At 63.5% G+C, this 52,990-nt stretch carries 58 protein-coding genes and 5 pseudogenes; 25 read left to right on the top strand and 38 right to left on the bottom strand.

All coding sequences use genetic code 11. From position 1 onward, the window contains the following. Positions 1–502: 502 nt before the first annotated feature. The 3 genes and pseudogenes from ABFY20_RS20365 to ABFY20_RS20355 form a co-directional block, all read right to left on the bottom strand. Positions 503–700, bottom strand: a pseudogene (locus ABFY20_RS20365) (IS3 family transposase); the annotation flags it as partial. Positions 701–891: 191 nt separating this feature from the next. Next, on the bottom strand, positions 892–1,227 hold the full coding sequence (locus tag ABFY20_RS20360; RefSeq protein WP_368499969.1) for an ATP-dependent DNA ligase: 336 nt from the start codon (positions 1,225–1,227) through the stop codon (positions 892–894). Between the two features lie 49 nt (positions 1,228–1,276). Beyond that, positions 1,277–1,444 carry a hypothetical protein gene (locus ABFY20_RS20355; protein WP_368499968.1) on the bottom strand — a complete coding sequence of 56 codons (168 nt, stop codon included), beginning with the start codon at positions 1,442–1,444 and terminating at the stop codon, positions 1,277–1,279. 111 nt (positions 1,445–1,555) lie between these two features. On the opposite strand from ABFY20_RS20355, the gene ABFY20_RS20350 reads away from it, so the two are divergent. Further along, positions 1,556–1,717: a hypothetical protein gene (locus tag ABFY20_RS20350; RefSeq protein WP_368499967.1), complete on the top strand. Its 162-nt coding sequence runs from the start codon at positions 1,556–1,558 to the stop codon at positions 1,715–1,717. Positions 1,718–1,723: 6 nt separating this feature from the next. Here ABFY20_RS20350 and ABFY20_RS20345 read toward each other — a convergent pair whose 3' ends face one another. Beyond that, entirely contained in the window at positions 1,724–1,873 is a 150-nt protein-coding gene (locus ABFY20_RS20345; RefSeq protein ID WP_368499965.1) for a hypothetical protein, read from the bottom strand. A gap of 252 nt (positions 1,874–2,125) precedes the next feature. Here ABFY20_RS20345 and ABFY20_RS20340 point away from each other — a divergent pair, with 252 nt between their 5' ends. Then, the gene (locus tag ABFY20_RS20340) at positions 2,126–2,299 is read left to right on the top strand and encodes a CsbD family protein (protein WP_368499964.1); all 174 of its coding nucleotides are present in this window, start codon (positions 2,126–2,128) and stop codon (positions 2,297–2,299) included. A gap of 70 nt (positions 2,300–2,369) precedes the next feature. Here the strand turns inward: ABFY20_RS20340 and ABFY20_RS20335 are convergent, their stop codons facing one another. From ABFY20_RS20335 to ABFY20_RS20305, 7 genes are all read right to left on the bottom strand, one after another. After that, on the bottom strand, positions 2,370–2,969 hold the full coding sequence (locus ABFY20_RS20335; RefSeq protein WP_368499963.1) for a PRC-barrel domain-containing protein: 600 nt from the start codon (positions 2,967–2,969) through the stop codon (positions 2,370–2,372). Positions 2,970–2,974: 5 nt separating this feature from the next. After that, complete coding sequence (locus ABFY20_RS20330) at positions 2,975–3,634, bottom strand: hypothetical protein (RefSeq protein ID WP_368499962.1); 660 nt, start codon at positions 3,632–3,634, stop codon at positions 2,975–2,977. A gap of 29 nt (positions 3,635–3,663) precedes the next feature. Further along, positions 3,664–4,467, bottom strand: coding sequence for a PRC and DUF2382 domain-containing protein (locus tag ABFY20_RS20325; protein ID WP_368499961.1), 804 nt, complete (start codon positions 4,465–4,467; stop codon positions 3,664–3,666). Between the two features lie 96 nt (positions 4,468–4,563). Beyond that, on the bottom strand, positions 4,564–5,640 hold the full coding sequence (locus ABFY20_RS20320; RefSeq protein ID WP_368499960.1) for a YihY/virulence factor BrkB family protein: 1,077 nt from the start codon (positions 5,638–5,640) through the stop codon (positions 4,564–4,566). A gap of 107 nt (positions 5,641–5,747) precedes the next feature. Beyond that, positions 5,748–6,323: a DUF3618 domain-containing protein gene (locus ABFY20_RS20315; RefSeq protein ID WP_368499959.1), complete on the bottom strand. Its 576-nt coding sequence runs from the start codon at positions 6,321–6,323 to the stop codon at positions 5,748–5,750. Further along, the gene (locus tag ABFY20_RS20310) at positions 6,320–6,736 is read right to left on the bottom strand and encodes a phage holin family protein (protein ID WP_368499958.1); all 417 of its coding nucleotides are present in this window, start codon (positions 6,734–6,736) and stop codon (positions 6,320–6,322) included. The genes ABFY20_RS20315 and ABFY20_RS20310 overlap by 4 nt, the downstream gene beginning before the upstream one ends. Beyond that, the gene (locus ABFY20_RS20305; RefSeq protein WP_368499957.1) at positions 6,733–7,446 is read right to left on the bottom strand and encodes a hypothetical protein; all 714 of its coding nucleotides are present in this window, start codon (positions 7,444–7,446) and stop codon (positions 6,733–6,735) included. Before ABFY20_RS20305 ends, ABFY20_RS20310 begins: the two co-directional genes overlap by 4 nt. Before the next feature lie 123 nt (positions 7,447–7,569). Here ABFY20_RS20305 and ABFY20_RS20300 point away from each other — a divergent pair, with 123 nt between their 5' ends. After that, the gene (locus ABFY20_RS20300; protein WP_368499956.1) at positions 7,570–9,153 is read left to right on the top strand and encodes a LuxR C-terminal-related transcriptional regulator; all 1,584 of its coding nucleotides are present in this window, start codon (positions 7,570–7,572) and stop codon (positions 9,151–9,153) included. Between the two features lie 174 nt (positions 9,154–9,327). Here the strand turns inward: ABFY20_RS20300 and ABFY20_RS20295 are convergent, their stop codons facing one another. Continuing rightward, complete coding sequence (locus ABFY20_RS20295; protein ID WP_368499955.1) at positions 9,328–9,834, bottom strand: DUF6328 family protein; 507 nt, start codon at positions 9,832–9,834, stop codon at positions 9,328–9,330. A 70-nt stretch (positions 9,835–9,904) separates the two neighbouring features. Between ABFY20_RS20295 and ABFY20_RS20290 the strand changes: the two genes are divergently transcribed. After that, positions 9,905–10,357 carry a hypothetical protein gene (locus ABFY20_RS20290; RefSeq protein WP_368499954.1) on the top strand — a complete coding sequence of 151 codons (453 nt, stop codon included), beginning with the start codon at positions 9,905–9,907 and terminating at the stop codon, positions 10,355–10,357. 90 nt (positions 10,358–10,447) lie between these two features. Beyond that, positions 10,448–11,116, top strand: coding sequence for a DUF6766 family protein (locus ABFY20_RS20285; protein ID WP_368499953.1), 669 nt, complete (start codon positions 10,448–10,450; stop codon positions 11,114–11,116). Between the two features lie 50 nt (positions 11,117–11,166). Here ABFY20_RS20285 and ABFY20_RS20280 read toward each other — a convergent pair whose 3' ends face one another. Together ABFY20_RS20280 and ABFY20_RS20275 are read right to left on the bottom strand one after the other, a co-directional pair. Next, the gene (locus ABFY20_RS20280; protein WP_368499952.1) at positions 11,167–11,289 is read right to left on the bottom strand and encodes a hypothetical protein; all 123 of its coding nucleotides are present in this window, start codon (positions 11,287–11,289) and stop codon (positions 11,167–11,169) included. Positions 11,290–11,311: 22 nt separating this feature from the next. Further along, on the bottom strand, positions 11,312–11,578 hold the full coding sequence (locus ABFY20_RS20275; protein ID WP_368499951.1) for a hypothetical protein: 267 nt from the start codon (positions 11,576–11,578) through the stop codon (positions 11,312–11,314). Between the two features lie 361 nt (positions 11,579–11,939). Between ABFY20_RS20275 and ABFY20_RS20270 the strand changes: the two are divergent. Next, positions 11,940–12,137, top strand: a pseudogene (locus ABFY20_RS20270) (alpha/beta fold hydrolase); the annotation flags it as partial. Between the two features lie 126 nt (positions 12,138–12,263). Here ABFY20_RS20270 and ABFY20_RS20265 read toward each other — a convergent pair. Together ABFY20_RS20265 and ABFY20_RS20260 are read right to left on the bottom strand one after the other, a co-directional pair. Next, on the bottom strand, positions 12,264–12,869 hold the full coding sequence (locus ABFY20_RS20265; RefSeq protein WP_368499950.1) for a recombinase family protein: 606 nt from the start codon (positions 12,867–12,869) through the stop codon (positions 12,264–12,266). Positions 12,870–13,133: 264 nt separating this feature from the next. After that, positions 13,134–13,700, bottom strand: a complete 567-nt coding sequence (locus ABFY20_RS20260; RefSeq protein ID WP_368499949.1) for a TetR/AcrR family transcriptional regulator — start codon at positions 13,698–13,700, stop codon at positions 13,134–13,136. A 104-nt stretch (positions 13,701–13,804) separates the two neighbouring features. On the opposite strand from ABFY20_RS20260, the gene ABFY20_RS20255 reads away from it, so the two are divergent. Continuing rightward, positions 13,805–14,770, top strand: coding sequence for an NADP-dependent oxidoreductase (locus ABFY20_RS20255; RefSeq protein ID WP_368499948.1), 966 nt, complete (start codon positions 13,805–13,807; stop codon positions 14,768–14,770). Next, positions 14,754–15,551 carry an alpha/beta fold hydrolase gene (locus tag ABFY20_RS20250; RefSeq protein ID WP_368499947.1) on the top strand — a complete coding sequence of 266 codons (798 nt, stop codon included), beginning with the start codon at positions 14,754–14,756 and terminating at the stop codon, positions 15,549–15,551. Before ABFY20_RS20255 ends, ABFY20_RS20250 begins: the two co-directional genes overlap by 17 nt. 235 nt (positions 15,552–15,786) lie before the next feature. On the opposite strand, the gene ABFY20_RS20245 is transcribed toward ABFY20_RS20250, so the two are convergent. The 8 genes and pseudogenes from ABFY20_RS20245 to ABFY20_RS20210 all read right to left on the bottom strand — a co-directional run bounded on the left by ABFY20_RS20245 (position 15,787) and on the right by ABFY20_RS20210 (position 24,840). Continuing rightward, the gene (locus ABFY20_RS20245; protein WP_368500000.1) at positions 15,787–15,927 is read right to left on the bottom strand and encodes a helix-turn-helix domain-containing protein; all 141 of its coding nucleotides are present in this window, start codon (positions 15,925–15,927) and stop codon (positions 15,787–15,789) included. A 222-nt stretch (positions 15,928–16,149) separates the two neighbouring features. Then, positions 16,150–17,931 carry an oleate hydratase gene (locus tag ABFY20_RS20240; RefSeq protein WP_368499946.1) on the bottom strand — a complete coding sequence of 594 codons (1,782 nt, stop codon included), beginning with the start codon at positions 17,929–17,931 and terminating at the stop codon, positions 16,150–16,152. 43 nt (positions 17,932–17,974) lie between these two features. Beyond that, complete coding sequence (locus ABFY20_RS20235) at positions 17,975–18,835, bottom strand: 3-hydroxyacyl-CoA dehydrogenase (RefSeq protein ID WP_123918134.1); 861 nt, start codon at positions 18,833–18,835, stop codon at positions 17,975–17,977. 450 nt (positions 18,836–19,285) lie between these two features. Then, positions 19,286–19,429 (bottom strand): annotated as a pseudogene (locus tag ABFY20_RS20230) (helix-turn-helix domain-containing protein); the annotation flags it as partial. A 165-nt stretch (positions 19,430–19,594) separates the two neighbouring features. Beyond that, positions 19,595–20,485: pseudogene (locus tag ABFY20_RS20225) on the bottom strand (IS256 family transposase); the annotation flags it as partial. A gap of 215 nt (positions 20,486–20,700) precedes the next feature. After that, positions 20,701–21,042 (bottom strand): helix-turn-helix domain-containing protein, encoded by a 342-nt coding sequence (locus tag ABFY20_RS20220; protein WP_368499945.1) that lies wholly within the window; start codon positions 21,040–21,042, stop codon positions 20,701–20,703. A gap of 58 nt (positions 21,043–21,100) precedes the next feature. After that, positions 21,101–21,853, bottom strand: a complete 753-nt coding sequence (locus tag ABFY20_RS20215; protein ID WP_368499944.1) for an SDR family NAD(P)-dependent oxidoreductase — start codon at positions 21,851–21,853, stop codon at positions 21,101–21,103. Positions 21,854–21,888: 35 nt separating this feature from the next. Next, positions 21,889–24,840, bottom strand: coding sequence for a glycosyl hydrolase (locus ABFY20_RS20210; RefSeq protein ID WP_368499943.1), 2,952 nt, complete (start codon positions 24,838–24,840; stop codon positions 21,889–21,891). A 128-nt stretch (positions 24,841–24,968) separates the two neighbouring features. Here ABFY20_RS20210 and ABFY20_RS20205 point away from each other — a divergent pair, with 128 nt between their 5' ends. Next, positions 24,969–26,234: an MFS transporter gene (locus tag ABFY20_RS20205; protein ID WP_368499942.1), complete on the top strand. Its 1,266-nt coding sequence runs from the start codon at positions 24,969–24,971 to the stop codon at positions 26,232–26,234. Positions 26,235–26,400: 166 nt separating this feature from the next. Then, the gene (locus ABFY20_RS20200) at positions 26,401–26,817 is read left to right on the top strand and encodes a MarR family winged helix-turn-helix transcriptional regulator (protein WP_368499998.1); all 417 of its coding nucleotides are present in this window, start codon (positions 26,401–26,403) and stop codon (positions 26,815–26,817) included. A 359-nt stretch (positions 26,818–27,176) separates the two neighbouring features. On the opposite strand, the gene ABFY20_RS20195 is transcribed toward ABFY20_RS20200, so the two are convergent. From ABFY20_RS20195 to ABFY20_RS20185, 3 genes are all read right to left on the bottom strand, one after another. Beyond that, positions 27,177–27,461 (bottom strand): winged helix-turn-helix transcriptional regulator, encoded by a 285-nt coding sequence (locus tag ABFY20_RS20195; RefSeq protein ID WP_368499999.1) that lies wholly within the window; start codon positions 27,459–27,461, stop codon positions 27,177–27,179. 152 nt (positions 27,462–27,613) lie between these two features. Continuing rightward, a complete protein-coding gene (locus tag ABFY20_RS20190) occupies positions 27,614–28,474 on the bottom strand; it encodes a hypothetical protein (RefSeq protein WP_368499997.1) in 861 nt (286 codons plus the stop codon). A gap of 116 nt (positions 28,475–28,590) precedes the next feature. Further along, on the bottom strand, positions 28,591–28,941 hold the full coding sequence (locus tag ABFY20_RS20185; RefSeq protein ID WP_368499996.1) for a GntR family transcriptional regulator: 351 nt from the start codon (positions 28,939–28,941) through the stop codon (positions 28,591–28,593). A gap of 183 nt (positions 28,942–29,124) precedes the next feature. On the opposite strand from ABFY20_RS20185, the gene ABFY20_RS20180 reads away from it, so the two are divergent. Further along, positions 29,125–29,373 carry a DUF3892 domain-containing protein gene (locus ABFY20_RS20180; RefSeq protein ID WP_368499995.1) on the top strand — a complete coding sequence of 83 codons (249 nt, stop codon included), beginning with the start codon at positions 29,125–29,127 and terminating at the stop codon, positions 29,371–29,373. 209 nt (positions 29,374–29,582) lie between these two features. Here the strand turns inward: ABFY20_RS20180 and ABFY20_RS20175 are convergent. Further along, a pseudogene (locus ABFY20_RS20175) lies at positions 29,583–30,813 on the bottom strand (IS30 family transposase). A gap of 88 nt (positions 30,814–30,901) precedes the next feature. On the opposite strand from ABFY20_RS20175, the gene ABFY20_RS20170 reads away from it, so the two are divergent. The 3 genes from ABFY20_RS20170 to ABFY20_RS20160 all read left to right on the top strand — a co-directional run bounded on the left by ABFY20_RS20170 (position 30,902) and on the right by ABFY20_RS20160 (position 36,209). After that, the gene (locus tag ABFY20_RS20170; protein WP_368499994.1) at positions 30,902–31,489 is read left to right on the top strand and encodes a recombinase family protein; all 588 of its coding nucleotides are present in this window, start codon (positions 30,902–30,904) and stop codon (positions 31,487–31,489) included. Positions 31,490–31,677: 188 nt separating this feature from the next. Continuing rightward, complete coding sequence (gene hsdR, locus ABFY20_RS20165; protein WP_368499992.1) at positions 31,678–34,191, top strand: EcoAI/FtnUII family type I restriction enzme subunit R; 2,514 nt, start codon at positions 31,678–31,680, stop codon at positions 34,189–34,191. Next, a complete protein-coding gene (locus ABFY20_RS20160; RefSeq protein ID WP_368499991.1) occupies positions 34,188–36,209 on the top strand; it encodes an N-6 DNA methylase in 2,022 nt (673 codons plus the stop codon). Before hsdR ends, ABFY20_RS20160 begins: the two co-directional genes overlap by 4 nt. A 67-nt stretch (positions 36,210–36,276) precedes the next feature. Here ABFY20_RS20160 and ABFY20_RS20155 read toward each other — a convergent pair whose 3' ends face one another. Together ABFY20_RS20155 and ABFY20_RS20150 are read right to left on the bottom strand one after the other, a co-directional pair. Continuing rightward, the gene (locus ABFY20_RS20155) at positions 36,277–36,729 is read right to left on the bottom strand and encodes a hypothetical protein (protein ID WP_368499990.1); all 453 of its coding nucleotides are present in this window, start codon (positions 36,727–36,729) and stop codon (positions 36,277–36,279) included. Positions 36,730–36,857: 128 nt separating this feature from the next. Further along, positions 36,858–37,895, bottom strand: coding sequence for a hypothetical protein (locus ABFY20_RS20150; protein WP_368499989.1), 1,038 nt, complete (start codon positions 37,893–37,895; stop codon positions 36,858–36,860). Positions 37,896–38,672: 777 nt separating this feature from the next. On the opposite strand from ABFY20_RS20150, the gene ABFY20_RS20145 reads away from it, so the two are divergent. After that, positions 38,673–39,680 (top strand): hypothetical protein, encoded by a 1,008-nt coding sequence (locus ABFY20_RS20145; RefSeq protein WP_368499988.1) that lies wholly within the window; start codon positions 38,673–38,675, stop codon positions 39,678–39,680. Between the two features lie 19 nt (positions 39,681–39,699). On the opposite strand, the gene ABFY20_RS20140 is transcribed toward ABFY20_RS20145, so the two are convergent. Continuing rightward, positions 39,700–39,933, bottom strand: coding sequence for a hypothetical protein (locus ABFY20_RS20140; RefSeq protein WP_368499987.1), 234 nt, complete (start codon positions 39,931–39,933; stop codon positions 39,700–39,702). A gap of 371 nt (positions 39,934–40,304) precedes the next feature. Here ABFY20_RS20140 and ABFY20_RS20135 point away from each other — a divergent pair, with 371 nt between their 5' ends. Beyond that, the gene (locus tag ABFY20_RS20135; protein WP_368499986.1) at positions 40,305–40,529 is read left to right on the top strand and encodes a hypothetical protein; all 225 of its coding nucleotides are present in this window, start codon (positions 40,305–40,307) and stop codon (positions 40,527–40,529) included. Positions 40,530–41,038: 509 nt separating this feature from the next. Here ABFY20_RS20135 and ABFY20_RS20130 read toward each other — a convergent pair. Continuing rightward, complete coding sequence (locus ABFY20_RS20130; RefSeq protein WP_301220694.1) at positions 41,039–41,980, bottom strand: GlxA family transcriptional regulator; 942 nt, start codon at positions 41,978–41,980, stop codon at positions 41,039–41,041. A 108-nt stretch (positions 41,981–42,088) separates the two neighbouring features. Here ABFY20_RS20130 and ABFY20_RS20125 point away from each other — a divergent pair, with 108 nt between their 5' ends. From ABFY20_RS20125 to ABFY20_RS20115, 3 genes are all read left to right on the top strand, one after another. After that, on the top strand, positions 42,089–42,400 hold the full coding sequence (locus tag ABFY20_RS20125) for a putative quinol monooxygenase (RefSeq protein ID WP_368499985.1): 312 nt from the start codon (positions 42,089–42,091) through the stop codon (positions 42,398–42,400). Between the two features lie 134 nt (positions 42,401–42,534). Then, positions 42,535–42,726, top strand: coding sequence for a hypothetical protein (locus tag ABFY20_RS20120; RefSeq protein WP_368499984.1), 192 nt, complete (start codon positions 42,535–42,537; stop codon positions 42,724–42,726). After that, positions 42,714–42,887 carry a hypothetical protein gene (locus ABFY20_RS20115; RefSeq protein ID WP_368499983.1) on the top strand — a complete coding sequence of 58 codons (174 nt, stop codon included), beginning with the start codon at positions 42,714–42,716 and terminating at the stop codon, positions 42,885–42,887. Before ABFY20_RS20120 ends, ABFY20_RS20115 begins: the two co-directional genes overlap by 13 nt. Before the next feature lie 150 nt (positions 42,888–43,037). Here ABFY20_RS20115 and ABFY20_RS20110 read toward each other — a convergent pair whose 3' ends face one another. Continuing rightward, entirely contained in the window at positions 43,038–43,646 is a 609-nt protein-coding gene (locus tag ABFY20_RS20110) for a Fic family protein (protein ID WP_368499982.1), read from the bottom strand. Then, positions 43,639–43,815 carry a hypothetical protein gene (locus ABFY20_RS20105; RefSeq protein ID WP_368499981.1) on the bottom strand — a complete coding sequence of 59 codons (177 nt, stop codon included), beginning with the start codon at positions 43,813–43,815 and terminating at the stop codon, positions 43,639–43,641. The genes ABFY20_RS20110 and ABFY20_RS20105 overlap by 8 nt, the downstream gene beginning before the upstream one ends. Before the next feature lie 165 nt (positions 43,816–43,980). Between ABFY20_RS20105 and ABFY20_RS20100 the strand changes: the two genes are divergently transcribed. Continuing rightward, on the top strand, positions 43,981–44,475 hold the full coding sequence (locus tag ABFY20_RS20100; protein WP_368499980.1) for a CarD family transcriptional regulator: 495 nt from the start codon (positions 43,981–43,983) through the stop codon (positions 44,473–44,475). Here the strand turns inward: ABFY20_RS20100 and ABFY20_RS20095 are convergent. Beyond that, positions 44,472–44,990: a hypothetical protein gene (locus ABFY20_RS20095; protein WP_368499979.1), complete on the bottom strand. Its 519-nt coding sequence runs from the start codon at positions 44,988–44,990 to the stop codon at positions 44,472–44,474. The two genes, ABFY20_RS20100 and ABFY20_RS20095, sit on opposite strands and share 4 nt — an antisense overlap. 142 nt (positions 44,991–45,132) lie before the next feature. Continuing rightward, positions 45,133–45,780, bottom strand: coding sequence for a hypothetical protein (locus ABFY20_RS20090; RefSeq protein ID WP_368499978.1), 648 nt, complete (start codon positions 45,778–45,780; stop codon positions 45,133–45,135). A gap of 541 nt (positions 45,781–46,321) precedes the next feature. Here ABFY20_RS20090 and mobC point away from each other — a divergent pair. Beyond that, positions 46,322–46,666, top strand: a complete 345-nt coding sequence (gene mobC, locus ABFY20_RS20085) for a plasmid mobilization relaxosome protein MobC (protein ID WP_368499977.1) — start codon at positions 46,322–46,324, stop codon at positions 46,664–46,666. A gap of 274 nt (positions 46,667–46,940) precedes the next feature. Further along, complete coding sequence (locus ABFY20_RS20080; RefSeq protein ID WP_368499976.1) at positions 46,941–47,696, top strand: relaxase/mobilization nuclease domain-containing protein; 756 nt, start codon at positions 46,941–46,943, stop codon at positions 47,694–47,696. Positions 47,697–47,760: 64 nt separating this feature from the next. On the opposite strand, the gene ABFY20_RS20075 is transcribed toward ABFY20_RS20080, so the two are convergent. Together ABFY20_RS20075 and ABFY20_RS20070 are read right to left on the bottom strand one after the other, a co-directional pair. Beyond that, on the bottom strand, positions 47,761–48,018 hold the full coding sequence (locus ABFY20_RS20075; RefSeq protein WP_368499975.1) for a hypothetical protein: 258 nt from the start codon (positions 48,016–48,018) through the stop codon (positions 47,761–47,763). Between the two features lie 224 nt (positions 48,019–48,242). After that, positions 48,243–48,608, bottom strand: coding sequence for a hypothetical protein (locus ABFY20_RS20070; protein WP_368499974.1), 366 nt, complete (start codon positions 48,606–48,608; stop codon positions 48,243–48,245). Positions 48,609–48,715: 107 nt separating this feature from the next. On the opposite strand from ABFY20_RS20070, the gene ABFY20_RS20065 reads away from it, so the two are divergent. The 3 genes from ABFY20_RS20065 (at position 48,716) to ABFY20_RS20055 (ending at position 52,890) form a co-directional block, all read left to right on the top strand. Next, entirely contained in the window at positions 48,716–49,807 is a 1,092-nt protein-coding gene (locus tag ABFY20_RS20065) for a helix-turn-helix domain-containing protein (RefSeq protein ID WP_368499973.1), read from the top strand. 207 nt (positions 49,808–50,014) lie between these two features. Next, a complete protein-coding gene (locus ABFY20_RS20060; protein ID WP_368499972.1) occupies positions 50,015–51,811 on the top strand; it encodes a type IV secretory system conjugative DNA transfer family protein in 1,797 nt (598 codons plus the stop codon). Between the two features lie 152 nt (positions 51,812–51,963). Then, on the top strand, positions 51,964–52,890 hold the full coding sequence (locus ABFY20_RS20055; protein WP_368499970.1) for a ParA family protein: 927 nt from the start codon (positions 51,964–51,966) through the stop codon (positions 52,888–52,890). Positions 52,891–52,990: the final 100 nt, after the last annotated feature.

Genomic DNA, 52,990 nt, shown 5'->3' with positions numbered 1-52,990 from the left:
GGTCGCGGTGTCCGCGCAACCGCAAGCATCAGCCACGGTTCAGACCGACCCGCCGGTGCCTACAGCTGCACCTAAAGGGGGAGAGGACGGCAAGGCGCGCGTCAGCATCTATCTCGATCCAATCATTCGCGACCATGCACGTGCCACATACAAAGCCACAGCACACTTGGCGGGGGACCGGTCGTGGTCAGAGTTTGTCGAGCGCGCTATCGCAGCCGAAACAGCTCGACGTGAAGAGCAGTACAACGAGGGACAGGAGTACCGCATCACAGGCGACACTCGACTGAGCCCCGGTCGGCCGATTACATAGCCACGATGCAGTGGTCTGGCACCTCTTGCCTAAGTTAAGACAATCTGCCAACGCAAGTCTTCTCCCAGATCGCATAAGCCCCACTAAACCCAATAAGACGGGCAAGTCATCTACGTGGCCAGTGAAAAATTGCGCCCTGTGATGGAACCAGGGTCTGCCCCGACTTTGGTTGATGCTCGGGGGTTGGGGTAGTTAGGCCGCGGTAGCGGCTTTGTTGATCATCTCAAACTCGACCGGGGTGAGTTTGCCGAGGCCTCGTTGGCGGCGCCTTCGGTTGTATTTCGTCTCGATCCAGGTCACGATCGCCAGGCGGAGATCCTGCCGGCTGTCCCAGCGTTTCGTGTTCAGCACGTTCTTCTGCAACAGGGCGAAGAAGCTTTCCATTGAGGCGATGGTCTCGGCTGGGTCGTCGAATTTGTCCATCAACTCCTGGACGAGGGCGGAAGCACGGTCGATGTCTGGCATGTTCGAAGGCTAACGTCCGATTAGTTCGGAGACGTCGCAAGCTCAAAAACGATCGTTATTCGACAGGTCGACGCCGACCGAGGCCACCCTTGATTTTCCGCAGGCGAGGAACAGTATCAGAGGCGTGTTTGGGCGTGATTCGCGGTCGGGTCGGAGTCTTCCATTTCGGGCACGGCGTGGAGCTCGCCGCGCTCCGCCGTGGATGTGAGTGCTTGGAGCCAGGCCCGGTTGATGCGGGGTGGGCGGCCGCCATAGAAGTCGAACTCTAGGGGGATGTGCGGGGAGAGCCAGATGGTTCCGCGGCCGCTGCCGTCGGCGGCGTCGTTTTCCCAGGAGAAGGCGAAGCACTCAGTTCGGCGAAGTTTGGTGAGGATCACGATCTTGAGGTGGGCCAGTAGGCGGTCTTCGATTTCGAGTTCGCGCTGGTGAGTGCCGTAGAGCAGCTTCCCCATGATGGTGTCTTTCTGGTCGGGACAGTGGGCGTGCGGTTGTGAACGATTGTCACAGACCAGACGCATCCCTGGGGCCGATCACGTGGTGTTGCTCGACCGAGACGTACTTGCCCGTGTGTTCGGCGGCGTCATTGGCCTGCTGCTCTGATTCGAAGATCCCGACCACCTCGGATTGGTCACCATCGACGCTCAGCACCACCCACACGTTGCTAGACATCTACCCAGTGAGCACCCGTAGGGCGGTCGATAGACGGGGTTGACGAGAATGCTGGGAAGTGCGGGGAGCGTGCAGGAGGTGTGACGGTTCCGGGTGTCGGGTGGAAGAATCGTGACGTACGAGCCAGCAGCGGGCATGCGCTTGGAAGTCATCGCCACCGGCAGGCCCGGTGTTCTTCGCGCTCTGGCCGATGACGGGCACTGGAAGCTCATTCTCGACGAACTCGACGATATGACAGAGTTCGGCCTCGACGAGCTCGGCTTCGATTGCTGACCTGCGTCAGAGAAGCGCTAGGGGGATCAGAAGGACCATGATCCCGGCGGTGATAGTCGCGACCAGCGCCAGGCCGAGCAGCAACATTCCAAGCAGCGCCCACACGCTCCGCACCGGCTTCCACCCTTCAAGATCTGTCAACAGCGGTTCACTCATTGTGCCCCGCACCCCACTTCTCGCAATGCCAAATTCAGGCTGTCATTGATCACGTTTCGGTTGCATCATCGGTGCCGCCTCGGGCGACAGCGTGCGCGCGGTCGGAGCCAACCGCCGGATCTCAAATGGTTCCTGCCCGTGCCGCATTATTGGGGCGCGTGCGTCGGGTAGCGCCGGTGCGGTATGCGGGTGAGGGGGGCAGAGTGGGAAGGGGTGTCGCAGCAGCGGCGCGAACGAATAGGAGGTGCCCTGATGGGTGCAGACGACAAAGTGCAGAACGCGGCCGAAGATCTCGGCGGCAAGGCCAAGGAAGCCTTCGGCAAGGCCACCAACGATGACTCCAAGGTGGCCGAGGGCAAGGCCGATCAGGCCAGCGCCGATGTGAAGAAGGCTGGCGAGAACGTCAAGGACGCGTTCAAGAACTAGCCGACCACTGAACAACGAAAAGGCCCGCCCCCGGAGTGGGGGCGGGCCTTTCGTTTAGGTATGTCGGCACCTAAATCTGCGGGGGAGGAGTCGTCTTCTGTTCGTCGACGGCGATGCGTTCCTTCCGTACGTCGGCGGTGATCTCGTGTTCTTCGGTGACGGTTGTGGTCTCCAGGTGCACCTTCGCGACGGGCACCTTTTCCTTGGACACGACCAGTCGCTCCTCCCAAAGCACCCCGTCATCATCGAGCTGCTGTGCTGGTGTTTCACCCGCCGCAGTGTCATCGCTGACGGCGGCCTCGTCGTGGGCGGTGTCGTCGTGGTTCACTGGTGGGTGCGCCGAGTGCTGCTCGGGGGTTGCTGTCCCGGCGTAGTGACGGGTCAGCTCCTGCTCCTGGGTGGGGTCGAGGCCGCCGTCGCCGTCGGGGCGTGGGGCGTTTTTGACGAGGTCTTTGTCGTAGGGGACGTAGACGTCGTCGTGCTCCCAGGTGGCCTCGTGGAGCGGGACGTACGTGGTGTGCCGTCCAAGGGTACCGACGTGCACTTCGGCCCAGGTGGGGTGCCCGTCGCCGGCATCGACGAGCACCTGCGAGATGCGGCCGATCTTCTCCTCGTCGGGACCGTAGAGGGTGGCGCCGACGATGCTTTGAATGTTCGTGGAGGGAAGCACGCGCCTCACCGTCCCAGGCCAGCGCGGTCGACCTTGCGGTGGAACCGCATCCCCGCAGCCCCACCTAGCAGCGCGCCGGCGAGGCTGGCGAGGGCGAGCACGATGGCGGTGATGATGCCGGTGGCCGTGAGTGCGCCTTCGTTGATGGGGATGCGGGGGAAGCTGTTGAGGTTGCCGAGGAGGTTGAACTGGCTGCCGGCGATCGCCCCGATGATAGCGACGACGATCGCGATCACGACCGCCCACAGCCACACGGCCAGACCCTGTTTGACGCCATCGAAGCGGGCCATCCGGCCGGCGACGTAGCCGCCGGCGAAGTAGGAGATCAGCAGCACGACGACGAGGGCGATGGCGCCGATGATACCGATCGTCGTGGTGTCGCCCTCGTCGAGGTTCTCGACGTTGTCGGTGGTGCCGAGTCCGAGGGCGGCGCCGGTGGCGGCGACGAGGGCGGTGAGGATGACGCCGGTTCCGGTGGCGGTCAGCCAGCCGAAGAACGCGGACCCGAACTTGAACCCGCCGAACTTCTCCTTCTCCCGGGTCACAACCTCCTCGCGGAGGGTGCCCCGCTCCTCGAGCGGCACCGACCCGCCGGCCGCGGGCACGGACCCGCCCGTGGCCGGCACGGACCCGGCCGCGGCTGTGGTGTTGTCGTTGTTCGTCATCGTCATGCTTTTCGTCGCAGCGCGAGCGGCTAGATCCGCGGCGTAGTGCCGTCGGATGCTTCGGTGGTGCCGGTGGTGGTGTCGCCGTCGATGTCGATGCGTTCCTTGCGGACGTCGCCGGTGACGGTCTCCTGGTCGGTGACCGTCTCGGTCTCCAGCCGCACCCGCTCGACCGGGACGGCTTCGGTGTCGGTGACCACGCGGTCACCGGTGAGGACGACCTCGTGGTCTTCTTCGCTGATGTCCGGCCCGTCGAGGGCGTCGCCGATGTTGCCGTCGGTGATGGGTTCGGTGACGACGCGGACTTCTTCGTGGCTGACGGGGACGGTGACGGTCTCCTGCTCGGTGACGACGTACTTGTGCAGGCGCGCTCGGCCGGTCTCGACCCGCTCCGTGCCGACCCGCAGGTGTTCCTCCGAGCGGGTGATCGCGTCGTCCGTGTTCGGCCCGGAGGTGTCGTGACCGACGGTCGCGTCGGTGTCGGTGCCGGTGGTGTCGTAGTCGGTGGTCGTCGACCCGGAGCTGAAGCCGTAGTAGGTGTAGAGGGCGTCGGTGTCGTTCTGGTCGAGTTCGCCGTCGGTGTCGACGCGGGGGGCGTCTTTGACGAAGGCCTTGGTGTAGCTGACGCGGACGTCGTCGTTGCCGTCGAAGGTGGCCTCGGTGGCCGGAACGAACGACTCGCCGGTGCCGAACAGGCCGGTCTTCACGGTGATCCAGGACGCGCCGCCCGTGGCGGGGTCGGTGAAGATCTGGCCGACGGAGCCGATCTTGTCACCGTCGTTGTCGTACACGGTGGCACCGGTGAGGGCGTTGAGGTTGCTGCTGTCGATCATGAGTTACTCCAATGATTCGTTGCATGCGTCCGTCGGATGGCAGACGTTGTCAGTGGGCTCCTTGGCACACGATTCGCCAACCCACTTGACGTGGTTTCATTTGTTGTTCGTGTCGGTGTCACTCTCGCCGTGCTGCTGGCGGATGCGACGCCCCTCCTCGACGTCTTTCTGTTCCTTCGCGGCGATCTTGTCGCTCTTGCGGGTGTCGCGAGGGGGCAGCTGAATGTCTTCCTCGGCGGCGATGCCGGCCTGTAGCTGGCGGCCGCGCTCGAGTTCGGCGTCGAACTCGGCGCCGAAGAGGATGGCGTTGTTCACGATCCACAGCCAGAGGAGGAAGATGACGACTCCGGCGAGGGAGCCGTAGTTCTTGTCGTAGTTGGAGAAGTTCGCCACATAGAACCCGAACGCCACAGTGGCGATTGCGAGCACGACGAGTGCGAGGAGAGCGCCCATGCTCATCCACCGGAACTTCGGCTGCTTCGCGTTCGGTGTGGCGTAGTAAAGGATCGCGAGGATCAGCACGAGCACCAGGGCGAGAACCGGCCATTTCGCGATCGACCAGACCACCGTCGCCGTCTCTCCGATACCGAGGGCTGAGCCCACGGCATCCGCCACCGGCCCGGATACGACCAGGATGATCGCGGCGATCACGATCAGCACGAGCGCGACGACGGTCACGAGCAGCTGCACCGGCTTGAGCTTCCAGAACGGCCGGCCTTCTTCGATCTCGTAGATGCGGTTCATCGCGCGGCTGAACGCGGTGACATAGCCAGACGCGGACCAGATGGCCACGATCAGGCCGCTGATCAGGGCGAAGCCGGCCGCGGGGGAGGAGGCGAATTGCTCGATGGGGCCGCGGATGATGTCCGCGGTGCCGCCTGGGGCGACGTCGTCGACGATGCCGAGGATCGCGTCGGACGCGGCCTGTCCCTGACCGACGACGCCGAGGAGGGAGAAGATCGCGATCAGTGCCGGGAATAGGGCGAGGACGGCGTAGTAGGTGAGGCTCGCGGCGATGTCGGTGCACTGGTCGGCGGAGAACTCGCGTGCGGTCTTCTTCAGCACGTAGACCCAGGACCGCTTCTTCAGATCGGTGGGGCCATCGGGCTTTCGGGAATCGTCTGGGTCGGGCGCGTTCTTGTTCGCCCGCTTAGTGGCGGATTCGGTACTCATCGGCGTCCTCAAATCGAAAGTGCTGCAGGTCGTATGTGCTGGTGGGGGAGTGGAACGGCGGTGGCCGGCGCGAGCCGTGCCACCGCCGTTCGCAGGGTGACTGCCGGTCAGCTGTTCTGGACGGTGTCCTTGGACTGCTGGGCCTGATCCTTGACCTCGTCGGCCGCTGACGTCGCTTCCGACTTGACGTTGTCGACGGCGCCGGTCGCAGCATCCTTCACCGCGGCCGCGGCGTCCTGGGCCGGCTCCTTGAGGTGCTCGCCGACCTCTTTGGCCGCGTCGGTGACCTGGTCGACGAGGGGCTGCGCCTGCTCCTTGATGTTCGACGCGACCTCCTTCTCCTTCGTCGACGCCGGAATCAGCGACGCCGCGAGCAGGCCAACACCGAACGCGATCAGACCGACCGCGAGCGGATTGCCCTCAGCCTTCGCCTTTGCCGTGCTTGCGGCGTCCGAGATCGCCCCGGAGGCGTTGCCGCTGTGGTCGGAGAGGGAGGACTTCGCGTCGTCGGCAACGCCGAAGACGCGGTCCTTGACGGAGCCGACGGCTTCTTTGACCTTGTCGGTCTGGCGGCCGACGATCTTGGAGGGGGTGACCTTGTCGGCCAGCGCGTCGACGTCGCCGCCGAGCTCGGTGCGCGTCTGTTCGATGCGGGCGCGGATCTCTTCAGGTGAATCAGTCATCGGTTCTCCTCATTTCGCTTCAATGTCTCGGGGATCTTCTTCAAGGACTCGACGGTCTTCGGTGCCCCGTTGACCTCCTTGAGCTGCTTCTTTCCGACCAGGAACAGGATCAGGGCGATGATCGCCCAAATCGCGGTTACGACGAGGCCGGACCAACCGTTGCCGATCAGGGTGCCCAGCGCCCACCAGCCGGCGATCGATAGGAACAGGATCGCCATCAGGGCGGCGTACCCGGCCCCGCCGAGCATCCCTGCACCCTTTCCGGCGCGAGTCGCGGACTGTTTCAGTTCGGCTTTCGCGAGCTCGAGCTCTTGCCGCATCAAGGTGGAGAGGTCTTTCGTGACCTCTCCGAGCAGATCGCCCAGCGAGGTGTTCGCTGCCTTCTGCTCCGACGGCGTGTACTCGTCAGTCATCGCGGATACTCATCCCCGGGGAGCGTGTACCCGTCATCGTTCAGCGTTGAGGCCCGCTGGTTGTAGAGAGGGGTGTCGTCGACGAGACCCGGCGTGCTGGTGACGGGCGGGTCGACGACCGGCGGCGGCGTCACGACGGGGGCACTCGTAGCCGTGCTCGGCGCCGATGCTTCGGTTTCCTTCTCATCGGCGGCGACACCGGCGAGAGAGCGGGTGAGGCGTCCCGCAACGACTCCAGCGATCGCCGCGACGGCAATGAAGGTGCCGGGCTTTCGTCGAGCGTAGGACTTGACCTCGTTCAGCAGGGAACCCGGATCGCGGGCATCCAGCCAGGATGCGGCGCTGCCGGCACGGTCGGACACCTGACGCACCAGGTCGGTGGCGAGACCCTGCTGCTCCGAACCGCTGGCCATGGAACCGAGCTCATCACCGAGCGAGCGGAGACCGGATGCGACGCGTTGCTGCTGCACCCCGGCCTGCTCCTTCAGCTCTGACTGGGTCTGCGCGAACAAATCTTTCGCCTGCGACTTGGCCTCGTGGGCGACGTTCTTCGCCTCGTCCTTCGCGGTGCCTGCGACGTTGCTGGCCTGCTCGGCGGCGGTGTCTTTCAGGTTGGCGGCCTCCTGCTTGGCCGTGTCGACCTTTCCCTGGTCATCGTTCGCGGGGGGCTCGAAGCCGCCCTGCGGCGCAGGAACATAACTTTCCGACATAGTTTTCCCTCTCGATCACCCAACCGGTCTGGCGGGTACTCACAGCTCTACCCCTATTCGGGAGAAACGGAGCCCCCTAGACAGAACGCCAAGTCGACACGTGACCTGTAGTTTTGACTCGGGATGAGCGAGTCAGACGCGCACGGAGCGGCCAAGCTCGGGGAATTGCTGGATAGCCATGTCCAGGCCGGGCAATGGCCGGACGTTGTGGCAATCCTCGACGAGCACTGGGGGGCCGTCCTGTCCTCTGACCCGGCAGCAATCCAGCGAGCGGTCAACGCACTTCCGGAAACGGTGCTGGAAGCCAATCCGCGATGGGCGCTGGCCGCTGACTACGTAAACCGGTACGTGACGAACGGCAGCACTCCGACAACGATCTTCCGCGGGACCGCACCGACCCCAGAACCAACCAACCTCCTCGACGTTCTGGCCCAGCTGACCAGCAAAATCGCGGCACGCCGTGCCGGCGGCCGGTACGCGGACGCAGTCGACACGGCACGTGAAGCGAGGTCGTTGCTTGACGACGCCGACGACGCCACGCGCGCCAGTCTCAAGCAGGCGCTTCCGGAGATTGTGTTCCAGTGGGCGATGGCCTGGGAGTACTACGGAGACACCGACCGCGCGACCCGCGAATACACCGAAAGCTTCGACGCAGCCGCCGCCATCGGGCACCGGATCGCAGAAGCATCCGCCGCCGGCGCACTGGCCTGGATGCACGGCCTCGCCGGCCGCAACATCCAGGCGCGGATGTGGCTGAACCGCCTTCCCGACACCGACGGAGAATGGTGGGGCAACCGCGCATCAGTTACAGCACGGTTCGCCCAAGCGCAGCTGTTCATCGACGATCTCGACATCGAGACCGCCCGCGACGAGCTTGCCCGCGTGAATCTTGCCGGCGTGCCGGAGCGGTGGCCAGCACAGAAGTACCTGCTTGCCCTGACGGAGACCGACCCGGCACGATGCGTCGACCTCCTCACCCAGATCGACTCGTCGGCCGCATCGCTGCCCGCGGATGCCCTCCAGGGAGGAGCCTGGGCGCCATTCGTCGCCATCGCTCGATCGATTCTGCTGTCTCGGCTCGAGAACTGGCCCGGCGCCAGAGCCGCTCTCAATGACGTCGCCATCACCTCACGCGACGTCGATTTCGGAATCCTGCAGATCCGCCTCTGGAAAGCCGCCGCTCACCTTCTCACCGGAGACGTCACGCGAGCCCGGCGTAAGGCCACCGTCCTCGTCGGCGCCTCGACCGCTTCACCTCGAATCCTCGTAGGGGCTCTCGCCGTCGCCGGTGCGGCGGCGTGCCGGCTGGGTGAGACCGACGCAGCCAGAAAGCAGGTCAGCATGGCACTCCGACTCGCCGACCAGCACCGCCTCTACGTGCCCCTGACAATCGTCCCCGCCGCAGATTGGGCCTCGTTGTTCGAGCTCCTGCCCGACCCATTACCCACCGATATCCGGAATGCGCTTCTTTCCGACAGCCTCAGCACCGGCGCCGACCCGTTCCTGCGATTGAGCCCACGAGAACTTGCGGTCGCGCGAAGCGTCGCGTCCCACCACAGCATGGACGAGGTCGCCGCCCAGCTGTTCGTATCCCGGAACACCGTCAAGACGCAGCTGCGGAGCGTCTACCGCAAGCTCGATGTTCGATCGCGCGCATCCCTTGAAGAACTCGCTCTCCGACACGGTTACCTCAACCCCGAGGAGTAGCCCTCCGCTGCCGCCAGGCCGCTTCCGTCGTGACGAGACCGGTGGGATGGTGAGGATGACGGACGAAGCCCGTTACGAACTCATGATCGCGTCCGAGCTGTTTACGTTCCTCGAGGCCCGCTCGAGGGAGCACATCCCAACACGCGGATCACCCGCCCAGAAGCCTCGACAGCTTTAGTCGGCGGAGCGGCGCCGCGCAGCGCGCAGAAGTGGGGGAGCGACGGCCCAGATGATCACCGCGAGGACGAGCACGACGCCTGCGGCCCAGAAGCCCGCTTCCGGGGAGATCACGAAGTCGAAGATGAACAGCACGATTCCGACGAACAACAGTGATGCGGCGGCGAGGCAGATGATCAGGATGATGCTGGAGGTTTGGACGAGCTGCTTCTTTGCCTTCTGCCGGAACAGCAGCCGGTGCATCGTCACCGGTGCCAACGCCAGCAACGTGATCACCGCGGCGAGAATTACCAGCACCAGGTAGAGAGTGTGATCCAACCGGCTCAGCTCGGTGAACCTCTGCTGGAAAGGCAGTGTCAGGAGGAATCCGGCGAGGATCTGGGTGCCGGTCTGGAGTACCCGGAACTCCTGCAGGAGTTCGTTCCAGTTGCGGTCGTACCGCTCGTTTGGACTCTCATCCCGGTCATCCGCAGGATCGGCATCCACGGCTATCTCGTCTCCCACGGGGGCTCCTTCACTGACTCCGGTGCGCTTCCCGTCAACGAGGTCGCGCACTGCTATTGTCGCGATCACCATGAGCTACACCGGTGTACGACAGGCCCCCAGTACCAGACGGCGGTGCCACACCACGACCGGCACCCTTCTTGTCGCTGTCGGACTTGCGGGACTGCTCACGGGATGTTCCTCGCTCGAACCCGACAGCGCCGCCGCCACGGGAGCCGTCAGCGGGTTCTTCGCTGCGCTCGACGCCGGCGATGGCGATGCCGCTTGCGCGCTGCTGAATGACAGTGCCCATGAAGCGGTGGAAGACACCACCGGGACTGGGTGCGCCGAGGGGATTCTCACCCTCGGTGTCGACACGGCGTCGCCTGCGAACTCGGTCGAGGTCTACAGCCGCGCCGCGTACGCGCAAACCGGGGACACGGCGGTATTCCTCACCGTCGGCGATGACGGGTGGCTCATCCGCGCCGCCGGATGCACCCCGGTCGAGGATGCTCCGTTCGACTGCGTTCTGAATGGGAGCTGACATGCGCACGATGTTCACGTCCTACCTGGTACTGATCGTCGTCGGCTTGGTGGCCTGCTTCACGATTGGGCTGTTGCACCGGTGAGCGGGATGAAGCAATTCGTCCGCGACAACAGCCTCACCCTGTTTTTCGGGATCATCTTCCTGGCCGCGCTGATCGGGCAGTCCTTCGCGGGACTTGCCGCCTACAACGACACCCAGGTCGCCGAAGGGCTCCTGAAGATCGGGTATTGGCGATTCGTAACGTCGTCGAACTTCGCCGTCGATGTCGCCGAGAACTGGCAATCCGAATACCTCCAGTTCTTCCTCTACATCTGGGCCACCGTGTGGCTCATCCAGCGCGGCTCACCCGAATCGAAACAGCCCGGCAAGGAAGGCAAAGAGACCGACCAGGAGCAGAAGATCGGCCGTTACGCCGAGCCAGGGTCACCACGGTGGGCGGCCGCTGACGGGTTCCGTCGCGTGCTGTTCTCTCACTCGCTACTGATCGTGATGGGGTCGATCTTCCTGCTGTCCTGGCTCGCCCAATCCGTCACCGGGACGATCGCCTACAACGAGGAGCAACTCACCAGCCTCGAAGCACCCGTTAGCTGGATCGGGTATGTATTCTCGGCGGACTTCTGGAACCGGACCCTGCAGAACTGGCAGTCCGAGTTCCTGGCCGTCGGAAGCATGGCCGCGCTAGCGATCTATCTTCGCGAACGGGGGTCGAGCGAATCCAAGAAGGTCGGCGACCCCCACCACGAAACCGGCACCTAACCCCGATCCCTGCAGGGACGGAACCAGACTTCAGCCGGCTAAGGCGATGGTTACTTTCTAAGCTTTTTGTGTGCTTTCTTTGCGACGGTTTCTGCCGCTTTCACGCGGGTGCCGATGATGTATCCGGTGATCCCCACCGCGATCACGGCGATCCAGACCAGGGGTTTGGGCATGACTTCTCTCCTTGCGTAGGTGTCAGGCGTTCACGAGCGCGCGGATGCCGTCAGCGAGATCAGCGTGCTCTTCCGGTGGAACCTGGTTGGCGGCGGCGGCGGGAACGAATCCGGCGCTGTCCGCGGTCCGCCGGGCGATATATCCGACGACGGTATCTCCGGGCTCGGAGACCACCTCCAGGTCGTACGCGACCTGGCTGCCTTGCAGCCGGTACGTTTCCCCGTCGACGACGACCTGCATTGGTTTCCGCAGCACGTCGTCAATGAAGTTCCCGCCCGTCGATGTCACGACGCGACCAGAAGCTGTGCAGGCAGGCGGTGTGCAAGCCCTGACGGGTTTTCGACCGGGGTGCCGTCTGGTTCTGTTCCCTCATCGGGGTCGACCTCATCGGGGGTGGGGGTGTGGTCGGGGCGGGGATCACTCATCGTCAGCTCCGCCGCCCGATGCGGTGTCTTCCCCGTCGCTGGAGGTGCTGCCGTCAGAGCTTGATCCGTCCGGAATTTCATCTGCGTCAGGTCGGCCCTTGTCGTTGTGTGTGGTCATGATTCCTCCATGCAACTGACGCTACGCCCGCCCGTCCTTTCCCGGACCGGCTTGACGCAAGCAACCCAACGCTGCGGTTGCGTCATCGCGGTGGAAGGATGGGGTCGTGTTCGAAGGCTTCACGGTCGAAGACGTTCAGGTCGATAGAGCGCGACTGCACGTGCGTCACGGTGGCGAGGGGCCACCGGTGCTGTTGCTGCACGGGCATCCGCGGACCGGTGCCACTTGGCACAAGGTCGCACCCCGTCTTGTCGAGGCCGGGTTCACGGTCGTCTGCCCCGACCTCACCGGATACGGGGCCTCACCGCTACAGATGGTTGCGAGACACTTCGTGAAGGTTGCTCGGCGCAAGGGATATTTGACGCGCACGAGAGCGTTGCAATGGATCGCGCTCGCGAAGAACTCTTGCGCAACGAACCGGCATGGATCGCTAGACGGTCTGCGGTGATCTTGTCGCGTGATCGGCATTGGCGGCCTGGTGGCGGTAGAGCGTGGCTCGGCTCCAGCCGACGAGCTGCGCGGCTTCCGCTGCGGTCTTGCCTGCAGCGCGAGCGGTCGCAACGATCGCCAGCTTCTCGCCCACCACGCCTGGGTCGGACGTGGGTCGGCCGAATCTCGTGCCGGCTTCGCGTGCGACTGCGATGCCGGCGTTGACGCGTTCGACGATGAGCTCGCGTTCGTACTCGGCAAGGGTGGCGAGCATGTTCAGCATCAGCCGTCCCGTGGATGTTGCTGGGTCGATTCCGTCGGAGATGGATCGCACGTTGATGCCGGCGTCGCGGAGTCCGTTGACGGTGTTGAGGACGTCGATCAGAGATCGACCGAGCCGGTCGACTCGCCAGACGACGACGGTGTCGCCGGGTTCGGCGTACTCGAGCAGTTGCTGCATCCCAGGTCGTGATCCGGCCGCTTTGCTGCCGGACATGACGTCGGCAAAGATGTCGCGTTTCTGGACCCCTATAGAGAGGAGTGAATCAATCTGGAGTTGCGGGTCCTGATTGGTGGTGCTGACCCTGGTGTAGCCAAGAAGCCTCATGGAGCCATCTTGTCCCACAAACCCCTGAACTCGGGTTTGAGACACGCTGAGTGGTGAGACGACTTTCCGAGACGTTCGATGGTGCCGAGAATTCGGGGCAGGGGAGTGGTGGCCTCGAGCTGCGGTTGGTGTCTTGGAAAGCTTTAGGTTTTCGAGACTTCGCTCATGCGGGCTGCGACGAAACCCTGATAGGGCAACGTCGGCGCAGCTGGTCGTCATACCGCCGGCGAGCAGCTCGACGTGATGGAGGTTGGGTGGGGCTGTTCAGGGATTGAGGTGGCTGGCGAGGACGCGGAGTTCGGTGAAAGTCTCATCGAGTACCTCGTGGAGGACGCCGGTCCCGGTGGACCATCTGCGGATGGCAGTGCTGAATGCGTCCATTCCCACCCGTGCGGAGAGTAGTGCTGTGGGGGAGGTGACGCCTCGTTGCTCGAGGATGCTCGCGACGAGGTCGACCAGCGCAGCTGCTTTGGCGTGTTCGCGTTCACGCAGAGCGGGAGCGGCTTGGATGATCGGGGCGCGCAGTTCGGCGAGCGGGCGGTTCTTCTCGATCAGCGGAACGACACCATGGAAGCCCTGTTTCAGCGCCGGCAGTGGCTCGAGATCCGTGGGCACGGCAGCGAGTGCCTCGACGATGATCTCGCGCAACTCCTGCTCGCTGGCGAAGAGGACTTCACGCTTGTCGGGGAAGTGCCGGAAGTAGGTTCGTTCGGTGACCCCGGCACGAGAGGCGATCTCAGCGGTCGTCGTCCCCTCGTAGCCGCGCTCGGTAAACAACTCGAGCGCCGCTTCCTCCAAGCGCTTGCGTACGACTCGTCCGTCTCGTGGCATGAAGGAATCGTATCAGGGTTGCGTCAGTCGCTGACTATACGTATAGTCAGTGACTGACGAAACAGCGGATGTCGCTGTTCCAGTCGAGACCGAACGGAGTTCCCATGACCGAGCAGATGCGCACAGTGCGCTTTCACGAGTACGGCGAGCCGAAGGATGTCCTCCGGTATGAAACGGCGCCGGTGCCGGAACCGGGCCCGGGGCGCATCCGTGTCACAGTGCACGCCGCGGGCCTTGCGCCCGCCGACTGGGCCCTGGTCCGAGGCCTGTTCGCCGGCAGCCTGCCGCGCGGCATCGGCTGCGACGTGGCAGGCATCGTCGACGCGATCGGCGACGACGTCACCGGCGTCGAGATCGGAGACGCCGTCTTCGGAACGGCGGACTGGGCGAACTCGCCCTCCGCCGGAGCATCGGAGAAGGCGGTCATGAATCGCTGGTTCCCGATCCCCGCGGGTCTCGACTTCGCGCATGCGGCCGCTCTGCCGATGACGGTGGACACTGCGTACCTTCACCTCCAGTTGCTCGGCCTAGACGAGGGCAAGACGATCCTGATCCACGGTGCGGGGAGCACGATCGGGTTCGCCGCCGTGCAGATCGCCCTCATCCGCGGCCTGCACGTCATCGCCACCGCCGGCGAGACGTACGCACAGCACCTGCGCGACTTCGGTGCCCTCGTGACCTCTTATGGCGACGGGATGGTCGAGCGTGTCGCCGAACTCAGTGCCGCGCCCGTCGACCTCGTCCTCGACACCTCGCCGGTCGGCGGGGCCCTTCCCGACCTGATCACGATCGCCGGCGGCGACCCGCAGAAGGTCCTCACCATCTCCGACTTCCAAGCCGCCGCAGAACTCGGCGCCCGCGGCTCGTTCACCGAAACGATTCCCGAGCGAGTCGAGGCGCTGCCCGAGTTCGCGCAGCTCACCGCCGAAGGAAAGTTCCAGGTACCCATCGCGGCCACGTTCCCCCTCGAGCAGTGGGAGACCGCCCTGGAGATCAGCCTCGGCGGAAACGCCCGCGGCAAGCTGGTACTCCTGCCCGGAAAGGACACCACCGATGTCTCACACGCGTGAAGGATCCCTCGACCTCGGCGGCACGACCCTGTCCTATGAGGACCACCCGGGTACCGGCCCGACAGTCGTCGGGGCGCACGGGTTGAGTTTCTCGAGGGCGGCCGAAGATGCCAGCGGTTACTTCGACTGGTCCGCTATCACCGCGGCCGGCCGACGCCTCGTGAGATACGACGCCCGCGGCCATGGCCGTTCCACCGGGCGACCCACCCCCGCGGAGTATGCCTGGCCGCGGCTCGCCGACGACCTCCTCGCGCTGCTCGACGTCGTCTCACCGAACGAGCCGGTCGACGCATTCGGAGTATCCATGGGAGTCGGCACCATCCTGCACGCCGTCGTCAAACGCCCCGACCGGTTCCGTCGACTCGCCCTCGTCATCCCACCCACCGCGTGGGAGACACGGGCCGCCCAGTCCGCGACCTACCAGCAGATCGCCTCTGTGCTTCGCGAACACGGCGTCGCAGCGCTTAACGCTGCTACTGCTTCGATCCCGCCGCTTCCGATTCTCGAATCGGGTGGCTGGGGTTCGACTCCGCCCGACATCAACGAGAGCATCATCGCCGACGTCATGCTCGGAGCGTCCGATACTGACTTCCCCACCAGGGAAGCGATCAGTCGCATCCAGCAGCCCGTCCTCCTCCGCCCCTGGGTCGACGACCCGAGCCACCCCCTGGCTACGTCGGAACAACTCCACGAACTCCTCCCGGATTCGGTCCTCGACATCCAACGCACTCCCGAAGACCTGCGCGGGCTGGGGGCCCGGATCCTGACCTTCTTCAGCTGACCCGTCGCCGACACGACGTTGGCCGGAGGTCAACATGAAAGCGAATCACGAACGCCTCTTCCGCAGATCTACGGAAGAGGCGTTAGTGTGCTGCGTGTCGTCCATCGCCCCTTTGCATCGCCACACGACAGGCTTCTCCAATAAGACGCGCTGCCACAGAGTTCTAGCGAAGCGATGTGACCGGCACCTTCGCCTCGCTGCTCTACGTCACATACCGATCACAGAAGACCGCAAGTTACGCATCAACTCCACAGTCACGGGCAGTACGCTCATGGATCCCGACCCGCGCCGCCGCCTCCCGACAGGACATCCCCTCCGCCCGAAGCCGGGCGAACTCCTCCCGCGCCGGGTGGGGGCGGGCCGGATAAGCCTTCACCCGAAACCCGACCTTCCGCGCCCAGGTGGACGCACTGTTCCGATTCAGCCCCAGCTCCCGCGCCGCGAGCGTCACGCTGCCCAACGACTCCAGCAACACCAAGAACTCAACCCGACGACGATCCTTCTCCTCCGAAAACGACACGGTGGTCGCAACCTCCCGAAACTCGGGGTGTTGCGACCACCGTTAGAACCCGCCATGCCGACCGCGGGCGTCTTGTGGTCACTCGTCGAGCAGGTGGAACTCGTTGAGGAGCTCGCCGATCTCGGTGTCGTCGATCCGCTTCATCAACAGCTTCCGGGTGAGGGAGCCTCCTGGGATCTTCAGTTCCTCGCCGTCGCGCAGGCGACTGGTGGCGGCCAGGAGCTTGCGGATGTCGTAGGTGGAGTTGAACACCTCGGGCACGCCGCGTTCGATATCGAGCAGCGTGTAGACGGCCTCCATGGGTGTGCGGACGGAGTACTCGGTGGTGAAGATGCAGTCGCGTTCGGCCGATTCGGAGAACTGGCCGATGAACGCGAAGTTCACCGAGCCTGCGGGGACGACGTCGGGGCGGTCGCCGGCTTGGCGGGGCATGAAGAACGCCGTCACGTAGGGCATCATCACCGGCACGGTCTTCGCGGCGTTCGCTGCGAGCTCGTCGATCTGGTCGATCGGCACGCCGAGGTGGTACAGCCATTCGCGAGCGATCTCCTCGCCCGTGGACTCCTGGATCGTCTTGCCGGTGTAGTCGCCGGGAACGTCGGTGAAGAGCGCGTAGACCCAGATCACGACCTCGTTGGGCTTCTGTTGCTTGAAATGCGGCTGGCGGTTCACCGTCCACGACAGCAGCCAGCTTGAGTCGGTGGCGGTCACGATGCCGCCGGTGACGACCTTGCCGCTAAGCGGGTCGCGCTTGGCGATCTTCTCGATATAGGCGGGGATGCGCGCATCCAAGGTGGTGACGGTCGCCGACTCCCATTTCGTCTCCGGGATGTGGTCGGCGAAGACGCCAGGACGTCCGAACGAGGGGTGCTTCGCCGCCACGTTCCGCCACAGGTCCCATGCTGGCGCCGGTCCGTCGTCGAGTTTCGCGGGGGTCTGCTGATCGCCCTCGTCGGAGTTCTCGGTCAGGGAGCCGATCGTCATGAACACCAGATCGTTCTCGGAGAGATCGACACCGTCGCCCGGGGCTCCGTTTTCGCGGGAGGTCCAGTGGATGTGCGTGGCCTGCTTCCGGCCGGTCTCCTCGTCGATGTCGAAGTCGACATCGTTCACGGTGGTGGAGAAGTGGAAGACCACGCCTTGGTCCAGCAGCCACGTGTAGAGAGGCAGCACGAGCGATTCGTACTGGTTGTATTTGGTGAACTTCAGCGCCGAGAAGTCGGGCAGGCCGCCGATGTGGTGGATGAAGCGGTGCAGATAGAGCTTCATCTCCAGCGCGGAGTGCCATTCCTCGAAGGCGAACATGGTGCGCCAGTACATCCAGAAGTTGCTCTTCAGGAACTCCTCGGAAAACACCTCGTTGATGCGCTTGTTCTCCATCTCCCCGCGGGTGGCGAGGAAGACCTTGACGATCTCCTTTTGCGCCTTCTCCGAGAGCGTGAACAGCCCGTCGGTGCGCGCGTCTTCACCCCGGTTCACGGTCGCGCGCTGCAGCGAGTAGTTAGGGTCGTCGCGGTTGAGCCAGTAGAACTCGTCGAGCACACTCGCGCCCTCGATCTCCAGCGAGGGGATCGAACGGAAGAGGTCCCAGAGGGTCTCGAAGTGGTCCTCCATCTCCCGTCCGCCGCGGATCACGAAGCCCTTCTTCGGTTCCTTGATGCCGTCCAACGCACCGCCGGGCAGCTTGAGCTCTTCGAGGATGGTGATCTTGTTGCCGGGCATCTGCCCGTCGCGGATGAGGAAGGCGGCGCCGGCCAGCGAGGCGAGCCCCGCTCCCACGAACCACGCCGACTTGCCATCGACGCCTTGCGGCTTGCGGGGACGCGCGAATGCCTCGTAATTGCCCGCGGTGTAACGCATGAGTGTGCTCCTGCTTCTTGTCGTGTCGTGATGAGGTGGATGGTTATTTGGCGTCGTAGGTGTAGAAGCCCTCGCCGGTGGCCACGCCGAGCTTGCCCTTATCGATGTAGTTCTCCTTCAGCCACTGCCCCAGCTGTTTGCCCTCGCCGGACTGGGACAGGATGTTGTACGGCGTTGTGAGGCCGATGATGTCGGTGATCTGGAAGGGTCCCATCGGTGCCCCCGTGGCGATGCGCCACACGTTGTCGATATCCTTCGGGTCGGCATAGCCGCCCGCGGCGAGCGCGTAGCCTGCGTTGAGGAAGGGGACCAGCAGCGAATTGAGCACATAGCCCGCCTTCTCCTTGTGGATCGGGATCGCCACCATGCCGATCTCGCCCGCGAAGGCGACAACCTCGTCGAACACGGCGGGGTCGGTGTCGGCGGTGCCCATCACCTCGGCGGTGTTGAACTTCCACACCTGGTTCGCGAAGTGCAGCGCGAGGAACCGTGCGGGGCGGCCGGTGAAGTCCTTCAGATCGCTCGGCAGCAGCGTCGACGAGTTCGTCGCGAAAATGGTCTTCGCGGGGGCCACCTTGCCGAGCTGCTCATAAGTCTGTTGCTTCAGCGCGAGCACTTCCGGGATCGCCTCGATGACGAGATCGGCATCCGCGACAGCGGCCGCGAGCTCGGAGGAATACGTGATGTGCGTGAGCGCCGCATCCGCCTTGCCTTCGGCGGCACCGGCGACACCGTCGGCCTGATAGGTCGACGCGAGTCCTTCGAAGCGCTCCTTCGCCTTCGCCAGGATCTCGTCGCTGATGTCGTACGCGGTCACCTTGAATCCGCTGAACGCGGTCTGGTAGGCGATCTGGGACCCGAGCACCCCTGTGCCGAGCACCGTCACGTTCTTGATGTTTGACATGTCATTCCTTTCTGTGAGCAGGCCATCCACGACCTGCTTGATCTGGACCCGAAGGTTTCGCTCGATGTCTGACAGCTCGACCGGCGCGTCCGAGAGGCGCGCGATGGTGAGATTGATGATGCCGAACACGGTCTCGCCCGCCAGGCGGACGGAGGCGGAATCGACGGACAGGCCACGTTCGCGCGCATGCGCTTGCAACCGGGCCGAGATCAGGCCTTCCAGTCGATAGACGAGCTCCACACCCTCGGCCCGATAAGGTTCTGCCGCGAGGCCGAACAACAGCTCCCGCTGGTACGCCATGGAATTCTCCGGCGTGCGGACGCTGCGCTCGATCGTCGGGACCACGAGCGCGTTGATCGCAGCCGCGGGCTCGGCGATAGGCGCCGCACGTCGTTCGCCCTCGTCAATCGCCGCGCGGAACTCTTCGTTGTAGATCATGAGCAGCAGCTCGCTCTTGGTGGCCGCATAGCGGAAGAGCGTCCCGGCGGCCACATCGGCCCGATCGGAGACCTCCTGCGTGGTCACCGCCGCGAAGCCTCGCTCCGCGAACAACTCGGCGGCGGCGCGGAAGATCCGGTCGCGCTTGTCGCGCATATTGCGGTCGCGCCTGCTCGCTGCCGCGACTGCCATCGTCATGCTGCAACCTCCCTGAGTAGCCTCAATAATGAGTGTACTCCGCGTCGCTCACTACGTCCGGTCCGGGTGACGTCCCGCTGAGTGGTGGAGTTTTTCAACACCGTGCAGGGTCAGCTGTTGTGATTATGCCGCAGCGAGTTCGGGGATCGCGACCTCCTCGGTTTCGGCGGTGAGGAGTTTCATGGAGTGTTCACTGAAGTAGCGGCGGTCGGCGCCGTCCCATTCGTCGTGCTGCTCGATCAGGACGTGCCCGGCCAGGCGCAGCAGCGCGGCCGGGTTGGGGAACGTGCCAACCACGTCGGTGCGGCGTTTGATCTCCTTGTTGACCCGTTCGAGCGGGTTCGTGGACCAGATCTGACGCCAGTGCGGGTACGGGAACTCAGCGAACGCGAGCAGGTCGGTCCGGGCGGTCTCGAGCATCTCGGCGATCTTGGGATGCGATCTCGTGAGCATCCGGACGACCTCGTCGAACTGGGCGTAGACGTGCTCCGGGTCGGGCTGGGCGAAGATCGTTCGGATGATCGACGCGACCATGGGACCTGCCGTCTTCGGGACGTTGGCGAGCACGTTGCGCATGAAGTGAACCCGACAACGCTGCCACGACGAGCCCTGGAACACGGTCTCGATCGCTGCAATCAGTCCCGTGTGAGCGTCGGAGATCACCAGTTTCACCCCGTCCATCCCGCGGGCCTTGAGGGAGCGCAGGAACGTGGTCCAGAACGGTTGCGACTCGGTGTCGCCGACCTCGAAGCCGAGGACTTCCCTGCGCCCGTCGGCGGCTACGCCGACCGCGACGACGACGGCTTGGGAGACCACCCGCCGTCCGACGCGGGCTTTGCAATAGGTCGCGTCGAGGAACACGTACGGGTAGGTGGTGTCCGCGAGTGGCCGGTCCCGGAACGCGGCGACGTCCTCGTCGAGGTTGCCGCAGATCCGGGAGACCTCGGACTTGCTGATCCCGGTGTCGGCGCCGAGCGCCTTCACGAGATCGTCGACCTTGCGGGTGGAGACGCCGCGTTTCGGGCCAACAAAGCGGCGGACACCACAATCGGGCGTTAAGCCACGGGCCGCTCATCGCGCGTTGGCCCGCAACCACCAACCAGAGTAAACATCTTGCACCCGACTCTTATCGTGTTATTTTTTCCGTTTCGTGAGCTGGACCCAAGATGACCGAGAATCCGGGGGAGGGGAGTGGTGGTCTCGACCTGGACCGTGTGTCTCGGAATTCTTTAGGTTTTCGAGGCGCAGTCGGTCCGTGAGCGCGACCCGATCTTTCGAGCAGTGGTGAAGTCGCCTCGAGGGTTCGAGTTGAGCGGTGTTCCACGCTGCCGAATCGCCCTGGTGAGCGCTGGAATGAGCGGGCTGGCCGAGTCTGGCCCTTCTTCGAGCGTTTGCGCGATTCGGTACAGGGTTCTGAGACTGGCGTTCGACCTGCCGCGTTCGAGCTGACTGAGAAGGCCGTGGGTCACCCCGACGCGCTCCGCCACTGAACCAACGTGAGGCGCTGCTGTCGCCGTCTCTCGCGGATGGCGGCATCCAGTCGGGATCGCGCGATTTCTCTCGGTGACCATCGAGAATTACGGTACAGCCACTGGCCGCGCACCTCCGATCACGCTCGTCGACCGTGTCTCAGTCGCTGAGCACGATCCCGCCGTCGAGGTGGAAGTGTTGCCCCGTGAACAACCTCGCTTCGTGGGTGCAGAGGTACCCGACCAGGCCGACTAGATCGGCCGGGGTTGTGAAGTCCTTCACGATCTGCTGCGAGAGCACGGCGTCGATGATCTCGTCGCTGATCCCGGTCCCGGCCAGCCCCGGGGTCTGCACAATGCTCGGAGCGATCGCGTTGACGGTGATCGAGTCGGGCCCGAGCTCCCTCGCGAGTCCGCGGGTCAGGCCGACCACCGCCGCTTTCGAGGCGATGTAGTGCACGCCGCCGACCGGCGCCACATTCACCACCGACGAGGACATGTTGATGATCCGTCCTGTGCCGGTGCGCCGGAGCTGTGGGAGGAAGGCCTTGACCGTCAGCAGCATCGAGTCGACGTTCACCCGCATCGTCCGCTGCCAGAGCTCATAGTCGAGCTCGTCGATTGACGTCTGATGCGGATGCAGGCCCGCGTTGTTGACGATGATGGAGACGTCGCCCAGTTCACGGCCGATGCGCTCCGCGGCCGCAGCCAGCGCATCAGGATCGGTCACGTCGGCGACGACGCCGATCCCACGCCGGCCTGCGCTGGTCACCGCCGCCACGGTCTCGTCGGCGACGGCGACGTCGATCACCGCGATGTCGGCTCCGTCGTCAGCGAGGTGCTTCGCGATCTCGCGGCCGATGCCCCGTGCGGCCCCGGTGACGACGGCTACGCGCCCTTCGAGTTTCTTCACAATGGTCTCCTTGCTCGGTGTCGCCTCGCGACGGTTCAGTGGGTCGTGGTGATGCGTTCGAGGCGCACGGGACCGAGCAGGCCGTGGTCCCGAACGGTCGTGGCCTGGTTCGAGGGCACACCGGTGAGCAGCGTGCCGACGATGTCGGGCATGTCGTCGTAGTAGCCGCGGGCGATCAGTCGGTTGTTCAGCGAGCTGGCGACACGGACCACGATCTCGTTGTCACCGGCCCGCAGGTCTGCTGTGATGTCGACGCGCGGCGCAGACGTGTCGAAGCCGCGCGGCGGACGCCCGCCGACCGACACCGAACCCAGGCCGCCCGCGGTGGAGCCCAGGTCGAGCACGAAGCGCTCCGCCCCGGTCGGAGCGTCGTCGAGCGTGAATCTGACCGTGTACTGGCCTACACCGGACACCGCCGCACCGATGTCCTCGATGCGTCGCCACGGAGCGAGCTGCGTGGTCGACGATCGCAGCGTGGTCACGGCGGTCGTCGGACGGATCTCCCGCGTCTCGTAGCCGAGGCCCCTGTCCTCCGTGATGAGGACGTCTTCGCCGGCATCCCAGCTCTCCACGGCGATCGACCATTCGTCGAGTGCAGCGATGGTGTCGGTCTCCTCCGAGAAGACCAGGGGAGTGGCGGAGCGGTCGAGCGTCCACAACGCCGTTTCGCCCGGCGCCAGTGCGGCGCGGATCACCGTCAGACCGTCGACGGAGCGGGCCTCGGGGTACGCGTGCAGCTCTCCGCTCCACGGGTCGATCCGGTGCACCGCGCCCTCTCCGTCGAGCGTGATCTCGACCACGGTGTCCTCACCCGTCTCGTACAGGAAGTGGTACGCGTAGACGTGGCTGAGTTCGCCGTCCACACGGAGATGGGTGAGCACGGTGCGGTTCTCGTCGGCGAACTCCGCGCGTCCTCGGACGCCGAGTGAGCGCAGCGCCTCGAGCGCGTTGTCAGGGCCGTCCGCCTCGCGCACCGAGGGCTGCCGCAGCAGTTCGGCGATCACGGCGGCGAGCTCGTCGTCGCGGCCGTCGAGCCCAGGGGTGTGGGACGCGGCGCGCGCATGGTTGATGTAGCGCTTTTCGGTGAGCAGCTTCAGTTCGGATGCGCCGTGCACGAGCACGACCGGCAACCCGGCCTGCGCCCACCGGAGCAGGAGTGCGGCCACGTCGGCGTCGAGCCCGGCCTGATAGACGAGGAGCGCTTGATAGCCGGGTCCGTCCGGCTGCACGAGTCCCCCGCCCAGACTCACCTCGTCGTGGAGCAGGAGGGAGCCGTCGAAGAACTCGTAGGTCCACCCCGCGTCCTGCAGCTGGAGGTCGCGCCACCAGTGATTCTCGCGGTCGCGCATCCACATCCGGCCGTAGGCCTCCTCGTCGGGGATGCGGCGGCCAGTGTCGTCGAGGAATGCCATGCCGGAGCCGTTGTCGGTGAAGTGATCGGTACGGAGGATGCCCACGTCGATCCGAGGCACGCCCTGGCGCAGCACGGCTTGGATACGCGCGAGGGCCTCGGTCCACAGCGGATAGAACTCGGCGGCCGGCTGACGCTCGTCGAATCGCTCGGAGAAGACCGACAGCATCCCTTCGTGCCCGGGCCAATGGGTCGCGCCCTCGGCACCGGCCGTGCTGGCCCAGCCGTGCATGACGGTCTTCGTGACGCCGGCCGCAAGTTGCGTGGCGATGATCTGGTCGTAGAAGCGGTGGTCGAGCATGTGGTTGCGGGTGGTCGCTCCCGTCTCCGACGAGTACTGCTTGCCGAACAGATGGGCCGGACCGGCGAGCAGCCGGTATGCGTCGATCTGCGCCGCGAACTCCAACGACTCGTTCTCGATGCCGTCGACCTCGATGCCGGGGCGGGTGAGTTCGAAGGGCATGCCGTAGCTGATCTCGGCCCGCAGCTCCATCGCGTTCTCGTGCAAGAACGCGGCGAACGGACGCAGCATGTTCTCGATGTAGAGGTCGGTGAGGGTCTCTACGTAGTCGTGCCTCACCTTCGCGACGGTCAGCGCGTACTCCGGGGCCGGCTCGTGATGGTAGACGGTCGATGACGCCATGATCTGCACATCGCGAGTAAGGAAGGGCAGCCACGGGTCGATGGCGTAGCCGCGCCGGCGCCGGAATTCGTCGTAGACGGTGGCCCCCCAGAACAGGCCTCCCATGCCGAACGTCCACAGCTCGAGCGAGTCCATGTACATCTGCGCGCGGCCGTTCTTACGGATCGCGCTCCGCAGCTCGGGCGTGAGCACCACGGTGTCCCAGTAGTGGATCACGGCGTCGATCCCCGCCCGGTCGAGGTAGTTGACCGTGTAGTTGGTCTGCACGGAGGGGGATGCCGTCTGGCCGGTGCCGTGCATCCAGTAGGTGAAGAGAAGCCACTCTCCCTCCGGTGCTGTCCACTCCAGGCGGCCGTCGTCGACGTGGGCGCTGAGATCGACGACGGAGGTGACGTCGAGCACCGGTGCCGATCCGGAGTCGGTCTCCACCACGCGGGCTGCCACGACGGCGACGAAGTGCTGCCGGCTTCCCGACTCGCGATGCATCGGCATGCCGTCTGGCACGGCGATCGCCGCGAGATCGATCTGCGACAGGGGGCCGGTGCGGGTCTCGCCGCCTGAGAGCCGTTCGGTGACGACATTCAATTCCTGGGCGGCAGCCGGATGGTCAGGGTCGATCGTGGGCAGGTTGGCGTTCGACCAGTTGGTGCCCGAGGTGAAGCTGACCGCCATGCCGCGCTCGGTGGTCTCATCAACGATGATGCGGTTGTCGTGAACCCACTCCTCGGATCCCCAGCCGTAACGCCGGTGGTCGATCGCCTCCTCGTCCATTGCGAGGAACTCGAGCCCGCCGAAGCCGAGTCGGCGGGCTGCGGCGATCTCGTGGCGGAGGGTCGCGTCGGTGTGGAGTCCCTCTGCCAGCCACCAGCGGATCTCGGGGCGATACTCGATGCTGGGCGACGTGAGGAGTCTCTTGAGGTCTTCGACCGACACGGTGGGTTCTCCTTCGAACAGTAGTTGGCTTCCGCCAGAGTTATCGTTACTATGACGATAATACATCGTCGCGTTGACGATACTTGAAGACGGCCGCTGAGAGCGACGCAGGTTCAAAGGAGAACGGAATGACGGCAGAGACAACGTCCAGGCGCGCCTGGTGGATCGGCGTGGTCGCGGGCATGGCGTCGTACATCGATGCCGCTGCGATCGTGAGCTCGGGCATCGGACTCGTGCTCTACCAGATCAGCTTCGGCCTCACCGAACTCCAGTTCGGTGCCCTCTCAGCGGCGCTGACCCTGGGAGTGGCGATCGGCGCGATCGTGGGCGGCCGGCTGGGCGACCGGTTCGGACGCCGATCCGTGTTCGTCATCACGATGGCGATGATCGTGATCGGCTCGGCCGTGCTCGTGTTCTCCACCTCGTTCGTGCCGCTGCTGATCGGCATCCTGCTCGTAGGCCTCGGCACGGGCGCCGACCTCCCGGTCTCACTCGCGACCATCGCCGAGGCGGCGACCGACCGCAACCGCGGCAAGCTGATCGGCTTCTCGCAGATCCTCTGGTACGGAGGCATCCTCGCCACCGTGAGCATCTCAACGGGCGTCGGCGGAATGGGCCAGCTGGGTGGCCAGATCCTCTTCGCCCACGTCGGCGTCGTCGCACTGATCATCCTCCTCCTGCGCCTGAGCATCCCGGAATCGCGCGTCTGGCGGGACGCGCACACAGCATCCCTCTCCGTGGTGTCCGGCGAGGACGCACCGGTCTCGCGACTCCGCACCATCCTCACCGACCGCCGCCTGGCCTTCCCCTTCTTCGCGCTGCTCGTCTTCTACACACTCGTCAACCTGGCTGCGAACACGACCGGTCAGTTCGGCACCTACGTCGCCGTGAACGTCGTCGGCATCAGCGTGCAGACCAACTCGCTGATCAACCTCCTCACGCTGCCCGTGGGCATCCTGCTGGGCTTCTGGTTCATGCGGATCGTCGACGGGCCGCGCCGCATGGCCTATTACGCCTTCGGTGCCATCGCGTCGACCCTGGGCCTCGCGGCCCCGGCGATCTTCGGCTTCTCGCTGCTCACCCTCGTGCTCATCTACGTGGGCGCCGCGATCGGTGGGTCGTTCGCGTTCGAGGCAATCATGAAGGTCTGGACGCAGGAGAGCTTCCCCACCCTCCTGCGCGCGTCGGCCCAGGGCAGCATCATCGCCGTGGCCCGACTCGTCGCCGCCGGGGTGGCCCTCGTCACACCGATGCTGCTGGGTGCCGCCCAGCTCGCTTACGGCGGCCTCGCGATCGTCGTCGCGATCGGGTACCTGGTGGCCTGGTTCGCCTTCCGCAAGCGGCCGGTTCCGGCCGTCGCGGCCGAGAAGACCGCCTTCTCCGACGTGGCATAGCCTTGGGGTGAGGGAAGGAGCGCTAATGCCGAGGCAACCGAAGATCAGCGAGAACGCATTCCTGCCCGCCTCCGCGTTCGCGCCCCTCGTACCTCCTGAGAGCCTCTCGGGCGCGCTCGCGTCATTCGCCGTCTGGGCTAACTCGACGACCAATCGACGCGAATTGATGCGCGCCAACGGCTTTCCGCTCGAAGACGACCTGCCGGCCTTCCTCCTGCTCAATCAGTTGATCTACCGGGGCGCCGCGAGGCCCACCGACCTCGCCGACGCGGTCGAGGTGAGCACCTCGCACATCAGCAAGGTCGTGGCGCGACTCGAGGACGCGGGCCTGGTGCGCCGGGCCCCCGACCCGACCGACAACCGTGCAGTCGTGGTCGGCCTGACCGCGGAGGGGAACGCCTTCGGCGAGCGACTCGTCGCCGGCATCGAACAGTACTTCGACGCGCTGTTCGCCGATTGGAGCGAACGGGACCGGTCGGATATCGGCCGCCTCATTGTCAAACTCGCCCGGAGTGCCGACTCGGTGTCGGCGCACGCGCTGTCGCAGGTGTCAGGACACGACTGGTCCTCAGCGCGCGCCTGATCTGAAGTGTGGCGGCGATGTGCGTCGTCACCTCGCCATCTCCCTCCACCATTCTCGCGAGTGAGCCACTAATCGCCAGCCGAGCCGATGCGCGTCGTTGAGGGTCGCGTCATCGGCTGGAGGGCGGTCCTGTAGTGCGAGGGGGTGGCGCCCACAAGGCTGACGAACCTGATTGGCAGGCTCTGAGGGGTGCAGCGACGGTGGTGTTGAAGCCGTGCAAACGGTCGAGCCGGAAGGGCTGCAGCGGAGGCCGACGAAACTCCATAGCACTCGGTGTCTCACAACCCTTAGTTTCTCGGGACTGTGTTTGTCGCGGATGAGCGTGGAAGTAGGAGCTGTTTGCCGTCCCTCGGATGGAGCTATCGGATAATCCACGCCCAGAGCTGAGTGACATCATCCACAAACTGAGGCCGGTTCACTGAATAGTGAACGGATATCCCATTACGTTTGCCATCCACATCCACAGTCACGTAGCCAGCATTCTCGAGATCGAAAAGGGACACCCGTGCCGAGGCGGGACTGACTCCCGTTGCCTCTGCGATTTCCAGAACGGTGGAGTTGGGGTGATCGAGCACGTACCGGAGGGTAAGCAGGCGCGAATTTCCAGATATTGCCCGATAGGCCGCTTCTACATTGGTAGGCATGTTGCTTAGGTCGCGAGGAATCGGCATATGTCCATCTTGCCGAGCAAATCGCTGACTCTGACGGCACTAGCCAGATCTGCTCGATTCGGGTGTCTTGGGATTCTTCTGATTTCTGACACATGCCCCATGCCAGAGGTCATCTCGCGCTGGAGTCAGTTTGATGGGTGCGTGTCGTGGGTGAGTGCGTTGGCGGTGGCTGCTGCTTGCTCGGGGTGGTTCACCGTGATGGCGATTGGTGATGCGTCGTGGCGTCGGATGACTATCCCGGGTCCTCGCCGACTGACGTAGGCGCGCCCTCGGCCAGATACGCGGTATCCCCAGCCACCCCATTCCAGCGGGTCGATTGTGTGGGCGCTGACTGATTCGATGCTTGATAGATCGAGCCGGATAAGAGGGATTCTGAACGTGATCGATGTGAGACGGATGCCACGGTGATCGACTGTGAGGCGCACCGGGGTGAGGACCAGGATCGACAGTGCTGCCGCCAGGAACACGGCCACTCCGATGAACGCGCTTCCGGTGTGCGACGACACGGCTGCGATTGCGGAGACGATGGCGAGCAAGACAAGCCCTGCCGCAATCGCGAGAAACATTGGGCTACTGATTCGCGCCGACCAGGCCGCTCGCTCGCCGGGATCCAGCGCGAGCGCCTCCGGACGCGGTGCAGGGTCCACGACGCCCGGGTCTGCTGCTGGTGTCAGGAGAAAGACGATCGCGGCGACGGTAATCGCAACGAGCAGCACTGCTAGTCGACCGCCTAGGCTCGCCTGGGCGAGGCTCGGGGCGTCAGCGGTTGCCCACGCAGCGGCAACCCATGCCGCTGCCGTGAAACCCGCGATCAGAGTAGTGATTCCCGCCCAGACCCGGGCCGGCGGGAAACGGGAACCCGCAATGACCAACACGAGCGCACCCAGCGTCAGCGCGAAGGTGATGCCGGCGAAGATCCAGAACGAAACCCACGTCGCCGAGAACCCATCCGGCGTGGACCCGTCACCGGACCAGTGTGTCGCCATTGTTGATCCCAGCCTCGATCCAAATGCTGAACCGACGCTGATGAGGGCCACCGCGGGCACGCACGCCACGATTGCGGCGGCTGTAGCGCGTACCACTCGAACCGTGCCACCCGCGGTCATGCCATTCCCTTGATGAGCCAGGACAATTCCCGCACGCTGATACCTGCCGCGGCCGCTTGGGCGACAACTGCTGCGGCAGAATCGAGAACGTTCCGTATCCCGGGGGCATCTCCACCAACGACAACAGCACCCCTGCCGCGACCGAGCTCAACGACGCCAGCCGCCCGAAGAGAATCGTAGGCGCGGAGCACGGTATGCATGTTTACGTTCAACGAGGCCGCGAGTTCTCGCGCGGAAGGCAGCTTCTCTCCCACCGCAACCTCTCCCCGCGCCACACCCTGCCGTATCTGGGACGCAATTTGCTCTGCAAAGGATGCGGGCGACCCCTCCACTAGACGAATAAGCATGTTCGTATCATACGCGAACAGTATTGATCGAGCCCTGCGCGTGATTCACCTGCCACCGATCGTTCAACGTCAGCCATGCGCCCGCCGGCAAGCTGGAGCCTTGCCCTAGACCCCTTGCGGGATTACTGCGAAAGTGTCGCGTGAGACCGCACTCTGCGACCTCACCTGACAAAGGAGTCAATCGTGGCGCAACAAGTAACCAAGAGCAGCAAGGATCGGGACGGTGACATCACGGGTCTGTGTGGAACGGGATGGAGCCACACCAAGCCCGAGGCTGTATCGAACATCGCACGAGACCCGCAAGCATATTTCGTCTCAGTGAATGGTCGGACCGTCTATGTCCGAGTAGGTAGCCGCAATGGTCGGCAGTATCTGACGACGAGCTCAGATGGGTACTCGCCCAACAATCTCGATGATCTAGACGACTGCTAGGGCAGAAGTGCAGGGGACACGTACTGTCCCCCGCGCTTTCGCGGAACGATTTCAGTCGCTATGGCGGACGAGCATCGCCAGCATTCCAACAGTAGAGATACGAGATGTCTCACTCCAGCGGCCGACCGGCTTGGTCCGACCTCGGAATTCGGCGGGCCGCGGTTCTTGCAACTATGTGTCGCAACCCAGTGTCATGATTCGTGGCGAATTCAGGTGGTCGTCGCAACACCGGTTTGATTTGTTGGGTTCGAGAGTAGCTCTTCGAGTACTTCTGCGGGTGTCCGGTAGCCGTGGCGTTTCCGTGGGCGGCGGTTGAGCTCTGCGGCCACGTTCTCCAGGATCCCTGGTCCGTGGAAAGACAGGTCGGTGCTCTTCGGGAAATATTCGCGGAGGAGCCCATTGACGTTCTCGTTGCTGCCACGTTGCCATGGCGAGTGCGGGTCGCAGAAATAGATCGGCATCCCCGTAGCGAGAGTGATCTCTTGGTGCCGGGACATCTCCCGTCCCTGGTCCCAGGTCACTGAGCGGCGTAGCTGCTCGGTGACCTGGGACCAGGGACACTGAGCGGCGTAGCTGCTCGGGAAGCGTGTTCATCGCCGTGATCATGGCGTCGGCGACGGTTCGGGAGGTGTGATCACCCGGCAGGTGCAGCAGCATCACGAACCCCGACGTTCGCTCGACGAGAGTTCCGATCGCGGACTTCGTGGCTGTCGCACCGATGATGAGATCCCCCTCCCAATGACCCGGAACGGCGCGGTCCTCGATTTCGGGTGGGCGGTCGGAGATCATCACCATCTCCTGGAACCGGTTCGCGCGCGGGCCGTTTGGCCGCTGCGGGCGGCGCGCTGCGCGGCCGGTTCTCAGGGCTGCCGCCAGTTCGGTGCGCAACGATCCGCGCCCCTGAACGTATAAGGCCTGATAGATCGTTTCGTGGGACACTTGCATCTCCGGATCGTCGGGATGCTCGAGTCTGAGCCGGCCCGCGATCTGCTCGGGACTGAACCGGTCGGCGAGCATCGATCCGACACGTTCCCGCAACGCTAACCCGTCCAGCTTCCGCGACTTCGGCCGGCGGGCTCTCGCCCATGTCTGCTCCTGCGCGATCGAGGGCACATACCGGTCCTGCACCCGGTTTCTCGCGAGCTCGCGGCTGATCGTAGATGGGGCCCGCCCCACCATGGTCGCGATGCTGCGCACCCCGTGGCCAAGCGCGAGCTGGAAGGCGATCTCCTCCCGCTCTCGTAACGACAACGACGTGGCGCGTGGACCACGGGACTCTAGATGTGTTGATGGCAGCACCTGCCGATCATTACGCAGCCACCGATACGCGGTCGGCCGCGACACCCCTGCCGCTCGTGCCGCGGCTGCCACCGGCAACCCCTGACGCAGCCCCTCCCAAAACGCTAAACGAACACCCACCGGCGACCACGGATGGCCCATCGACAGCACCCCACAGAACTCAGGGTGTTGCACTCACCACCTGAATTCGCCCGTGTAATCGGAGTGAGTTGCGAGACGGGTCGGGGGCATGGGAAAGCTGATCGGGTACGCGCGAGTATCGACTAACCAGCAAGTCACCGATAGGCAGCTGGCTGACCTGCTTGCCGCCGGCGTCCGGCGTGACGACATCTATGTCGATAGGGGAGTGTCCGGCGCCCGCGCGTCTCGCCCGGAGTTCGATCGAGCACTCGACGCGCTCCACGATGGCGACACTCTCGTGATCACCACCCTTGACCGACTGGGCCGGTCGACGCAGAACATGCTCGCTTTCGCCGAGAAGCTCGGAGACCGCGGCGCAGGCCTTCGTGTGTTGAATCTCGGCGGTGGCGACGTCGACACGAGAACGCCAATGGGAGCGATGGTCTTCACTGTGATGTCCGCGCTCGCTCAGATGGAGCTGGACATCAAACGAGAGCGCATTGGAGACTCCGTCACCAAACGACGCGCGGCCGGTAAAGATCTTGGCGGGCGCCGGCTCAAATTCACGGACTCGCAAATTCGTGGAGCTGCCCACCTGCTCGAACAGAACGAACCGGCGGCGCAGGTGGCTAAAGAGCTTGGGATGTCCCGAGCGACTTTGTACCGAAGAATTCGGGCGCTCAGCGGATCTCGCTGATCACGTTGGCGAGGCAGCAGGTGAGGTTGAAGGTGGGGCCACCGAGGGAAGGGAGTCGGTCGGGCAATCTGCTTGTAGATAAGGTCATGTCACGGGTCTCGTCCGGGTATCAACAAAACCACGTGTCGTGATGCGCGCGCCGATTTCGACAGTTCAGGCGTGGATCAAAGCCAGGGGGAGGTAATTCGATGACTCGTGATGAAGCAGCTACGCGTTTGGAGCTAATCGACGTTGCGCTTGCTGCTAACGGCTGGAGCGACAGCCAAATCGATCGCGAATATCGCTATCGGGCCGGGCGCGTCTTCTTCCTAGGCGATGAGGTGCACAGAGAGGTTCCCCAGTCGGCAGACTATGTTCTCCGTGAGCGGGCAAACGGTGTGGCCCTCGCCGTGTTGGAAGCAAAGGATGAGTCGCATTCCCCCGGAGCGGGACTGCAGCAAGCCCACGCGTATGCAGAGGATCTAGGTGCACCTCTAGCAATCGCCTCGAACGGCCATGCGTATGTTGTGCAGAGTCTGCAGTCTGGAGAAATCATCCAGATAGATGCGCCCCCAGGACCCACTGGACTCTTGGATATCATTCACGGTCGGTTCAGAGCTCCTGCACCGAATCCCTTACTTGCTCCCACCCTTTCGGATCGTCCACTCAGGTACTACCAGGAGAGAGCAGTTCATATCGCTGTTGACGCGATCATGGCTGGTAGAAAACGACTCCTTCTCAATCTCGCGACAGGCACGGGCAAGACAGTTGTCTCTGGAAACATCGTGTGGAAGCTCTGGCGCACCGGTGTGGTGCGTAAGGTGCTCTTCCTGGTCGATCGTGTCTCGCTATTAGGGCAGGCCTATAACAGCTTTTCTGCATTCGGCGATGCCCGAGGCGTCGTGGGCGAGGATAAAGATCTCCCGTTGTTGAGAGACGTGCATTTCGCGACGTACCAGGGGCTGTATAGCGAGCGCGGTGGTGGTCGACTCTTTGAGCAGTACCCGCCCGATTATTTCGATTGCGTTGTAATCGACGAGTGCCATCGGTCTGGGTACGGCGATTGGAAGGCAATTCTCGACCACTTTGGAAACGCGGTGCACGTAGGGCTGACTGCAACGCCCAAGCGCGCTGACACCATCGACACGTACGCCTACTTTGGTGCTGAGCTCCTCGATGACGGAGGTCACGGCCAGGCTGACTATGAGTACTCGCTTGCCCGGGGCATCGAAGATGGATTTCTCGCTACCTATCAAGTGCTGCAGGTATCTACGAACCTCGATGAAAGAGGCCTGCATATCGCTCGCGAGGTGGAGTTTGGAGCCGAGCTTTTCACACCAGAAGATGTCGAAATTCGTGATGTCTACACTTCAGAGCAGTTCGAGCGAGAGATATCGGTACCGGATCGGACGAGGGTGCTCTGCGAGCATCTGGCGAACAAGATACGGGAGTGGGGCACGGCCGAGAAAACAATCGTCTTTTGCGTCTCAGCCGCACATGCAGACACGGTTCGGACTCATATGCAGAATCTTTTAGGCGTGGAGGAGGGGCTACCGAGATACGCCGTCCGAATTGTGTCGGAGGAGAGAGACTCGGCGACCCTTCTAGAGGAATTTCGAGATCCCCGGGGGAGACAGCCCGTTCTCGCAACGACCGTTGACCTCCTCAGCACGGGCGTAGACATACCGTCGCTTCGCAATGTGGTCTTCATGAAGCCCGTTTCGAGCCCGATCGTTTTCAAACAGATTCTCGGACGCGGTACGAGGCTTGATCCCTCCACCGGGAAGCTCTTTTTTCGAGTGGTCGACTACACAAATGCCACACGACTACTAGATGCGTGGGATCTTCCATCTGCCCCTGATGAGGAGTGGGTGACTGGCGCACAAACCGTGTTGGTTAGCGTCCGAAACGTCGACGGAGAACCCATTTTGGGGGCGCGAGTCGCCGCCACACTCGGCCGCCGCCATATCGCGCGGGGCATTACAGACCAGTACGGACAGTGCGAAATTTCCGGTCTCCCGGTGGGGTCTCTAACTGTCCGGGCTAGCGCGAGCGGGCGCCGTCCTGGACGGGTGAGGGTGAACGTCCCGCAGGATGACGAGATAGAAGTCGTCCTTGAGGAGTCTGGTGTAGGTCCAGGCCGGATGGTCATATCAGGCGTAGAGGTGACTCTAGCCGCAGAAATAACACTCAATTTGACGTCAGATGGGCGAGAGCTATCTGTCGAGCAGTATGTGGACCTCGCGGGTGAACGCATCCGAGATGCCGTCCAGGGCAGCCCAGCAACGCTTAGAGAACTCTGGCGAGATCCGAGCACCCGAAATCGACTTCGTCAATCGTTACGAGAGCATAGCGTCGACACAGAGCTCTTGGGGCTGGTGCTTGAGCGTCCGGACGTAGACGATGCGGATCTTCTCACCTACGCAGGTTGGCGTGAACCGTTGCGAACGCGAGAAGAGCGTGCACGTAGAGTTGAACTGCGATCTGACTCGGTCTTACCCGGTCTGTCGGATCCTGAGCAAAAAGTCTTGCGTGGGCTTTTAGATCAGTACCGCGTAGCGGGACTTAATGAGCTCGATTCTGCCGCCGTGTTTCGCACCCCAGCGTTGCGCTCGATCGGTGGCCTTGATGCGATTGTGAGCATGCTTGGTGGGCCCACGCGCGCACGAGAAATCTTGGTCTTAGCCCGAAATGAGATTTATAGGAATGGCGGAGTTGCGTGACCCTTCAGGAACTGCAGCGACTAGTTAAGTCTGCAAGTGAAAAGATGCGGGCTGACGACAACACCAAAGGGACAGCAAAGTATCTTGAACACTTCTCCTGGCTTCTGTTTCTTAAGGTTTTCGAGCAGGTCGAACAAGAAAAATCGCTGGTCGCTGAGATAGATGGTCGCAGCTTTGACCGAATCATTGAGTCGCCCTTCAACTGGAGTGACTGGGCGGATGGTCAGTACACGGGTGACTCGCTTATCTCATTCATTAACGATGAGCTGTTCCCGCATCTTCGTAGCCTGACTGGCACTCGCTCGAGAGAAACGGTCGCCGAGTTGTTCAGCGGAGTTTCGACGGTCATGAAGAGCGGCTACGTCTTGGCTGAAGTCCTAAAAGTCGTCGACAAGATCCGATTCCGTGAGGCCGACGATTTTCATGCGATGACCGTGATTTACGAGACGCTTCTTGCTCAGATGGGCAGTGACTCTGGCTGGTCAGGCGAGCACTACACCCCTCGCCCCCTGATCAATTTCATTGTTGACGTGGTCGACCCAAAGGTCGGCGAAGTCGTGTTCGATCCGTGCTCAGGCTCCGCCGGCTTTCTAGTCGAGGCCTTCGAGCATATGAGACCGAAAGCCACTACTACGCAAGAGGATGAGTTCCTTCACTCGGAGGCGCTTCGGGGGCAGGACTCTGGTGAGTTCCCCTTTTTGCTAGGCACGATGAACCTGCTTCTTCACGGTGTGACAGAGCCTGATATCAAGCGGCGCAACTCTCTTGAAAGAGACATCCGCACCATTTCGAGCGACGACCTAGTCGATGTTGTTCTGACTAATCCGCCTTTTGGTGGCTCTGAGCATCCTCAAGTGCAGCGCAACTTTCCAATCCGAAGCAGCTCAACTCAGCTACTTTTCATGCAACTCAATCTGGCTACCCTGCGGCCCCAGGGACGAATGGGGGTGGTCCTTCCAGAGAGCTTCTTGAGCAACGGCGACTCATTCGCAGTTTTCCGAAAGCAGATGCTTGAAACCTGGAATGTACACACGATCGTCAGCGTCCCCTCAAAGGGTATTTGGTACAAGGACGTCAAAACGGATCTGCTCTTCATAGACGGGCCGGGTCCGACAGAAGAGATCTTCTATGTGGAGATTCAGCCGCCCCCGGGAGTCAAAAACTTTAGTCGAGTGCGAAAGCCGCTGACCGAAGAAGCGCTCGCCCCGTTCCTCGAACTTGTTAACAACAGGGCAGAGAGCGAACATTCCTGGTCGGTTCGGGTCGAGGACCTAGATCGAGACTCTTTTGATTTGCGGCCAATGAAGCCAGCTACCGAGACGCTGCTGACGTTAGAAGATGCTCACGAACGACTATCGCGCATAGGCGCGAGAGCGCCCATAGTCGAGGCTAGCGTGGAGAGCCTCACCTCAGCACTCTCGGGGGCGGCCCCCGCGGAAGCTGATGTTGCCTTCCCGCTAAGGCCCCTCGGTGATTGCATCACTCTTGTTCGCGATCGTCATCAGCTCGTTGAAGACCAGCACTATCGTCGAGTACGGGTGGCCCTTCACGGTCGTGGCCTCGCACTACGAGATGAGGTGACCGGGCGCGAAGTTAAGACAAAAACGCAGTACTTCGTTCGTCAAGATCAATTTGTGGTCGCAGAGATTGACGCGAAGCTCGGGGGTATGGGAATAGTCCCGCCTGACCTCGATGGCGCTGTTGTTTCGAGCCACTACTTCTCGTTCGACGTCGACCAGAGTGTCTGTCGGCTCGGATGGCTGACCCTCTTGGTTGAGTCGGGTTTTCTAACCGGGCTGCTTAGCGCAAAAGGAGCCACGAATTATGCGTCGGTTCGTCCCGACGATATTCGGGAACTTCAAGTTCCTATGCCAGAAGTCGATGTGCAGGACGACGTTCTCCGCATCATTGACGCGGCCAACTTGGGATACGAAGCAGCCCGAGATGTTGCTGACGAACTAAGCACAGTTGTGCAGGAGGTTAGATTAGGGGCATTGACTGGTCGTCTCACTCAATAATCCGGGCCGCTGCTAGCTCTGTCTGCCCGAAGGGCAAAGTAAACCGAAGACACCGTATCCCAACGATTTACCGGCCTTTGTGCGTACCGCTTAGCTCGTCCCTAACCTTATTGATGTTCACATACGCCGTGTATAGGCGCGGTATGGCGATCAGAAATACGAGCAGGACGTAGACGGCGAAGGCTGTCGCGATTGCGGCAAATGGACCGGAGATCGAGCCATCCGCGTTTGCACCGAAGTTCATGCCGAGAACCAACCACAGGGCGGTGCCGCCTGACATTAGGGACGCTACGAGGAGATGAGCGGCAGTCTCATCGAGCGAATCCCTGTCGATTTGCTCAACTGTTTTGAAGTCTTCCGCCCGTTCCGTAAGCTTCAAACGCATCGACGAAACTTGTCCCCAAGCCGCCAGGAAGCTCCCCGCGAGCAGCGCCACGCCGGCCAAGAGCGACCCAGGCGTACTAATCTTCGCTCCTGGTAGGAGCATCAAGCCCCCAACAATTCCGGGAACCAAGATCATCACGATTCGTGTGGCCTTATCGGCTATGGGACGAGGGTCTCGGTAGTCGCTAAGGGCTTTCCAATGACCGCGGAACAGTTCGACAGGCAGAAATCGTTCTAACACGCGAGCATCGCTCCTTTCAGGAGCTACAGCTGGGCTTGAATGCCCAAGGTTGGGCCAATCCGTTGAACGACGGGGTTGGCCTTGTTGCGGATTTCTGAGGGCTTCGGCTTCGTAGAACCGAGCGGATAAACGTAGAGCTGGTCTATCGTTTCTGAATTGATCTTCTGGGTCTTCCCGTTTTCGAGGAAGGTCAGTTCTGCGTCGTCAAATTCTACGCCTTCGACGTCCGGCTCGATAAGGGTTAGAACGTCCTTTGCTGCCATCTTTCTTCGCTCACTTTCGCTGCCCTTCCCGCTTCGTTCGGCCATCTTTGTGAGAGCCTCGCCAAGCTTCTCAATGGGGGTCTTCTTCAACCCCCACTGCACAAGTTCGATGTCGTAACTTGATCGGCCACCCTGAGCGTTGATCGTACGGCGCCGGAGCTTGAACCCATGGTTGGCCGAGCCAATCAAAATCCCATCGAGACGCTCACCGTCGATACGAGGTGTCAGCTTCCAGTTCAACCAGGGTTCCTCCTTCCTGCTGCCCTTCTCGTCAAGGCTCACCGCGGCTCGCTGTGCTCGACGCGTCATCCACTGCATGAGCACTTCGCCTGCAAAACCGCGGCCGCGTACTTCGGACACCATTACCGCCATGTCCCCATTGGTTGGGAATGCAAGGAGGACGACCGAACGACGGACAGCCGCCTTTTTCTTAATCGGTTCATGATTTCCGGAGCGGTCGACAAGGGCGTCATGGTCGGCCTCCCGGCCGGTCTCTACGAGGACTTCTAAAGCTCGACCGATTTGATTGAACTTTACGACTTCGAAGTACGGCAGGTTCTCTGCGTCGAGAATCTCCTGTTGCCGGGCTTCTTCCCGTAGCTCGTCAACGTAATAGGTCGGGGTACCAATCTGCGTCGCCGCGTCACGCAGCTCCGTGAGCTGTCGAACAAATTCGTCGAATGCATCGACCTCACCTCCGGCTCGGCTGACATCTTGGATCTTGAGTAAGGCATCATCCGTTCGTTTGCGAGCAATGTGTGGCTCTATCGTGTGAATTCGATATCCGTATACCGCCATTTGCCTGCCCCAATCCGTTGTGCCGACGTTAGCAACTGCGTCCGTCGCTTTAGGTATTGACGAGCGACACGGCCGTAAGCCCCTTAGCCAACTGATTGCCTGCCGACCTTCGAGAGGACTAATGAGATTGGCTTCGAGCTGAGACAGCTCACGTTGCAGCTCTATGACCGGTGAATGCGACACGCCGATGACATGCCAGTAGCAGTTACAGATTTAACGCTTGAGTGTCCACATGGCCTACGGAAAGCCCGGACGAAAGTCCAAAGGCGCGAGAGAGCTGCTTGGCACGCGACCCCCTGTCGACCTCGCCGCAGAAGCGCGGATGAAGGCAGACGAGCTGGGGCTGTCGATCAACGACTACTTACTTCGCCTGCTAGCCGAAGACCTGGGGCGTCCCGAGTACGTCCCCTCACCAGCTGATCCCACTCGTATGGAGCTGCCTATTCCGGCGGCTTAACGAGAGAGGCCCGCCAGAGGCGGGCCCGAAGCTCTGGCTCCCTACCTCGTCTGAGTTTGGCGACTGACGTCGAGGTGTGGAGCGGTTCCCATTCAAATGCCCGGTAGAGCCGGGAGGCTCTGCCGCGTTCTCTTTGAGGAGACGAGGCAATCGTACCTCACGTGGGACTTGCTGTCCCGTTTTCGCGCGCAAACACGCCTGTCGGCGTGTCAAACCACTTCGACGACCCGATTTCGGGGCCACAGGATGCCCCAGGAGCGACGAGCTCGAAGCGGTTGGGCTCATGGAGCCTGGAGGCCCCTCCGGGGGCGTATGCGGCTGTGCCGGCCTGGGCGAGCGGCGCCGCGTGGTTTGATGCGGTGATGGATGCTCTGCGCACCCCAGAGGGTGAACAGCTGCGCCGGCGGGTGAAGGTCGCGCCCGACACTCTGCTGCGGATCGCGCACGCCGACATGCTCGCGGCCGACGCCGACACTGGCCGCGGTGTGAGTACCGCGCACGAGACGGTGGCCGAGGTGACGGGGGTATGTAAGAAGACGGTGCAGCGCGCCCGGGGGCTGCTGGAAGCGCTCGGGCTGGCCGTCTCGATCGTGGAGGGCCGCTACCTCACCGTGGCCGAGCGTGAGGCCGCTGAGAGTGCCCATGGGGGACGTCAGATCAAGGCCGCGTCGGTGCGTGCACTCACGATGCCGAAACGGTGGGCTGTGGAAAATGTCCATCTACCCCGTAGGGGTGACCTTGGTATTAAAGCTCCTGATTTAGAAGTTAAACCAACGCGCGCAAGCGCGCGCGAGTCGGCCGCTTCGCGCCCTCCAGCAAAGACGAAAGGATCAACGCGCCCCGGTTTCCCGAGGTCAGGTCAGCCGAGGCCTCTTGGTGTGCAGCGGTTTGCTGCAGGGTTGGTGGCGCGGATGCGGTGGTTGGCTGATGGGCGGCATATCGGTCAGGTGTGCGCGATGCTCGAACGCACAGGGGTCGACCCCGACAGGTGGACAATCGACGCCTTCATGGACGCTCTCGCCACGGGCAACAAGCATGCCGGCTTCACCGTCGCAGAGCCTTCAGGGCAGCGTGATCCTGTGGCGTATCTGGGGTGGCAGATCAAAAACGCGATCGACCCGAACGAGCCGACGCCGGCCGAGGAAGCGCAACTCCGAGCGATCCAGGCACGAGCCGAACTGGAAGCCCGCCGGCGCGAACGAGAGGCCGAAGAAGCACGGTGGGCGTCCCGCGATCAGGCAGCGATCGACGAGGCGATCGTAGCGATGCACGAGCAACAGAAAGCGTGGGAACGCGCACGACGGCACCCGAACGAGGAAACCGAATGACGTGTGGTCACGAACGTGGTTACAACGGGTGCCGGCGAGCGTAGTCCGTGTCGAGCCAGAGCGGCGAGCGGTAACTGACGTGGCCGACATGAATGCTGAGAACGGGCACGTTGAAGGTGAGCGCGACGGCCTCGCGAATCATTCGTTTGGCGTCCGCAAAATTCGTGTCCTGGCTCCAGATGTCGTCTTCGACGGCACACACTGACCACAGCCCGGGACGATCACGAATGACGATCGCGGTCACATTCCTCATGGCTCAATTCTCGACGTCTCAGCCCTCTCCCTGAACTCAGGCTCCCGGGCCAGGCATGACGTTCTTCTACCCGGATCGACTTCTTTTCCCACGGGCCGGCGCACCCGGTCTTCGTTGACCTGATCGGAGCACCCGCTTCGCCGGCGCCTCCCCCAAAAGATCGGGGCCGGCACAAGCCGGCACTGCCTGCTCGAGCATTTTTCCGTCTGTCTGGCCACTTCACGATAGTTCGCTCCCGGCCCTTCGTGCCCGCCAATCCGGACGCGCCCCCAGGGGGCTTATTTCGCCCGGATTGGCGGGCACTACGGGCCGTCCGCTCTCAGTCGCTGCGCTTGCCAGACAGGCAGAAAAACAAGTTGAAGGAGAACCCAGTGCTACTTCTCACCACACCCGCAGGCGACACCATCAGCGCAAGCACCGACGTCGAGCTGGCATCGAAATGGCTCGACAAGCAATACGGCGAGACCTGGGCAGATGGGCTGATCCCGTTCGACGAACACGACTACATGAACTCCACCATCGAGGAGCTTGCACTCATGCGGGACGGAATCTTCCCCGGCTACGCCATCACCGAACCCACCACCTTCGACCACTAAGGAGACACACCATGACCACCAACACCGCCACCCCCACTGTCCAGCAGGGCACTGTCGAGCACATCGACCCGACCGAGATCGTCGTCGAGGCGAACGTACGAAGCGAGGCGAAACTGGCTCTTCTCAGATGAGGGTGTAGGTCGGCCGGGCGCGTCGGTCCGCAGATAGACGTCGAGATCTCCCGACGACGGAGGTTCCTACGCCATCCATCCGAAAGACCTCGACGTGACCGACGCTACCCCGCCGGCCGGCTTCGGCCGCCCTGACCTGACCGCCTTCGCGTCTTATCCCAATCGGCTCTGATCGGGTCTGCTGATCCTCTCGACGAGAACGCAGCGACATCACAGCCACCCAACCCCGACCGTCCGAGAAGCCGGGACACGTCACATGACCTGTGCTGCGGGCGTGTCGAGTGGGTCGTCCAGGGGCGACGCAGGAGCGTCGACGCGACGTGCTGAGAGGTGGTTCCAGTCGAGCACTGGCACACCGGCTACAGGCATGGCGATAGGTCAGGAACGGCGTCGCTCCCTACGCAGGAGGGAGCGCAGAGTCTCGGCGTTCGCGTAGCCGACCCGTAGCGCGATCTCGGCGGAGGTGAGGTCCGTGGTTGCTGAGAGGTGCCGAGCTCGTTCGATGCGAAGCCGTTGGACGAAGCCGAGCGGAGTGAGGTTGAGCGCCGCACGGACTCGTCGTTCGAGGGTGCGCCGGCTGGTGCCGAGCGACTGCGCGACGAAGGCGACGTTGAACGGTTCGTCCAGGCGGGCGCGCACGAAGCGTTCGAACTCGACGACGATCGGGTCCTCGTGCCGGAGATGTTCGTAGGCGACGAAGGCCGCCTGCGACGGGCGCTCGTCGATCATCAGGAGCTTGGCGACATGTTGGGCCAGGTCGGGGCTGATCGATCGCACGAGTGAGAGCGCGAGGTCGATGTGGGCGAACGCGGCGCCGGCGGTGACGAGGTTCCCGTCGACCACGACCATGGTGTCGAGATCGAGGGCGACGGTCGGATAGCGCTTCAGGAACGCCGGCCCCAGGAACCAGCTGGTGGTCGCCCGCCGATGATGCATCCGTCCGGTCTCGGCGACGGCGAACACGCCGGTGCACGCCGCGGCGATCCGGGTGGTCGCCTCGTCGAGGCGCCCGAGCGAGGCGATGACCGAACGAGCATCTCGGCTCTGGAGGGCGTCGTTGGTAGCGGCGGCCGTAAGGGTTCCAAGCGCAGGGACGACGACCACGTCGAACTCTCCGGACTCCGACAGCGGGTGGTCCACCGTCAGGGTCATCGATGCCGTCGTGGTCACTCGCCGTTTCGGTCCGAGGATGGCGAGTTCGATCGGGTCGATCCGCGGGTCGACATCGCCGCGGGCACCGTCGGCCACCCGCACGATGTCGATGATCGACGCGATAGCCGAACCGAAGCAGCCGTCGATCGCGATCAGTCCGATACGCATGACGTAAACAATAGCAATACTGCCGTATACGCCACTCCCCACCGGCCCTCGCTCGTCATACGCTGAACTCGCTTCACCAAGAAACCTCGACACCTAGGAGAGTCCCTCATGTCCACACCCGCATCACTTCCGTATGCCTTCGTCGCCAAGATCATCGCGGCCGATGGACAGCACGACGCGCTCGCCGATCTGCTCGCCGGCGCTGTCGCACTCGCCAACGAAGAAGTAGGAACGATTGTCTGGTTCGCGGTCAGGACCCACGCCGACACCTTCTGGATCTTCGATGCATTCCCCGACGAGGCCGCTCGCGACGCCCACGCCAACGGCGCCATCGTCGCAGCCCTGATGGCCAACCAGCACCTCCTCAGCTCAGCACCCGAGATCCTGGCGGCCGACGTCCTCGCGTCCAAGCTCCCGTAGTCCGCCAACGCACGAGACGATCGCGCCCCGCCGAGCCGTCGCCAGGTCGCGACGCAACGCCATGCTGCGTTGCCGAGCGGTGCGAGGCCTATCGGCCGAAGGATGTCGGGCAGTTCATCGCCCAGGGCCTCACCGTGCACGGGCTGACCGTTGGCAGCGCTGCCCGCGACGGCAACGCCCTCGCGCACGAGCTGATGGGCTTGGAGCGCGGCGGCTTCTACGACCGCGACAAGCTCGCAGGCGTCGTCGATGCCACCCCGGCCAAGGCACTCCATGTCGCCCTCGCGGTGGTTTCGGCGGCATCGAGGCCAGCATGTCCAAGATGAGCTGGCGCAACCCGAACTCGCGGGATGCGCTCTACCTCAACCAGATCGCCGCCTGGGGCTACACCCTTAGCGAGGTCGAACAGATCATCGTGGACGCCGAAGAGCGGGAGCCGGGCGCGTATGAGGGCGACCGGCCGGACGACGAACTCGACGAGGAGTAGCACGGGCACCCGGCGTGGCAGCCCCGCACTGCGGCCACGCCGGGTCACTCCCCCGGCTCCGGCACGGAGGCCGGAACCTCGCCCGAGAGCGGAATGCCGGCGTAGCCGGCATCGACCCGTCTCCGGTCGGAGCCGCTACGCGGCACAGCACTATTCGTCGATGACTTTCGCCTCGATGATCGTGAGGAGCTCGTCCGGATTCATGCTGGCGTCGGCACGGCGGAGCGCTTCAAAATAGACCGGCTCATCGGTCCATTCGAAGATTCGGTCACCTGTCATTGCCAGAAGCAGCACGTCCGCGTATAGGCGAGTGACGCGACCATTGCCGTCCACAAACGGGTGGATCTTGACGAGGTGATGGTGAGCGCTCATCGCAACGAATTCCGGCGTGAGCCCGGCACTGTCCAGGTTGCTGGTCTGCCAGTTGAGTTGATCGAGTTCCGCGTAAAGAGCTTCCCGAATGTGCTCGGGCGCTACCCCGATGCTCAGTTCCCGGACCCGAATTGCGCCGGCCCACTTCCAAATGCTCCCGTAGCACGCCGCGTGAATATCCGTCAGCGCATACGGCGTTGTCAAATCGGCCACCGTGAGCTCCCCCGAGCTGATGCCCGCGTAAAGCTCATCGCGGGCATCAGCCAACGCTTGCGCTTCCGCCGCATATAGCTCAGCCTTCGTCTCGAAGGACACACCGTCAACGAACGCTTCCGCATCCTCCGGATCAACCGGGGTGTCGTTATACGGGCTGGAGAACTCAGCCAACAGGACGGTGCGAATGCGCCTTCAGACGCTTCACGAGATCGCCGCTCCCGGCCACCCGGACCTGAGGTGCTGTTGTCGGCATGCGACCTTCGATCTTCATCGTCTTCATCGTCGATTCCACAACCGTCTCGCTCAACCGCTTCGCGCTGACGAACTTCTTCGGTGCCATACCCTGCACCCCCTTCATTTCGCTCGCCACCAGAATACGCCCCACGACTCCCAGCACGCCCTCAAGTGCGGCCCGCGAAAGCCTGCTGGGCGTGCAGTCGGCGCCGGATTAGTGCTTTTCGTGGCGGCTTGGAATGATGTGGTGTCACAGACAAGGGAGCGCCAGGTGCAGGTCGAAATTGGTGACACGGTGGTCTACCCCCACCACGGGGCCGCAACAGTCACCGCGGTCAAAACACGAATGATCAAGGGTACGGAAGCGGCGTACGTGTCGTTGCGGGTGCACTCCAACGACCTGATGATCGAGCTTCCGGTCGCAAAATTCGATGACGTCGGCGTCCGCGACGTCATCAACGCTGCCGGGGTGGAAGGCGTCTACGCGGTACTGCGCGCGGATGTTCCCGAGGATCTGAGCAACTGGTCCAGGCGGTACAAGGCCAACCAGGAGAAGCTCGTCTCCGGCGACGTGGTCCGGGCCGCCGAGGTCGTTCGGGATCTGTGGCGCCGCGACGTAATCCGGGGGGTGTCGACGGGTGAGAAAGCGATGCTGATCAAAGCCCGCCACATCGTCGAATCCGAACTCGCCCTCGCCCTGAACTGCACCCAGGACAAAGCCGCCGCCGTCGTGACCGGAGTGCTGGAAGAAAACCTCCCCAGCTAGCCCGAGTGCTTCGCTCGAGCACGCGCCGCGGCTTCCGACCTAGCTTCAACGGCGGGGTCGGTGATAGAGATCATGACGGTGCTGTCGCGCCGATCAAACAGCTGCACCGTCACAGAAACACCACCAGTCCTCCAGACCGTGACCGGGGTGTCCTCGAAACCCGGAACCGGCTGCGGAGCCCCCAGCGCTTTCCGGAGGTGCCGGTGCAGTTTCCGGTAGCCTGCCTGCGCCGTTTTGCTGCCCGGGTCCGGGCTGGAGTAAACGAAGAGCATCACGCCGAGAAACTCGTCCTGGAAACGCGTCCAGGACGCGGAGACGGTCTCGGACAGATCACAGCGGAGGGCGAAAATCGCTGAGTCTCCACCGTATTCGTGCGGGACCGAGCCATCCGGGTGCAGCCCGCACGTGGCGAACAGAGCGTCACGGTCGGCGTCACCGTCAATGGGTATCGCGTCGGCGAGCTGCTGGATGAGGTTGGCAAGGGCGTCGGGGGCCGGGATGAGACGGTGGGACACCCGACTCAGACTAGGACCGATCCACGCACCGAGCTGTCGGGCAGGTGGCTGGGCGCGCCGGCCTCTCCCGGAGGCCGGCGACGAGGGAGACCCCTCGTGCTCCCCCGTGATAATCCACGGCGGCCTGAGCTGATCGTCACCGTCACTGCCCGGGTGGATCTGTGACGGCGAACGGTGCCGTGCGGGGTGGTGTGCGGAACGGGACGAACCAGCTGCCGTAGTCGAGGTTCACGGACCCCTCCAGCAGACGGGCATGTTCGGCGACCTCGACGGGGTCCCAGTAGAGAAGCTCGTGGTCGTCGTCTTCGAACAGGATGCCTTCGACGTCGTCTCGCCATCCCTCGTCGACCTCGAGCTCGTAGGTGTCGATCAACACCTCGACTTTGTCAAGGAGCAACTTGACGGCGAGGGCTTCTGCGATCGTCGCGGGATACTCCCACGACGTCGCGACACGGGTCGTCACGACCACGGTCGCGACAAGGAACTGGTGCACGAAGCGGCCATCGTAGCGGTCCTGAAATTGTTCCGGCAAACCATGCAGGGCCATGGTCTCGCCGGGATCGAATTCGCCCGTGTTTATGGCGGTGAGATCCTCGAAAAGTTCATCGACGAGGATCTCACCGGCCGTCCAGAACAACCCCACGAGCAGCTGCACGTGCGGCTGGAGACGTCGGCGCGTGAACGCGTCGACGTCCTCATCCAAAAGCATCTCCGAGAACAACCCGACGATCCCCGCACACTTCACCGCATCTGCCCGAAAGTCCTCAGCGGTCACGCTCACCCCATCCACGAACCCACCCTAACCAGCTCAACCACCACAGCTCTCTAGGCAGAAGCTTCGGTCGCGCGGTGCGCGACCTCCACTCCCCCAGGACCGCGAGTGGTTGCGGTGTCGAGGTTCGTTGCGTCGCGCATGGTGGCCCTGGGCCGGGCCACCGCATCCCACCCCGTCGGGGTGGGATCGGCCGCGCCGGCTCCGCACCTGAACGGTGCTCCACCGCGTGCGCGGCCGCCCTGCCCCGACCGAGGCTGAATCCACTTTCAGTGGACTCGCTCGGGGCGATGCAAGGTATGATTGGCGTAACGCTACGCGCCACACCAATCCCTTGCCCTGCGGGGCCCGACCCACCCCTGGTGGGTCCCTCCGCATCCTGCGTCGGAGGTCCTCATCAGTGTCTGATTCGTCCCGCTGGCGTCTCTTCGGTCGCGGCGAACCTGCCGCCCCCGAAGAGCGCCCAGTGGTGGTGCCGGCGGACGAGCCGACCCCACCATCAGCGGCAGCCGACGTCGACCCTTCGGGGTCGTCGTGGTCTGGGCCACGCGGTGAGCGCGTGAAAACCGTTGCTGTGCGCCTCACTCCTGACGAGCACGCGAGGTGGGTTCACGCTGCGGAAGAGGATGGTCGGCAGCAGCTTGGCCGGTGGGTTCGCGAGTCCGTCGATGACCGGTTGGCGGGGCGTCCGGATCGTCCGGCGCCGGCGGCGTCGGAGGAGGTGCGGGCGATGCGGGCGGAGCTGTCTCATGTGGGGTCGAACCTGAACCAGATCGCGAAAGCGTTGAACGTTGCGGAGCTTGGGGGTGGTGCTGCGCCGGAGCTGCGAGTGGTCGCTCAGGTGATCGAGGACACCCGGAAAACCATGGCTTCGCTTCGAGACGTGCTGCAGGAGCTTGGGTGAGCGCGCGGTGGCCGGGCAGTCTCGGAGAGTATCTGATGGTGTGGTGCGCTGATCTTCTCGAGCCGTTGGATGTAGTTGATCGGGTGAAGACGGTGAAGTTCTATCTGCGGGCCGATCGGGATGCTGCGTGGCCGTCCAGGGCGGCGGTGCAGCGTCACGTCGAATGGGTCACCGGTGAACTCGCCATGTTTCCCCTCCCGGAGCTGCGTCCCGCACCCGAGGAATACCCACCCCTCCCCCACGGCTACCCCCACATCAGGGAGCACACTCGCTGATGGTGATCGCGAAGATCACCAAAGGGTCCCGCCCCGGCGACATCGCCGCGTACCTGCACGGGCCGGGAAAAGCGAACGAACACCGGTACGAACGCCGCCCCGGTGGTGCCGTGATCGGGGGGAACCTCGGTCGGGAGGGCGATCGCAACGGGAACGCCTGGGCGCAAGACCTGCGGGCTGCGACCCGGACCCGGGAGGAGATCAAAAACCCGATCTGGCACGCCTCCCTCCGCGCAGCGCCAAGCGACCGGCGACTCAGCGATGCGGAGTGGCGAGACGCGGGACAGCACATGGCCGAGAAACTCGGCTACGAGAACCACCCCTGGGTGATGGTCCGCCACGGCGACGACCACGTCCACGTCGTCGTCTCCCGGGTGTCGGAACAGGGCGAGGTATGGCACGCCCGGCAGGACTACCGGAAAGCCCAAACCGCGGCGACCGAGATCGAGAACCAATACGGGCTCCAGCAGGCCCCGCGCACCCGGAACGTCGAGCAGGCCCGCACACCCCAGTCCCACGTCGTGGAGTCACAGCAGAAACAGGCCGAGCAGATCCAGAAAGAACGCACCCAGGCGGCCGAGCAAGCCCGGGAGGCCTACCAGGTTGCCACGAGAGGTCAGGCGCCCGCGCAGGACGCGGTGCGCACCCGGCCCGATCAGGAACCGGCCGTCCGGGAACAATCGGAGGCCGCGGATCGGATTCGGCGCGCCAGGGAACAAGCAAGCCGCGACAATGACCGCGACAGAGACCGGTAGCGAAAGGTTTACCGGCTTTAGGACGGTTTATCCGATCTGGATAAAGCTTCGCTCAGGGCCGGGGTTAGGCGGCTTGGCTGACGGGTGTGATGTGCCCGGTGGCGGTGTCGAGTTGGTACTCGGGGTCTTGTGTGGTGGTTGGGTGTGCGGTGATGAGCCAGTAGTCGGGGCGGTCTTCGACGATGAGAGGGTAGCCGCGGAGGACGGTCCAGTCGTGGTCTTGGGCGAATGTGCTGGTGGGGTCGTGGAGGATGATCCGGTAGCTGACGCCGGGATGGGTGGCGGTCAGAAAATCGATGAGTGTGTCAACTGATTCGTGCATGGCGTATCCCTCCCTGTGTTGTGGACTTCTGTGCTCAGAGTCACTCATCCTGTGGTGAAGCGGGACGGGATGGCCGGAAATTCACGGCCTGTTTACACGTGCAGGAAGGGGTGGGTCTGTCCGTCACCCGAAGACGGACAGACCCGGCGTCTCGGCACCTGGCTTACCCGTCATGTGTCGAGAACACCACAATAACCGGGTCTCACGGTCGCAGTGGACTGAGGTTACGTCGTTGAGATGCCGACGCCGATGGCGTACCCGGTGGTGGTGTGTTCGGCCGGGGGTGAGGTGGCGATAGGAATCCATCCGGTGACGCGGCCGACATCGCTGGCGGTGCGGATATCGCCGGGATGGGAGGCCAGGACCACGATGATGCTCCGCCACTGCTCGGCGGGAGGGATGGTGTCGGAGGCGATGAGGTCCAGGTGATGGGTGACGACCACATCGTGGTCGTTGCTGAACCGCACACCGAGCCCCGAACCCCCAGACCCCTCGGCCGTGTCGAGCTGCCAGATGAGGGCGCGCCCGGGAGCGGGTTCTCCCGGACCCGAATCCGGGTGGGGTATGAGGTCACCGCCCAGCATGCGCATCCCCACAGTATGACCGGCCGCCCGTGGCAACGGAGCAGGTACGGGTCCGAGATGATGGGAGCATGTGTGCGGAACGGGTTCGGGTGGCTCTCCTCCTTGAGCACCGGATGGTGATCGACACCCTCACCGTCTGGTTCCGCCGGAAAGCACCGGACCTGATCCGCGTGGTCGCCGCGGCCACACCCGACACGGTCCTCTTCGGAGACACCACAAGTGCGCCCGACGTGATCATCACGGATCAACCTCCTTCATTGGCCTCGCTCTCCCCTGCTGTGTTGTCAGGCCACGAGGGAACGAGACGTGTTGTGGTTACCGGCGAACCGCCTCCGGTTGAGGAAGACAGCGCTGATCCGGTGGCGTATGTGACGATCGCCGATCCGCCGGAGACTTTGGTCGAGGCGGTCACCGCCCTCACCGAGGGTCGATCGTTTGTGTCGGCGGGGGCCCGCGACTTGCACCGTGTAGGCCCGGCGGTGAAACTGACGGTGAAGCAGCAGCGCGTGCTGGGTTTGTATGTGGATGGCCTTTCCGTGGTGGACGTCGCCGAGCAGGTTGGAGTCACCCCCCACGCGGTGGCGTCGCATCTGAAGCAGATTCGGAAGAAATACCGCACCGCCGGTATCCCGGTCTCCACGAAGATCGAACTTGGTGCCGCCTTCGCTGGCGCCACACCCGCCAGCGCTCACGGTTCGGTGCTGGATGCGCTTCCCATGGAATACCGGCAAGCTTCCCCTCACGAACCCGCGGGCGTGCTCCGGTGGCCGTCTGTCGCCGGGCTGGCGGGGGTTGAAAGGAACACGGACTGGGACCAGTTCTCGACGGTGATGTCGACCCTTCAGATCGCGGCCACGCTCGGGATTCGCCAAATGGACGTCCTGAATCGGTTCGCAGACGGCACCATCCCTGCCTACCGGTTCGGGAAGTACTGGATCGTCTTCACGGCCGAATTCCGAGCCTGGATCACCGCCTGCACCACCACCGACAGCGCACAGATGCCGCCGGTCGATGTGCTCGCGGCCTACGACGAAACCATGACCTACAAGGACCTCATGGAGCTCTTCGAGAGGTCCAAGCTCACCATCTACCGGTGGATCGCAGACGGCACTCTGCCCGCGTTCAAAATCGGCAACAGATGGCTCATCCGAACCCACTACCTCCGCCAAACACTGAACGAGAACAGCAACCAGTCACCGTTGTAACACCGCAGCGCCCGGTTTGGCCCCCTGTCGGGGGACATCGATACGCTCGAAGTAGACAGGTGTAGGCGAAGGAGGTGGCTGATGACGTGGGGACCACAAGCCCAAGGAGGCCCACCCGTACCCGTTCTGCAGCGCCTCGGCGGGGGGTGGATGTGGTTGTTCCCGCTGGGCTGGATCGCAGCTCTCCCCGTCTGGGCGGTCTGGGGAATGTTCGCCAGCATCGCCCCCACCGACGTCCTGGCGACGTGCCCGCCTGATGAGTTCGGTGTCGCTCATAGCGGCGACTGCCCGGCCGCACGAGAGGTCGTTGGGCAGCAGCTGACGACTTTCACAACGGTTCTCGCCGTGGTGTGGTTGATCGCTCTCGCCTTGTCGCTGCTGATCGGGTTCGTTCAAGGCCGGCGTCGACGCCGGATCCTCTACGGCCGCACCTTTCTGATCATCTTCAGCGTCCTCGTCGCCGCGATCCCCTTCATCGCCTACTTGGCCGGCTACGGGCTGGGGCGGCTCACGACCGGTGTCAGGCCCCGACGGAAGCGAACCCCACCACCACCCCCTACTCAGGCGGAGATCATCCGGGACTCCCCCGACCCGCTCGGCGCCATCACCGACATCATCACCGCCCGCACGGACAAGCTCCCTGGGGCGGTCCTTGGCTGGTCTCTCGATGGAACTGACTCGATCGTGACCGCTCCCCCACGCGGCGGCGTCCTCGTCCTCGGCCCACCCGGCTCCGGCAAAACCAGCGCCGTCCTCATCCCCACCGTGCTCCTCGCACCCGGCGCCTGCGTGTCCTCCTCGATCAAGTCGGACGTCATGAACGCCACCGCCGCCGTCCGCGCCCAGAAAGGGCGTGTATGGCACTTCGATCCAGGCGGAGACGAGGTCACCCCGGCGGGTGTCGAGCACGTCCGCTGGTCCCCCCTCGTGTCCGTGCGCTCCTGGGACGACGCCCTCCAAGTCGGGAAGACCATGGCGGAACCACTCCGGAAGGGCGATCGCGGCTCCGGTGACACTCACTTCGTCGGGCGCGCCACCGACTGGGTCCAAACCCTCCTCTACGCCGCCTACCTCGACGGCCGACCCATCGCCGACGTCGCCCAATGGGCAATGGCCGCGTCTGATGAGCAAGCCCAAACCGAAGTCCTCGAAATCCTCACCCGCGCCCAAAACAGCGGCGATGAGGGCGCGAGGATTGCCTCACAGAAGCTGCTCGGCCTGATTTCGACTCCAGATCGTGAGCGCGGGTCGATCATCTCGACGATGGTCGCACTCTTGCGTGTCTACGACTCCGTGAACGCCAGAACGATCGGCGTTGACCCCAACTTTGATCCGCGAGAATTCGTGCGCTCCACCGACACCCTCTACATCACCGCCCGCCCCGACAAGCAAGAGCTCTACGCCCCGCTCCTCGCAGCGCTGCTCGAGCAGATCCGCTTCGAGACCTACGACCGCACCAAACACGAACAAGCCGGTCTCGAACCAGTCCACCCGCACGTCACCTTCGCCCTCGACGAAGCCAACACCACCGCCCCCATCCCCCTCCCCGCGATCATCAGCGAAGCAGGCGGCCAAGGCCTCCACATCGTCGTCGGAATCCAAGCACTCGGCCCAGCAATCGCCCGCTGGGGCGACGCCGCAAAATCCTTCCTCACCCTCTTCCCCACCAAAGTCATCTTCCGCGGTGTCTTCGACAAAGACACCGTGTCCGCGCTGGCCTCCGCCGCCGGCGAATACGACCGACACGTCACCAGCTACGGAATCTCCACCAGCTACGTCGGCAAGTTCCTCATCCCACTCCAGACGGTCAACCCCACCTACTCCATCGACCGACGCGCAGTCCTCACCGAAGGCGACATCACCTCCATACCCGAAGGCCGCGCACTCGTATGGGACGGACCTGCATGGGGACTTCTTGCGATTGGGTATCACTGGAAGGCGGGTGTCTGGCAGGCCGCCTTCGATGCAGCGCCCGTCTCGCTTGCGGTGGGGCGTGCAATCTAGGCGTATGTCCCGAGTGCTTGACGGATATAATAGCGCTATTAGTGTCATTGCATCTAACGGTGCCAATAGGATTAATGACGCTATTGCTATTATTATGTCGGTCCAATAGGGTTAATAGCGTCATTATCCATAATGGTGTTATTGGAGACATTGTGACTAACACGCTCAACCGCGGCGCCCTTGATCGCGTGATCGCAGTGATCAATGGGAAAGGGGGAGTCCTCAAGACCACTCTCTGCGCCAACATAGGCGGCATGCTCGCGCACAGCGGCTATCGGGTCCTGCTGGTCGACCTCGACCCCCAAGGCAACCTCGCTGAAGATCTCGGTTACACCGACTCTGAGAGTGATGATCAAGGTAGAGCTCTAGCCCAAGCCCTCATGTTTGGCGGGGGAGTGGCACCGATCTCAGAAATCCGATCCAATCTGGACGTCTTTGCCGGCGGAATGCAGCTCGACCAGGCCACGGCGGGACTCGCAGCGCGCGCGAACAAAGACCCCGACGGCGCCAAACTCGCCCTTGCCCACATACTTGAACCCCTTGCCGCGAACTACGACATGATCATTCTCGACTGCCCACCCGGCGACGAGACTCTTCAGACCGCCGCAGTGGCCGCAGCACGCTGGGCGCTCGTGCCCGTCAAAACCGATGCATCCAGCCGTAAAGGTCTCAAGGCGGTAGCAGCGCGCCTCGACGGCGTGCTCGCCATAAACCCGAGCCTTGATCTCCTCGGCGTCGTTCTCGTGGACACCGGTACAAGCTCTCACGTCATCAAACGAGAAGCCCGCGAACAAATTGCCGCACTGTTCAACTCTGACCGAGACGTCGTCTTCGACGCCACGGTAAGGCACTCCGAAGCAACCGCCCAGGCCACCCGCGAACGAGGACTGCTCGTATACGAGCTCGACGAACACGTTCGTAAAGGACCCAAATGGTATGAAGTGCGTCGGGGCGATGCCAACGCCGAAACCCTGTCACCTCGTACGGCGGCATCCGTCGCGGATGATCTGTTCGCAATCACTCAAGAAGTCGTTGCTCGCATTACGACGGCGGAGCAGCAAGAGGTGGAGAACGCATGACCGACCAAACCCCAGACCGGCGAATCGCTGGCCTGACCCCTCGACCGGCTGCAAACAACGACCTCAGCCGGCTGCGCAGCAAGAACCGTCACCCCGCGGA

Origin of the sequence: Herbiconiux sp. A18JL235 (assembly GCF_040939305.1) — a bacterium.
In the GTDB taxonomy this organism is placed as follows: Bacteria; Actinomycetota; Actinomycetes; order Actinomycetales; family Microbacteriaceae; genus Herbiconiux.
This window is presented reverse-complemented; position numbering and strand designations above follow the sequence as displayed.

Excerpts from the sequence above, each read along its gene's own strand:
- ABFY20_RS20155 (WP_368499990.1), bottom strand. The coding sequence starts at position 36,729 with ATGATCTTGGTTCCCGGAATTGTTGGGGGCTTGATGCTCCTACCAGGA.
- ABFY20_RS20150 (WP_368499989.1), bottom strand. The coding sequence starts at position 37,895 with ATGGCGGTATACGGATATCGAATTCACACGATAGAGCCACACATTGCT.
- ABFY20_RS20280 (WP_368499952.1), bottom strand. The coding sequence starts at position 11,289 with ATGCCCAAACCCCTGGTCTGGATCGCCGTGATCGCGGTGGGGATCACC.
- ABFY20_RS20360 (WP_368499969.1), bottom strand. The coding sequence starts at position 1,227 with ATGGGGAAGCTGCTCTACGGCACTCACCAGCGCGAACTCGAAATCGAA.
- ABFY20_RS20265 (WP_368499950.1), bottom strand. The coding sequence starts at position 12,869 with ATGAGGCTTCTTGGCTACACCAGGGTCAGCACCACCAATCAGGACCCG.
- ABFY20_RS20205 (WP_368499942.1), top strand. The coding sequence starts at position 24,969 with ATGACGGCAGAGACAACGTCCAGGCGCGCCTGGTGGATCGGCGTGGTC.
- ABFY20_RS20170 (WP_368499994.1), top strand. The coding sequence starts at position 30,902 with ATGGGAAAGCTGATCGGGTACGCGCGAGTATCGACTAACCAGCAAGTC.
- ABFY20_RS20080 (WP_368499976.1), top strand. The coding sequence starts at position 46,941 with ATGGTGATCGCGAAGATCACCAAAGGGTCCCGCCCCGGCGACATCGCC.
- ABFY20_RS20195 (WP_368499999.1), bottom strand. The coding sequence starts at position 27,461 with ATGCCTACCAATGTAGAAGCGGCCTATCGGGCAATATCTGGAAATTCG.
- ABFY20_RS20130 (WP_301220694.1), bottom strand. The coding sequence starts at position 41,980 with ATGCGTATCGGACTGATCGCGATCGACGGCTGCTTCGGTTCGGCTATC.
- ABFY20_RS20060 (WP_368499972.1), top strand. The coding sequence starts at position 50,015 with ATGTTCGCCAGCATCGCCCCCACCGACGTCCTGGCGACGTGCCCGCCT.
- ABFY20_RS20345 (WP_368499965.1), bottom strand. The coding sequence starts at position 1,873 with ATGAGTGAACCGCTGTTGACAGATCTTGAAGGGTGGAAGCCGGTGCGG.
- ABFY20_RS20340 (WP_368499964.1), top strand. The coding sequence starts at position 2,126 with ATGGGTGCAGACGACAAAGTGCAGAACGCGGCCGAAGATCTCGGCGGC.
- ABFY20_RS20250 (WP_368499947.1), top strand. The coding sequence starts at position 14,754 with ATGTCTCACACGCGTGAAGGATCCCTCGACCTCGGCGGCACGACCCTG.
- ABFY20_RS20285 (WP_368499953.1), top strand. The coding sequence starts at position 10,448 with ATGAAGCAATTCGTCCGCGACAACAGCCTCACCCTGTTTTTCGGGATC.
- ABFY20_RS20125 (WP_368499985.1), top strand. The coding sequence starts at position 42,089 with ATGTCCACACCCGCATCACTTCCGTATGCCTTCGTCGCCAAGATCATC.
- ABFY20_RS20235 (WP_123918134.1), bottom strand. The coding sequence starts at position 18,835 with ATGTCAAACATCAAGAACGTGACGGTGCTCGGCACAGGGGTGCTCGGG.
- ABFY20_RS20290 (WP_368499954.1), top strand. The coding sequence starts at position 9,905 with ATGAGCTACACCGGTGTACGACAGGCCCCCAGTACCAGACGGCGGTGC.
- ABFY20_RS20310 (WP_368499958.1), bottom strand. The coding sequence starts at position 6,736 with ATGACTGACGAGTACACGCCGTCGGAGCAGAAGGCAGCGAACACCTCG.
- ABFY20_RS20325 (WP_368499961.1), bottom strand. The coding sequence starts at position 4,467 with ATGATCGACAGCAGCAACCTCAACGCCCTCACCGGTGCCACCGTGTAC.
- ABFY20_RS20220 (WP_368499945.1), bottom strand. The coding sequence starts at position 21,042 with ATGGTCACCGAGAGAAATCGCGCGATCCCGACTGGATGCCGCCATCCG.
- ABFY20_RS20140 (WP_368499987.1), bottom strand. The coding sequence starts at position 39,933 with ATGAGGAATGTGACCGCGATCGTCATTCGTGATCGTCCCGGGCTGTGG.
- ABFY20_RS20305 (WP_368499957.1), bottom strand. The coding sequence starts at position 7,446 with ATGTCGGAAAGTTATGTTCCTGCGCCGCAGGGCGGCTTCGAGCCCCCC.
- ABFY20_RS20075 (WP_368499975.1), bottom strand. The coding sequence starts at position 48,018 with ATGCACGAATCAGTTGACACACTCATCGATTTTCTGACCGCCACCCAT.
- ABFY20_RS20300 (WP_368499956.1), top strand. The coding sequence starts at position 7,570 with ATGAGCGAGTCAGACGCGCACGGAGCGGCCAAGCTCGGGGAATTGCTG.
- ABFY20_RS20065 (WP_368499973.1), top strand. The coding sequence starts at position 48,716 with ATGGTGATCGACACCCTCACCGTCTGGTTCCGCCGGAAAGCACCGGAC.
- ABFY20_RS20115 (WP_368499983.1), top strand. The coding sequence starts at position 42,714 with ATGTCCAAGATGAGCTGGCGCAACCCGAACTCGCGGGATGCGCTCTAC.
- ABFY20_RS20240 (WP_368499946.1), bottom strand. The coding sequence starts at position 17,931 with ATGCGTTACACCGCGGGCAATTACGAGGCATTCGCGCGTCCCCGCAAG.
- hsdR (WP_368499992.1), top strand. The coding sequence starts at position 31,678 with ATGACTCGTGATGAAGCAGCTACGCGTTTGGAGCTAATCGACGTTGCG.
- ABFY20_RS20260 (WP_368499949.1), bottom strand. The coding sequence starts at position 13,700 with ATGCCACGAGACGGACGAGTCGTACGCAAGCGCTTGGAGGAAGCGGCG.
- ABFY20_RS20070 (WP_368499974.1), bottom strand. The coding sequence starts at position 48,608 with ATGCGCATGCTGGGCGGTGACCTCATACCCCACCCGGATTCGGGTCCG.
- ABFY20_RS20330 (WP_368499962.1), bottom strand. The coding sequence starts at position 3,634 with ATGACGAACAACGACAACACCACAGCCGCGGCCGGGTCCGTGCCGGCC.
- ABFY20_RS20315 (WP_368499959.1), bottom strand. The coding sequence starts at position 6,323 with ATGACTGATTCACCTGAAGAGATCCGCGCCCGCATCGAACAGACGCGC.
- ABFY20_RS20190 (WP_368499997.1), bottom strand. The coding sequence starts at position 28,474 with ATGGCGACACACTGGTCCGGTGACGGGTCCACGCCGGATGGGTTCTCG.
- ABFY20_RS20255 (WP_368499948.1), top strand. The coding sequence starts at position 13,805 with ATGACCGAGCAGATGCGCACAGTGCGCTTTCACGAGTACGGCGAGCCG.
- ABFY20_RS20355 (WP_368499968.1), bottom strand. The coding sequence starts at position 1,444 with ATGTCTAGCAACGTGTGGGTGGTGCTGAGCGTCGATGGTGACCAATCC.
- ABFY20_RS20320 (WP_368499960.1), bottom strand. The coding sequence starts at position 5,640 with ATGAGTACCGAATCCGCCACTAAGCGGGCGAACAAGAACGCGCCCGAC.
- ABFY20_RS20200 (WP_368499998.1), top strand. The coding sequence starts at position 26,401 with ATGCGCGCCAACGGCTTTCCGCTCGAAGACGACCTGCCGGCCTTCCTC.
- ABFY20_RS20105 (WP_368499981.1), bottom strand. The coding sequence starts at position 43,815 with ATGGCACCGAAGAAGTTCGTCAGCGCGAAGCGGTTGAGCGAGACGGTT.
- ABFY20_RS20185 (WP_368499996.1), bottom strand. The coding sequence starts at position 28,941 with ATGCTTATTCGTCTAGTGGAGGGGTCGCCCGCATCCTTTGCAGAGCAA.